Origin of the sequence: Hyphomicrobium sp. GJ21, assembly GCF_001006785.1 — a bacterium.
Classification (GTDB): domain Bacteria; phylum Pseudomonadota; class Alphaproteobacteria; order Rhizobiales; family Hyphomicrobiaceae; genus Hyphomicrobium_B.
In genome coordinates, this window is sequence record NZ_CDHO01000003.1 from 1,468,737 (window position 1) to 1,522,764 (window position 54,028).

General features: G+C 61.3%; 59 protein-coding genes and 2 tRNA genes (2 of these 61 only partly in view). 27 read left to right on the plus strand and 34 right to left on the minus strand.

The window, feature by feature from the left end:
- The 3 genes from HYPGJ_RS15350 to HYPGJ_RS15360 all read left to right on the plus strand — a co-directional run.
- On the plus strand, positions 1 to 33 hold the 3' end of the coding sequence (locus HYPGJ_RS15350; RefSeq protein WP_046847900.1) for a helix-turn-helix transcriptional regulator. 939 nt of this gene lie to the left of the window's left edge; 33 of the gene's 972 nt are visible here — the last part of the coding sequence; its start codon lies off the left edge, out of view; its stop codon occupies positions 31 to 33.
- Between the two features lie 279 nt (positions 34 to 312).
- Positions 313 to 702, plus strand: a complete 390-nt coding sequence (locus HYPGJ_RS15355) for a hypothetical protein (protein WP_046847901.1) — start codon at positions 313 to 315, stop codon at positions 700 to 702.
- A gap of 2 nt (positions 703 to 704) precedes the next feature.
- Positions 705 to 1,385: a hypothetical protein gene (locus HYPGJ_RS15360; RefSeq protein ID WP_046847902.1), complete on the plus strand. Its 681-nt coding sequence runs from the start codon at positions 705 to 707 to the stop codon at positions 1,383 to 1,385.
- 51 nt (positions 1,386 to 1,436) lie between these two features.
- Here the strand turns inward: HYPGJ_RS15360 and HYPGJ_RS15365 are convergent, their stop codons facing one another.
- The 11 genes from HYPGJ_RS15365 to HYPGJ_RS15415 all read right to left on the minus strand — a co-directional run bounded on the left by HYPGJ_RS15365 (position 1,437) and on the right by HYPGJ_RS15415 (position 13,858).
- Positions 1,437 to 3,410, minus strand: coding sequence for a ParB/RepB/Spo0J family partition protein (locus tag HYPGJ_RS15365; protein ID WP_046847903.1), 1,974 nt, complete (start codon positions 3,408 to 3,410; stop codon positions 1,437 to 1,439).
- Positions 3,411 to 3,459: 49 nt separating this feature from the next.
- A complete protein-coding gene (locus HYPGJ_RS19150; RefSeq protein WP_210166505.1) occupies positions 3,460 to 3,909 on the minus strand; it encodes a hypothetical protein in 450 nt (149 codons plus the stop codon).
- Between the two features lie 135 nt (positions 3,910 to 4,044).
- Positions 4,045 to 4,992, minus strand: a complete 948-nt coding sequence (locus HYPGJ_RS15375; RefSeq protein ID WP_046847905.1) for an SLOG family protein — start codon at positions 4,990 to 4,992, stop codon at positions 4,045 to 4,047.
- A gap of 321 nt (positions 4,993 to 5,313) precedes the next feature.
- Complete coding sequence (locus HYPGJ_RS15380) at positions 5,314 to 6,330, minus strand: toprim domain-containing protein (protein ID WP_028866883.1); 1,017 nt, start codon at positions 6,328 to 6,330, stop codon at positions 5,314 to 5,316.
- A 17-nt stretch (positions 6,331 to 6,347) separates the two neighbouring features.
- On the minus strand, positions 6,348 to 10,670 hold the full coding sequence (locus tag HYPGJ_RS15385; protein ID WP_052750930.1) for a strawberry notch-like NTP hydrolase domain-containing protein: 4,323 nt from the start codon (positions 10,668 to 10,670) through the stop codon (positions 6,348 to 6,350).
- Positions 10,671 to 10,777: 107 nt separating this feature from the next.
- On the minus strand, positions 10,778 to 11,356 hold the full coding sequence (locus HYPGJ_RS15390) for a hypothetical protein (protein ID WP_028866874.1): 579 nt from the start codon (positions 11,354 to 11,356) through the stop codon (positions 10,778 to 10,780).
- A gap of 237 nt (positions 11,357 to 11,593) precedes the next feature.
- Entirely contained in the window at positions 11,594 to 12,094 is a 501-nt protein-coding gene (locus tag HYPGJ_RS15395; protein WP_028866873.1) for a hypothetical protein, read from the minus strand.
- Positions 12,094 to 12,528: a hypothetical protein gene (locus tag HYPGJ_RS15400; RefSeq protein WP_028866872.1), complete on the minus strand. Its 435-nt coding sequence runs from the start codon at positions 12,526 to 12,528 to the stop codon at positions 12,094 to 12,096. The genes HYPGJ_RS15395 and HYPGJ_RS15400 overlap by 1 nt, the downstream gene beginning before the upstream one ends.
- A 1-nt stretch (position 12,529) precedes the next feature.
- Entirely contained in the window at positions 12,530 to 12,913 is a 384-nt protein-coding gene (locus HYPGJ_RS19250; protein WP_037042764.1) for a helix-turn-helix domain-containing protein, read from the minus strand.
- A 19-nt stretch (positions 12,914 to 12,932) separates the two neighbouring features.
- Positions 12,933 to 13,337 (minus strand): DUF6876 family protein, encoded by a 405-nt coding sequence (locus HYPGJ_RS19255; protein WP_028866871.1) that lies wholly within the window; start codon positions 13,335 to 13,337, stop codon positions 12,933 to 12,935.
- A gap of 101 nt (positions 13,338 to 13,438) precedes the next feature.
- A complete protein-coding gene (locus HYPGJ_RS15415) occupies positions 13,439 to 13,858 on the minus strand; it encodes a hypothetical protein (RefSeq protein WP_046847906.1) in 420 nt (139 codons plus the stop codon).
- A 301-nt stretch (positions 13,859 to 14,159) separates the two neighbouring features.
- On the opposite strand from HYPGJ_RS15415, the gene HYPGJ_RS15420 reads away from it, so the two are divergent.
- Positions 14,160 to 14,507: a hypothetical protein gene (locus tag HYPGJ_RS15420; RefSeq protein WP_027693576.1), complete on the plus strand. Its 348-nt coding sequence runs from the start codon at positions 14,160 to 14,162 to the stop codon at positions 14,505 to 14,507.
- Between the two features lie 5 nt (positions 14,508 to 14,512).
- On the opposite strand, the gene HYPGJ_RS15425 is transcribed toward HYPGJ_RS15420, so the two are convergent.
- The 5 genes from HYPGJ_RS15425 to HYPGJ_RS15440 form a co-directional block, all read right to left on the minus strand.
- Complete coding sequence (locus HYPGJ_RS15425; protein ID WP_143440545.1) at positions 14,513 to 15,016, minus strand: hypothetical protein; 504 nt, start codon at positions 15,014 to 15,016, stop codon at positions 14,513 to 14,515.
- Between the two features lie 70 nt (positions 15,017 to 15,086).
- Positions 15,087 to 15,266 carry a hypothetical protein gene (locus HYPGJ_RS15430; protein ID WP_046847907.1) on the minus strand — a complete coding sequence of 60 codons (180 nt, stop codon included), beginning with the start codon at positions 15,264 to 15,266 and terminating at the stop codon, positions 15,087 to 15,089.
- A gap of 48 nt (positions 15,267 to 15,314) precedes the next feature.
- Positions 15,315 to 15,437 (minus strand): hypothetical protein, encoded by a 123-nt coding sequence (locus HYPGJ_RS19560; RefSeq protein ID WP_280136168.1) that lies wholly within the window; start codon positions 15,435 to 15,437, stop codon positions 15,315 to 15,317.
- Between the two features lie 84 nt (positions 15,438 to 15,521).
- Positions 15,522 to 16,121, minus strand: coding sequence for a hypothetical protein (locus HYPGJ_RS15435; protein ID WP_046847908.1), 600 nt, complete (start codon positions 16,119 to 16,121; stop codon positions 15,522 to 15,524).
- 265 nt (positions 16,122 to 16,386) lie between these two features.
- Positions 16,387 to 16,638, minus strand: coding sequence for a hypothetical protein (locus HYPGJ_RS15440; RefSeq protein WP_046847909.1), 252 nt, complete (start codon positions 16,636 to 16,638; stop codon positions 16,387 to 16,389).
- A gap of 1,354 nt (positions 16,639 to 17,992) precedes the next feature.
- On the opposite strand from HYPGJ_RS15440, the gene HYPGJ_RS15450 reads away from it, so the two are divergent.
- The 6 genes from HYPGJ_RS15450 to HYPGJ_RS15475 all read left to right on the plus strand — a co-directional run bounded on the left by HYPGJ_RS15450 (position 17,993) and on the right by HYPGJ_RS15475 (position 24,203).
- On the plus strand, positions 17,993 to 19,372 hold the full coding sequence (locus HYPGJ_RS15450; RefSeq protein WP_052750931.1) for a TolC family protein: 1,380 nt from the start codon (positions 17,993 to 17,995) through the stop codon (positions 19,370 to 19,372).
- A gap of 15 nt (positions 19,373 to 19,387) precedes the next feature.
- Entirely contained in the window at positions 19,388 to 20,773 is a 1,386-nt protein-coding gene (locus HYPGJ_RS15455) for a copper oxidase (protein WP_046847912.1), read from the plus strand.
- A 27-nt stretch (positions 20,774 to 20,800) separates the two neighbouring features.
- Positions 20,801 to 21,283 (plus strand): cupredoxin family protein, encoded by a 483-nt coding sequence (locus tag HYPGJ_RS15460; protein WP_052750932.1) that lies wholly within the window; start codon positions 20,801 to 20,803, stop codon positions 21,281 to 21,283.
- 44 nt (positions 21,284 to 21,327) lie between these two features.
- A complete protein-coding gene (locus tag HYPGJ_RS15465; RefSeq protein WP_046847913.1) occupies positions 21,328 to 21,612 on the plus strand; it encodes a copper-binding protein in 285 nt (94 codons plus the stop codon).
- A gap of 422 nt (positions 21,613 to 22,034) precedes the next feature.
- On the plus strand, positions 22,035 to 22,352 hold the full coding sequence (locus tag HYPGJ_RS15470) for a DUF305 domain-containing protein (protein WP_046847914.1): 318 nt from the start codon (positions 22,035 to 22,037) through the stop codon (positions 22,350 to 22,352).
- A gap of 27 nt (positions 22,353 to 22,379) precedes the next feature.
- On the plus strand, positions 22,380 to 24,203 hold the full coding sequence (locus HYPGJ_RS15475; RefSeq protein WP_046847915.1) for a DUF4396 domain-containing protein: 1,824 nt from the start codon (positions 22,380 to 22,382) through the stop codon (positions 24,201 to 24,203).
- A 122-nt stretch (positions 24,204 to 24,325) separates the two neighbouring features.
- Here the strand turns inward: HYPGJ_RS15475 and HYPGJ_RS15480 are convergent, their stop codons facing one another.
- Positions 24,326 to 24,934, minus strand: a complete 609-nt coding sequence (locus tag HYPGJ_RS15480) for a hypothetical protein (RefSeq protein ID WP_046847916.1) — start codon at positions 24,932 to 24,934, stop codon at positions 24,326 to 24,328.
- 200 nt (positions 24,935 to 25,134) lie between these two features.
- Here HYPGJ_RS15480 and HYPGJ_RS15485 point away from each other — a divergent pair, with 200 nt between their 5' ends.
- The gene (locus HYPGJ_RS15485) at positions 25,135 to 25,794 is read left to right on the plus strand and encodes a hypothetical protein (protein ID WP_046847917.1); all 660 of its coding nucleotides are present in this window, start codon (positions 25,135 to 25,137) and stop codon (positions 25,792 to 25,794) included.
- On the opposite strand, the gene HYPGJ_RS15490 is transcribed toward HYPGJ_RS15485, so the two are convergent.
- The 8 genes from HYPGJ_RS15490 to HYPGJ_RS15525 form a co-directional block, all read right to left on the minus strand.
- Positions 25,791 to 27,875, minus strand: coding sequence for a type IV secretory system conjugative DNA transfer family protein (locus tag HYPGJ_RS15490; protein WP_083984150.1), 2,085 nt, complete (start codon positions 27,873 to 27,875; stop codon positions 25,791 to 25,793). The genes HYPGJ_RS15485 and HYPGJ_RS15490 overlap by 4 nt on opposite strands.
- The gene (locus tag HYPGJ_RS15495) at positions 27,805 to 28,656 is read right to left on the minus strand and encodes a PP2C family serine/threonine-protein phosphatase (protein ID WP_046847919.1); all 852 of its coding nucleotides are present in this window, start codon (positions 28,654 to 28,656) and stop codon (positions 27,805 to 27,807) included. The genes HYPGJ_RS15490 and HYPGJ_RS15495 overlap by 71 nt, the downstream gene beginning before the upstream one ends.
- The gene (locus tag HYPGJ_RS19260) at positions 28,653 to 29,480 is read right to left on the minus strand and encodes a VWA domain-containing protein (protein ID WP_159108310.1); all 828 of its coding nucleotides are present in this window, start codon (positions 29,478 to 29,480) and stop codon (positions 28,653 to 28,655) included. The genes HYPGJ_RS15495 and HYPGJ_RS19260 overlap by 4 nt, the downstream gene beginning before the upstream one ends.
- An 11-nt stretch (positions 29,481 to 29,491) precedes the next feature.
- Entirely contained in the window at positions 29,492 to 30,697 is a 1,206-nt protein-coding gene (locus HYPGJ_RS19265; protein WP_052750933.1) for a hypothetical protein, read from the minus strand.
- A complete protein-coding gene (locus HYPGJ_RS15510; RefSeq protein ID WP_046847921.1) occupies positions 30,687 to 31,724 on the minus strand; it encodes a hypothetical protein in 1,038 nt (345 codons plus the stop codon). The genes HYPGJ_RS19265 and HYPGJ_RS15510 overlap by 11 nt, the downstream gene beginning before the upstream one ends.
- A gap of 15 nt (positions 31,725 to 31,739) precedes the next feature.
- Positions 31,740 to 33,191, minus strand: coding sequence for a relaxase/mobilization nuclease domain-containing protein (locus tag HYPGJ_RS15515; protein WP_046847922.1), 1,452 nt, complete (start codon positions 33,189 to 33,191; stop codon positions 31,740 to 31,742).
- Positions 33,188 to 33,778: a plasmid mobilization relaxosome protein MobC gene (gene mobC / locus HYPGJ_RS15520; RefSeq protein WP_046847923.1), complete on the minus strand. Its 591-nt coding sequence runs from the start codon at positions 33,776 to 33,778 to the stop codon at positions 33,188 to 33,190. The genes HYPGJ_RS15515 and mobC overlap by 4 nt, the downstream gene beginning before the upstream one ends.
- Before the next feature lie 352 nt (positions 33,779 to 34,130).
- Entirely contained in the window at positions 34,131 to 34,475 is a 345-nt protein-coding gene (locus tag HYPGJ_RS15525) for a hypothetical protein (RefSeq protein WP_046847924.1), read from the minus strand.
- Between the two features lie 116 nt (positions 34,476 to 34,591).
- Here HYPGJ_RS15525 and HYPGJ_RS15530 point away from each other — a divergent pair, with 116 nt between their 5' ends.
- Positions 34,592 to 35,164, plus strand: a complete 573-nt coding sequence (locus tag HYPGJ_RS15530; protein WP_046847925.1) for a hypothetical protein — start codon at positions 34,592 to 34,594, stop codon at positions 35,162 to 35,164.
- Positions 35,165 to 35,179: 15 nt separating this feature from the next.
- Here HYPGJ_RS15530 and HYPGJ_RS15535 read toward each other — a convergent pair whose 3' ends face one another.
- The 3 genes from HYPGJ_RS15535 to HYPGJ_RS15545 all read right to left on the minus strand — a co-directional run bounded on the left by HYPGJ_RS15535 (position 35,180) and on the right by HYPGJ_RS15545 (position 36,600).
- A complete protein-coding gene (locus HYPGJ_RS15535; protein ID WP_046847926.1) occupies positions 35,180 to 35,746 on the minus strand; it encodes a hypothetical protein in 567 nt (188 codons plus the stop codon).
- Positions 35,747 to 35,827: 81 nt separating this feature from the next.
- Positions 35,828 to 36,226: a hypothetical protein gene (locus HYPGJ_RS15540; RefSeq protein ID WP_046847927.1), complete on the minus strand. Its 399-nt coding sequence runs from the start codon at positions 36,224 to 36,226 to the stop codon at positions 35,828 to 35,830.
- A gap of 146 nt (positions 36,227 to 36,372) precedes the next feature.
- Positions 36,373 to 36,600, minus strand: coding sequence for a hypothetical protein (locus HYPGJ_RS15545; protein ID WP_046847928.1), 228 nt, complete (start codon positions 36,598 to 36,600; stop codon positions 36,373 to 36,375).
- A gap of 431 nt (positions 36,601 to 37,031) precedes the next feature.
- Here HYPGJ_RS15545 and HYPGJ_RS15555 point away from each other — a divergent pair, with 431 nt between their 5' ends.
- Entirely contained in the window at positions 37,032 to 37,274 is a 243-nt protein-coding gene (locus HYPGJ_RS15555; protein WP_046847930.1) for a hypothetical protein, read from the plus strand.
- 40 nt (positions 37,275 to 37,314) lie between these two features.
- On the opposite strand, the gene HYPGJ_RS15560 is transcribed toward HYPGJ_RS15555, so the two are convergent.
- Positions 37,315 to 37,806 carry a hypothetical protein gene (locus HYPGJ_RS15560; RefSeq protein WP_046847931.1) on the minus strand — a complete coding sequence of 164 codons (492 nt, stop codon included), beginning with the start codon at positions 37,804 to 37,806 and terminating at the stop codon, positions 37,315 to 37,317.
- A gap of 58 nt (positions 37,807 to 37,864) precedes the next feature.
- Between HYPGJ_RS15560 and HYPGJ_RS15565 the strand changes: the two genes are divergently transcribed.
- A complete protein-coding gene (locus HYPGJ_RS15565; protein WP_046847932.1) occupies positions 37,865 to 38,149 on the plus strand; it encodes a helix-turn-helix domain-containing protein in 285 nt (94 codons plus the stop codon).
- 120 nt (positions 38,150 to 38,269) lie between these two features.
- Positions 38,270 to 38,464, plus strand: a complete 195-nt coding sequence (locus tag HYPGJ_RS15570) for a hypothetical protein (RefSeq protein ID WP_143440546.1) — start codon at positions 38,270 to 38,272, stop codon at positions 38,462 to 38,464.
- A 51-nt stretch (positions 38,465 to 38,515) separates the two neighbouring features.
- On the opposite strand, the gene HYPGJ_RS15575 is transcribed toward HYPGJ_RS15570, so the two are convergent.
- Positions 38,516 to 39,859 carry a tyrosine-type recombinase/integrase gene (locus HYPGJ_RS15575; RefSeq protein ID WP_046847934.1) on the minus strand — a complete coding sequence of 448 codons (1,344 nt, stop codon included), beginning with the start codon at positions 39,857 to 39,859 and terminating at the stop codon, positions 38,516 to 38,518.
- A 119-nt stretch (positions 39,860 to 39,978) separates the two neighbouring features.
- A tRNA-Thr gene (locus HYPGJ_RS15580) sits at positions 39,979 to 40,053 on the minus strand.
- Between the two features lie 240 nt (positions 40,054 to 40,293).
- Here HYPGJ_RS15580 and HYPGJ_RS19370 point away from each other — a divergent pair.
- The 5 genes from HYPGJ_RS19370 to HYPGJ_RS15600 all read left to right on the plus strand — a co-directional run bounded on the left by HYPGJ_RS19370 (position 40,294) and on the right by HYPGJ_RS15600 (position 44,309).
- Positions 40,294 to 40,449: a hypothetical protein gene (locus HYPGJ_RS19370; protein WP_200185739.1), complete on the plus strand. Its 156-nt coding sequence runs from the start codon at positions 40,294 to 40,296 to the stop codon at positions 40,447 to 40,449.
- 150 nt (positions 40,450 to 40,599) lie between these two features.
- The gene (murA, locus tag HYPGJ_RS15585) at positions 40,600 to 41,892 is read left to right on the plus strand and encodes a UDP-N-acetylglucosamine 1-carboxyvinyltransferase (RefSeq protein WP_046847935.1); all 1,293 of its coding nucleotides are present in this window, start codon (positions 40,600 to 40,602) and stop codon (positions 41,890 to 41,892) included.
- A gap of 114 nt (positions 41,893 to 42,006) precedes the next feature.
- Positions 42,007 to 42,474, plus strand: a complete 468-nt coding sequence (locus HYPGJ_RS15590) for a DUF2948 family protein (RefSeq protein WP_046847936.1) — start codon at positions 42,007 to 42,009, stop codon at positions 42,472 to 42,474.
- A gap of 35 nt (positions 42,475 to 42,509) precedes the next feature.
- Positions 42,510 to 43,808, plus strand: a complete 1,299-nt coding sequence (gene hisD / locus HYPGJ_RS15595; RefSeq protein WP_046847937.1) for a histidinol dehydrogenase — start codon at positions 42,510 to 42,512, stop codon at positions 43,806 to 43,808.
- A gap of 6 nt (positions 43,809 to 43,814) precedes the next feature.
- Positions 43,815 to 44,309 carry a UPF0262 family protein gene (locus tag HYPGJ_RS15600; RefSeq protein WP_046847938.1) on the plus strand — a complete coding sequence of 165 codons (495 nt, stop codon included), beginning with the start codon at positions 43,815 to 43,817 and terminating at the stop codon, positions 44,307 to 44,309.
- On the opposite strand, the gene HYPGJ_RS15605 is transcribed toward HYPGJ_RS15600, so the two are convergent.
- Complete coding sequence (locus HYPGJ_RS15605) at positions 44,292 to 45,608, minus strand: adenylate/guanylate cyclase domain-containing protein (protein ID WP_046847939.1); 1,317 nt, start codon at positions 45,606 to 45,608, stop codon at positions 44,292 to 44,294. The genes HYPGJ_RS15600 and HYPGJ_RS15605 overlap by 18 nt on opposite strands.
- Before the next feature lie 36 nt (positions 45,609 to 45,644).
- Positions 45,645 to 46,352, minus strand: coding sequence for a Crp/Fnr family transcriptional regulator (locus HYPGJ_RS15610; RefSeq protein WP_052750934.1), 708 nt, complete (start codon positions 46,350 to 46,352; stop codon positions 45,645 to 45,647).
- A gap of 237 nt (positions 46,353 to 46,589) precedes the next feature.
- On the opposite strand from HYPGJ_RS15610, the gene HYPGJ_RS15615 reads away from it, so the two are divergent.
- From HYPGJ_RS15615 to HYPGJ_RS15635, 5 genes are all read left to right on the plus strand, one after another.
- A complete protein-coding gene (locus HYPGJ_RS15615) occupies positions 46,590 to 47,258 on the plus strand; it encodes a Maf family nucleotide pyrophosphatase (protein ID WP_046848471.1) in 669 nt (222 codons plus the stop codon).
- 13 nt (positions 47,259 to 47,271) lie between these two features.
- Complete coding sequence (gene yacG, locus HYPGJ_RS15620; protein ID WP_046847940.1) at positions 47,272 to 47,493, plus strand: DNA gyrase inhibitor YacG; 222 nt, start codon at positions 47,272 to 47,274, stop codon at positions 47,491 to 47,493.
- A gap of 92 nt (positions 47,494 to 47,585) precedes the next feature.
- A tRNA-Phe gene (locus HYPGJ_RS15625) sits at positions 47,586 to 47,661 on the plus strand.
- A gap of 672 nt (positions 47,662 to 48,333) precedes the next feature.
- The gene (locus HYPGJ_RS15630; RefSeq protein WP_083984152.1) at positions 48,334 to 49,590 is read left to right on the plus strand and encodes a cyclopropane-fatty-acyl-phospholipid synthase family protein; all 1,257 of its coding nucleotides are present in this window, start codon (positions 48,334 to 48,336) and stop codon (positions 49,588 to 49,590) included.
- Between the two features lie 151 nt (positions 49,591 to 49,741).
- Complete coding sequence (locus HYPGJ_RS15635; protein ID WP_200185741.1) at positions 49,742 to 50,989, plus strand: MFS transporter; 1,248 nt, start codon at positions 49,742 to 49,744, stop codon at positions 50,987 to 50,989.
- An 88-nt stretch (positions 50,990 to 51,077) separates the two neighbouring features.
- Here HYPGJ_RS15635 and HYPGJ_RS15640 read toward each other — a convergent pair whose 3' ends face one another.
- On the minus strand, positions 51,078 to 51,782 hold the full coding sequence (locus HYPGJ_RS15640; protein ID WP_046847941.1) for a response regulator transcription factor: 705 nt from the start codon (positions 51,780 to 51,782) through the stop codon (positions 51,078 to 51,080).
- A 565-nt stretch (positions 51,783 to 52,347) separates the two neighbouring features.
- On the opposite strand from HYPGJ_RS15640, the gene HYPGJ_RS15645 reads away from it, so the two are divergent.
- Together HYPGJ_RS15645 and urtB are read left to right on the plus strand one after the other, a co-directional pair.
- The gene (locus HYPGJ_RS15645; protein ID WP_046847942.1) at positions 52,348 to 53,655 is read left to right on the plus strand and encodes a transporter substrate-binding domain-containing protein; all 1,308 of its coding nucleotides are present in this window, start codon (positions 52,348 to 52,350) and stop codon (positions 53,653 to 53,655) included.
- A 143-nt stretch (positions 53,656 to 53,798) separates the two neighbouring features.
- On the plus strand, positions 53,799 to 54,028 hold the 5' portion of the coding sequence (gene urtB, locus HYPGJ_RS15650; protein WP_046847943.1) for an urea ABC transporter permease subunit UrtB. It continues 673 nt past the right edge of the window; the window shows 230 of its 903 coding nt (coding positions 1-230); its start codon is at positions 53,799 to 53,801; the stop codon falls past the right edge of the window.

The window sequence follows — 54,028 nt, forward strand, 5'->3', positions numbered from 1 at the left end:
TTGGTCCGCAGGCTGTACTTATTGTTCGGCTAGAAAAAATCCCTGCGCGCACTATCCGAACCGTGAGAGACGGCTGCGTCCCCGGCGTGCTGCCCTCGATTGCGGGGCGCGGAGAACGGCTCGTTGTCCGCTGTCTTCGATGGTCGCAACGATGGAGGGACAAGATGTTGCGTAGGGTAGCGGGCAAATATACCTCCACATTGTCGGTCTTGCTGGAACCGACCAATTAGCTTGCCGCGAATTCATCGAAAACTATCTGATCGGCGAGGATGGGCTTGCGGAAAAGCCGCTAAGCTTTCCGTGACAACAACCATGGAGACCGCCTTGCCCCGCCAGATTCTGTTTCACGCGCATTGTTCTAAGACGAAGAGGCCGTTTCTCGTCGAAGGAATGCTCGACGGGAATGTGCTCAGGTGGACGGATGCCTTCGAGATGATCGAGGGGACCTACGATGAGAAGCCGGTCAGCGAACTTCCCGACCTGGTGCACCGGGCCGAAGGGTTCAAATGTCCTTGCTGCGGATACTTGCCGCGCATGGGGAACTTCTCGTTCTGGTCGTGCAGCAGCTGCGGTGAAATTCACTGCGGCGGAAAGAGCGGAAACGTTCACCACGGCGCCTGCGGCACTTGTTTGATCAGTCCTGAACAGCTGTCCCCCATCGAAAAGGCAAAGGTGTCGCTTGCTGACAAGGGCAAGTTCTGAACATGGACCTGCTTCAGAGTTTGAGGGAGCTTGACGAGAAGCGCGCGCGGCTGACCCTCTATGGCAATCGCATCGGCATGGCGCATTGGATTGCCCCGCGCACCGCGGAGAAGTTGCGCAAGCTTCTGCAGGATCGGTTCTGGGCGGTAACAAAGAGCCGGGAACAGGTCATGAGCTTGATCAATGGCGATCCCGTCATGTCTGAGCGGCTGAAACGCCACCATGCCGAGGCGCTCAAGGAACTCGAAGCGCCAAAGGCTGCCTCTGCCTTGCCGACGATCATGCCCATCTCGGCGTATTTGAGGATGATGGCCGGCGATGTCATCAAGGCCGAACGCAAGGAGCGTCAGGCTTTCGAGGACCTTAAGGAGGCCAACGGCTATTACGTGAATGAGGAGTGGCGGCATGACGGCGTTGATGTAGGCCTCGTCAATGATCTCATCGACCGGCTGCGGGTGCAGCGCGACGCGGACCGCATGCAACGGGGGCGCATCGTCGATGGCTTTTTGTATTTCTTCCATCAGGAATGGAAGGACCGTTACGGGCCATGGAGCCTGCAGGTTGAGGCGGTGCTGGCGCAAGTGCGGCAGGAGATGTCGGGCCAGCAGGAAAAAGCCGCCTCGCCGCTCAAGGACTTCCGCCGCCGGCATGGTCGGCAATTGGCAAAGCAAAGGGCACGATGACATGAAAAATGGCCGCTTCCCGGCAAGGAAGCGGCCGTTCGTGCGGGGACCCTAGAGGGCGGCCTCGCTTGTTTGAGCGAGGAAGGCAGGAAGCTCGGTGTCGGGCTCCCGGGCTTCGTTCGGTGCCGTTGCCTCGCCGTTGCGCAGGACCTCAGGGAGCCATCCGCTGCCCGCGAGAAGTCGTTCGGCCTCGCGGACAAGCCCCTCCTTCTTCATGCCGTTGAGGTACTGCGTGGTGTCGTCGCCCTTCGCTTCGCCTACAGCGGCCACGATGTGGGCCTTCGACACGCGGTCAAGGTAAGTCTTGCCCGTCGCCTGCCAGCCCGTCGCGACCATGTTGAAGCCAAGCGCGTTGGCGATGTCGTTGGAGTTGGCGATCTCGGCCGTGCGCATGTTGTGTTTCTCTCGGACGGCGTTGAGGCTGCCGGCGACGCATTGGGCAAACAGGGCTTCGCGGTCGTTGTCGGTGAGCTTCCAAAGCGCGGCCCAGACGTCCTCGGCGTCCTCGGGCAGAAGGGCGCGCAGTTCGCTGTCGCGGGCCTCATAATCCTTGGTGGGCTTCCAGGCTTCGAGGCCTTCGACATTCGCATGGAAACCGCCGCGCGCCGAGATCTGCAAGCAGGACTTCGAACCGAAGTGGAAGAAGTGCTCGATGCACAGCGCATGCAGCGCGGCCATGAATGCGACGGTAAAATCGCGGCCAAGCGCGGTGCGCAGAGCCTGCGTGCGGTAAGCCGTCAGGTCTTGGAGGAGCGAATCCGGCAACGGCTTGAGCTTTGTCTCTTCGTCGTCGGAGGGCTCGGCGCCTGTGAGGGGCTCAGCGCCGGGTTCACGCGGTTGCAGGGCGACATCTTCGGGCTTGAGATAGCCGTAGGCGATATCGACGGAGCCGTCATGGCCGATCGATAGGAAGGCGCCGCCCTTGGCCATGTCCTCCGGTGAATAGACAGGTTCGCGGTTTTCCAAAGCATCGATTTCGGCTTCGAGGGTGTTGGCCCGCGCCTGTTGCTCCTCCGTCGGCTCCTCGATGTCCTCGAGGTCGAAGAGCTCGTTGCGGAGGGCGTCCAGGCGGTCCTCCTCCTCATCTGAGAGCACCGCCGTGGCTTCTACCAGGCGCCGGTGTTTGGAGAGCTCGCTGTAAGGAACGTCCACCGCTGCCTCAACCCACTTCCAACCCTTGGCCAGCAAACGGTCACGTTCGGCGTTGAGCTTGTCCATCACCAGGCGGTTCAGAAGCTCGGCATCCTGAAGGTAGCCTTCATTGTCCTCGTCGAAGAAGTCGCGCTGGACGAAGCCGCCGGCCTGTTCGTAGGTCTCGAGCCCGATGAAGCGGACGCGGCGGTCGCGGGCGTGGACCATTTTCTCCGTCAACAGGCGACGGATGTCATGGGCATCCTTTTGCCAGTCGGGCTTGTCGGCAAGGGCGGCGAAGACCTGGTCCTGGCGGGCGTGGTCCTCGGTGACGCAGTAGGCCATCAATTGCTCAAGCGTCAGCTCCTCATCGGCATAAGCTTCCAACAGCGCGGGGCTTGCATTGGCGAGGCGCAGCCGTTGCTTGACGACGGTCGGCGTCACGCGGTGGGCGGCGGCGATGTCGGTTTCGGACATGCCTTTGTCCAGCATCGCCTTGAAGGCGCGGAACTCGTCCAGGGGGTGCAGGGCCTCGCGCATGACGTTTTCGCTGAGGCTGTCGTCCTCGGCGATGCCATCCGCCTTAATGGTGCACGGGATGGGGGCATCGGCCGCGATGCGCTTTTGCTTGAGGAGAAGTTGCAACGCGCGCAGGCGGCGGCCGCCCGCGTGCACCTCGTAGACGTCAGCATCCACTTCGGTCGGCCGCGAGACCAGGCTTTGGAGGAGGCCGCGGCGGGCGATGTCCTCGGCAAGGTCGGCGATGGCCTTCTCCTCGTAGAGCTTGCGGACATTGGCGGCAGAGAGCACCAGCTGGTTGAGGGGAATGCTGGTGACGTGGTGCAGGGTGACTTGTGGCATTTTGGACTTGGCGGCGGATTTGGATCGGCCCATGGTTTCTCCAGTTCTTGGGTTCCGGGAAGCTGGAGCGAGAGCCTCTCTCTCACACCTTTCCCTTCGCCCGGCGGGCCCCTCTCCTCGGTCTCTCTTGCGCGCGCTTCGCGCCAAAGTAGGCCTGCTGGATGTCCCGCAGCGCCTTCTCGCCATCATCAAAGGCATCGGCCGGTCCGACCAGCTCGGCTTTGAGGGCTTCACGCCGTTTGGAAATGCCGACCCGGGCCGCCCGGGAAAGGTTGTGGCCTTTGAGTTGTTCGTCGCAGGCGCCGATCTCGGTCAACAGCAGGAGGGTATCTGACGATGCGAGCGACTTGGCGTCGGGGCATACCCCTGCATCGAACTGCCAGGTGCTTTCAAGGGTTGTCTGGGCGAATTCAGCGACCCAATCGGCGAGGTCTTGCCCCAAGGGTATAACCGCCTCGGGGTCTTCATTTGTTTTTTCCCAGAGCCTGCGGGCGTCGGCCTCCGTCATGGTAATCGCCATCATCGTGAGCATGGGCGTCGCTTTCATTGTTGGGAAACCAAGGCCCCTTCTCCGGAAGGCTTTGGTTCGCCTCACAATGCCTTCCTCTCCCTTCCCGTCTGGGAGCAAAAAAAAGCGGCGCCGAAGCGCCGCTGATGGGAGCGCCCCTCAGGCGCGGGCGGCCTCCGGCTGGACCGGTCGGCGGTCGAGAAGCGGAATGCCGAGCTTCTTCGCCTTGTCCGCGAGGTTGTCGTTGATGCCATTGCCCGGGTAGACCACGAGGCCGATGGGCATCGCCTCCAGCATCTCGTCGTTGCGGCGGAAGACGGCGGCCTTGTCGTTCGGGTGCTTCTTGCGGGGCTTGAAGGCGATGGCCGTGACACCCCGGTGTGCCGCCCACGATGCCGCGATCGCGTCCGCTCCCAGCGGATTGCCGCTGTGGATGAGGATGGCGCCCGGATGGTTCTTGAAGGCTTTGTCGAGGTCGGCCCAGATCTGGGCATGGTCGTTGCAGTTTTGGCCGCCGGTGAAGGCGATGCGAGGGCCCTTGGGCAGCATCACCTCGGTGTCCGCACGGTGCTTGGCGGAGATGAAGTCGCGGGCTTCGATGACCGATGCCGTGACCTTGCGGCGGTTGACCATCGAGGTCGAGCGGGGCCGCCACGGCGAACCGGTGAGGGTGTGGAACTCATCGGCGAGGGCATCGCGCAGGTGTTCGATGGCATCGCGCCGGCCGATAAGGCTTTCGCCAAAGGCAACCTGGCGCTCGAGCTCGACGGAAGCGATTTCCGAGCCGTCGCTCTTCTCCTGCGCCTCCTTGATCCGAAGCTCGGCGTCGTCCAGGCGCTTTTGGAGGCGGTCAACCTTGCGGTGGAAGATGTCGACCATCGACCAGGCGAGGTCTTCGGTCTCTTGCTCGAGGCCGGTTCCCAGGAGTGGTCCGGAAAGGGCCGAGAGGAGGGTTGAAGCAAGACCTTTGAGCTCGGTGTCGTCCGGCAGGGGACGCGGGTCGGGTTCGTTGCTGTCCGGCGTGTAGCCGTAGAGGGCGAGATTGTCGGCGACGCGGCCGGTGGCGGTCGTACTGGGGTAGCCGGATCGAGAGTGAGCGTAGGTCATCGGAATTTCCTCCGTTGGTGAAGGGAAGTCCGGCGCCCATCGCCGGCCTTTCCGGCGAGCCTTCAGCCGACGGACGGACCGGGTGCACCGCGAGCGCGAGCGAGCGGCCGAAGCGGAGCGGAGGACGGCCCTTGGGCCGGGACTATTTTGTTTCGCGATGCAAAGGGCGCGAACGCGCCCGGCGGAAAATAGTCCCGGCCGCCGTTGCGCCCCTGAGGTCCGGCTGGTGGCTTTCTCGCCGCTCTGAAAGGCCGGGGGGCCCGCCGCCCCTCCCCCGGAGGTGCCCGTGCCTCCGCTTTCCGGTCGCGACCTCACGCCCGCTTACGCCGTGGGCGGAAGATCCTCCGGGTCCAAGAGCTGGGACAGGAGGGCCGCGCGTGTTTCGGTGGCGCCGAAGGCTTGAAGGTCGCTGTTCCAATCGTCGAGGCGCGAGAGGAGGAACCCGACACGGATGCCGGCGTGCAAAGCGCCAAAGGTGAGCCGTTCGGCGGCGGCGCGACCGGCGAGATTGTCCTCCATGGCGATGTAGAGGCGCTTGAGGCGGGGAGGCAGGGAGAAGGCTCCCAGATGTGCGGCCGCTGTCGCGGCGATCATGCCGAGGTGGGGCAGAAGGCCCTTGATCGAGAGAACGGTCTCGACCCCTTCGCCGATCACGAGGCTATCGCCCACGGCCCCGAACCGGACACCGTTGCCGAGGATGTGACCCATCGCGAGCTTGGGCTCACTGACAGGGGCTTTGCCACGCCCATCGCTCGACAGGTAGATGCGGGTGAGGCCCGTATGCTCGCCATCGTTGCTGGTGATCGCTGCAAGCAGCGCAGGCAGGCGTTGCAGCTCGCCATGCTCGGGTCCGCGGTAAAAGCAGGCCGGGTGAAAGCGGAGCGAAGGGAAATCGACCGCGGTGATGCCGCGCGCGCGCAAGTAGGCCTCAGCGAGCGTGCCGCGTATAGGCGTTGCCGAAGCAAACAGGCGCTTTGCCGCTTCAGGGCTGTTGCGGGGCGCTGGCACCAGGCTGCGGACGGCGAGATGGCGGGGCTCGGAGAGAAACGTCAGAACTTCATCGCGGATGTCGCGGAAGTCGGAAAGATTACGGTTCAGGGCGATGAGGTCGATGAGGTCGCCATGCTGGCCGGTCGCCGCGTCGGTCCATTTGCCCGCCGCGCCCGCCCCTGAGGCGGGTCCGGTGAGCCGCACCCACATCGACCGGCCGGGGGTGTTGAGCACGTCGCCCACAATCCAGTAGCGGCCGTTTTTCGAGCCGTTGGAAAGGTAATGGGCGCAGACGGCCTCGACGTGCTGCGAGAGGCGCTGGCTGAGGGCGTGGATGTCATTTGCCATGTTGCCAATCTCCTCTGTTAGGCCGCGACCGGTGATGCTGCGTACCTGCCGAGAAGGCGTGATATGACGGCGCGCCCTTCATCATCGGTTGGCACAAAAGCCCGCGTCTTCCATTTGATGACCTCTGTGAAAAGACCCATCGCTTTGAGGTGGGCAATCGCCGCGCCATCAAAGCCTTCGAGTTCAAACCGACGCTCACCCATCAGCGTGACCGGGCGAAGGCGGAGTGTCGGCGTGATGGTGACCGTGGCGCCGCGCCGGAGTTCGGCCCAGCAAGCTTCTGGCTTCATCGTACCCGTGTCGGCAGCAAACACGTCGACGAGGGCATCAGGCACGACGCGGCCGATCAGGCTGATGCCGTCATCCGTGGTGAGGCGGTAGACTTTGGCGACACCCTTGGGCAGCCGTTTCCACAGCGGCAGCAGGAGGCCCGTGAGGATATAAAAGGTGTCGCTCGTGAACTCGGGAACCTGAGAGACCTCGTGCGACCAGAGGCGTCCGAAGGTCTCGGGGTCTGTCTCCTCCCACAGTGTGTCCTCAAGCATTGAGATGGCGAGCGCCTGGGTTTCCGTCGGCCGGACGAGCTTGACGCGCGGGGTCACGGTGCCGTCGTCCTCGGTGATGCTGGCGGTCGGGAGCTGGAGGGCGGCGCGGCCGGACCGGGGATTGTGGAGGAGCCTCGCTTCGGCGGTGTCTGACCATGAAAGCGCCTGCTCGAGGAGAACGGGGGAAGTGCGACGCCTGAATCCGACCTTGATCAACTCGGTCTTTGAACCTGTTCCGGTGTTGACGGCGACCACCGTCCTTGAGGCGATGTGAAGGCTATCGGCCGTCACGGTTTCGAGTCCGACCTCGTAGGTGCCCTTGGCGATGGCATCCTCGACCCGCTCGGTGATGAGGCCCTCAAAGACCACGAAGAGGTCGTTCTGCAGGTTGATCTGCAGGGCGAGGATGCGGTTGAGGAAGGTATGGATGGGTGGCAGCTCGTCTTTGAGCGTGTGGTCGCGGTCATGGAGCACGAGGCCGGTCGCATCGACAAAGCGTTGATAGGAACAGCAGGCGATCTTTCCCGCATGGATGAGGTGGTAGAATTTGCTCAGTGCTGAGCGGGCGTAAGGCGTTTCGAGGTTGTCGGAGGCCCGGAACAGGCCCTGGCCACCGGTTTTGCGTTCGCCGCGTGTGATGGCCCCCAGGGAATCGAGCCGTCGTGCGATCGTGGACGTGAACCGACGTTGCCCCTTGACGTTGGTTGTCACCGGCCGGAAGAGCGGCTTCTGCCTCTGGTTGGTGCGGTTGGTGCGGCCAAGGCCCTGGATGGCGGTGTCGGCTTTCCAACCGGGCTCCAAGAGATAATGGATGCGCTGGCGCTGGTTCTTGGAGGCAAGGTCGGCGTGATAGCTGCGGCCGGTGCCGCCTGCGTCCGAGAAGATGAGGATGCGCTTGACGTCATCCATGAAGGCCTGGGTCTCGGACAGGTTTGCCGAGGCGGTGCGGGATTCGACCTTCAGGATATCGCCCCTTGATGTGTGGTGCTTGACGATGCGGCGCGATCGCCCCGTGACTTCGGCCACGAGGTCGGTCCCGAAGTGGTGGATGATCTGGTCGAGCGCCGCCTGCACGGGTGGCAACGCCGCAAGCTCCTCGATCATGCTGTCGCGGAGTGCCACGGCCTCACGTGACTGCACATAATTGCCGTCCGTGTCCTTGACCGGCCGGGCGCATTCATTGCCGTCGGCGTCGGTGTAGGGTTCAAAGAGCTGTGTGGGGAAAGAGTTCTTGAGATAGTCGAGGCAATACTCACGCGGTGTGACGTCGAAGTCGAGCGCCTCCCATTCACTCGGGTTCACATCGGCTAGGCGCCGTTCCATCAAGGCTTCGGAGGTGGAGACAAGCTGGATCACCGGCGCTTCTCCGCGCGCGAGGTTCAATTCCATCTCACGGATGAGCGAGGGAACGGACATCGCTGTGAGGAGGTGCTGGAAGAAGCGCTGCTTATTGCCTTCGAATGCGGATTTGGCCGCGCTCTTGGCGTTGCGGTCACGGGTCTCACCCTTGTCGTTGAGGATATTGGTGATGCGCAACGCCTCCGCGAGGTGGGCGTGGATGACCTGGTAGGCGTCGGCGTAGCGGTCGTAGATCGCGATTTGCTCGCGCGTGAGCGGATGTTCAAGGATGTCGACGACGATGCCTTCGTAGGAGAGCGAGCGGGCGGTGTAGAGCCCCAACGATTTGAGGTCTCGGGCGAGCACTTCCGCCGAGGCTATTCCGCCTTCCAGCATGGCGGTGACAAAGCCTTCCCGCGTTTCGAAGGGAAGGTCATCGGAGCCCCAGAGACCGAGCCGTTGCGCATAGGCGAGGTTTTCAACGGTGGTGGCGCCCGTTGCCGAGACGTAGACGACCCGGGCGTCAGGCAGGGCGTGCTGCAACTTCAAACCGGCAATGCCCTGGAGCGAGCCGCGTTGATTGCCGAATTCGGTCTTGGTGCCTCCGGCGTTGCCCATCGCATGGGCCTCATCGAAAATGATGACGCCGTCGAAGTCAGGGCCAAGCCATTCGATGAGCTGTGCGAGCCGGGTCCCCTTGCCTTGGCTTTCAGACCGTAGCGTCGCATAGGTTGTGAACAGGATGCCGGAGGAGAGGGCGATGGGTTTGCTTTGCTTGAAACGGCTTTGCGGCACGATCTGCAAACGCTCCTGGCGAAGCGCCGACCAGTCGCGCTGCGCATCCTCCAAAAGCTTGTCGGATTTTGAGATCCACAGCGCTTTGCGGCGGCCCTTGAGCCAGTTGTCGAGGATGATGCCCGCGACCTGTCGGCCCTTGCCGACACCGGTGCCGTCTCCCAAGAAGAATCCGCGGCGGAACTGGACGGCATTGGCGTCACCGGCCGGCGCCGCGTTCATCACGTCGTAGGTGTCGGCGACCACATAGTGGCCGGCGAGATGTTTGGCATGGGCTTCGCCTGCATAGATGATGGCCTCAAGCTGCGGTGCCGTGAGGGTGCCGTCCGCGACAAGGCCTGCTGGCAGATGGGGGAGGTACGACGGCTTCGGTGGCGCGACGCTTGCCATCGCTGCCGACTGCACGAGCTTGTCGGGGTGGGGTTGGGCCCCATGGATCTTGATCCGCTCGGGAGCGTAGGGCGCATAGAGCTCTTGGCCACCTGATGTCGTGGCGCGCGGATCGTCGACGACAGCGTAGGTGACCTCTTCGGCCGGGATTTGAGAGGGAAGTGGTGTGACCGCTGCGACGGCTCCGCTTCGGCTTGCAAGGGTGGAATGACGCCAAAGCACACGTTGACCTTTCGGCTGCAGGGCGAGCGGCTGACGCTTTGGCAACAGGGAGGTGATGCTGGAGAGGAGATCCTCCGCATCAATCGGCATCGGGCAGAAATGGGACACGTGCCCTTGAGGGGCCGGAACCTTGTCGAACACGGTCAGCCGGGTCTCGATGGTGGTGCCGTGCTTGCGGAAGAATTCCCCCGGCATCGCCACGGTGAGCTGAAGGGTCGCGGTGCGGGCGAGAGACGCGAAGGCGTCTGCATAGGCGTTGTTCTCCGGTGTGAGCCCCGTTGACGTGATGGCGACGAGGCGTCCGCCGTCCGCAAGGCGCGCGAGTGCGGAACGCAGGTGGCGCAAGTCGGCCCCCTCCGACCGCTTCGCCATCCCGGGCGAGGCCGAGAACGGCGGGTTCATCAGAACGACCGTTGGCTGCGCATCTCCGGGAAGCAGGTCATCGAGGTGCTCGCCGTTGAGCCGGGTGACGGGTGTTTCATGAAACACGGTCGCCAAAAGGTCGGCGCGTGTGTCGGCCAACTCGTTGAGCATCAAGGCACTGCCCATGGCCTCGGCGTGGACGGCCAGCAGGCCGGTTCCGGCGGAGGGTTCAAGCACCACGTCGTCCGGGGTGATGGCGGCGGCGATGGCGGCGATGTGGGCAAGCTCCGGGGGGGTGGAGAATTGCTGCATGCCGACGCTTTCCTCGGAGCGCTTGGTATGGGTCGGCAGGAGGTTGGCAACCTTGCGCAGCATGGCGAGGGTGTCGCCGCGGTGCTTGGCGTTTTTGATCATGGTCGGCAGGAAGCGTTTGAGAAACATGACCTCGGCAACTTCAGCCGCTTCGTAGGCGTCCTTCCATGCCCACGCCCCGGCCGCATCGGTTGCCCCGGCGGCTGCCGTCATCGCGGCGCTCAAATGCGCGGAGGTGATGGGTTGCCCGCGTGAGAGCGCATTGAGGACGGTTTTGGCCGCCTCGATGATGATCTGTGATGCTGAGGGTTGTTGACGCGCCTGAATGGCGTCCTGCGCCGCTTCGGCGGTGTTGGTGAGTGTGTCGAGAGCCATGGGTCGGTCCTTCGTTGGGTTGCCCGGGGGCGCGCGCGCGCAAACCCCTTCCGGTCACCCTTGCCGGCCTCCCCTCTGCCTCTCTGGCGATTGACGCTTGCTGGATCTCAGCCGGCCTGGACCGCTTCGACGGCCAGGATAGCTTCCTCGATATCATCGCGCGCGGACTGCAGGCGTTGCAGGGCCGTCGCCTCGTCCTCGCAATCCTCCGCGTCGGAGAGTTCCCTCATCAGGAAGGCGAAGAGCGGGTCGCCGCAGTCTTTGAGCGCTGCGGCCCAGTTCCTGTCATGGGCCAAATGGGCGCAGTCGCCGCTCGAAAAGCTGGCGCAGACCGCGCGTTGCCAGGCATTCATCATCACCACCGGCGCTGCGGGGGAAGGTGGCGCCGGCGGGAAGGCCTGATACAGCAAATCGATGATGTATCCGGGGAGAAAGTCATGGGGGTCGTCGTCGCCGGGGAAGTCATGCGGGCCCACGAGCTCGATCCCGTATTTGTTGCGGATGCTGGCGATGTAGCTGTTGTCCGCGTCATCGACGGTGATGACCTCCAGTTCGGCAGCTTTCAACACCGCGACCACTTGTTCGGTCTGGCTGTTGAGGCCGCCGTCAAAGCCGGTGTTGTAAAAGGCTTCCTCCCAGGTCCAGGGTTTCTCTTTGCCGCAGAGGGCGCAGTTGCGAATAGGCACAGGGTTGGCTTTCGTTGGGTTAGTCGATGGTGATGTCGTAGGTGTCGACGAGCAGGTCGGCGTCGAGGAATCCTTCGCCGAACAGCCGGGCCTGAACGGCTTCCCTTAGGAATTCCCCGGCATGGGCCATCTGTCCTTGTGAGGGACGTCGGCCGTCATCGCGCAGGAGGGCGATGATGAGGGTGCAGGTGAGGAATCGGCGTGCGTGGGTTTGGCCATGGCCTTGGCTTTCGTTGATTATCGGAAGGTATAGAGCGGGTTGTCGAACTTGCTCGGCCAGGGCCTCAGGCATTCCACGTATCCGAGGCGGTTGACCTTTGAGAAGCCCGCCACGAGGTAGAGGCGTGGCCCGTTGGGGTCGAAATCAACGACGGTCCACCAGTACCGCTCGTTTGCGCCGGGTGGGACCTCATCGGGTTCAACCAGGTAGTCCTCACCCTTGGCGGTGCGCACCGGCAGGAACGCCTTGACGAAGTGTTTCCACGGTCGGGCGCGGTCGCTGTCGGGGTGCCCGTGCCCCCAGTCTCTGTAAAAGCGCTCGTCGGCAAGGTCGACGGTGGCGCTGCCGGCGCGCGGCTGGTCGATAGGGCAGACGTCGTAGCAGCGCGCTTGATCGCGGGAGTTGTCGACGGGGGTGCGCATGATGGCTTCCGCCAAGCGTGCGGCATCGGCGCGGTTGTCGGCCTCGATGTCGATTTCCCATCGGACGCGGTAGTGAACGGAGGGTGGGTTGTTCATCAGTAGGTCGCCTCCGTGACGTTGATGTCCGGCCCAAAGGCCTCCGCCGCTTCCTCGCAGATGGTGGAGAGGGAGATGCTGTGTTCCCGGCCATCCGCCGTCACCGCGGTGGCATAGCCGCAGAGGTAGCGAAGCTTCTCGTTTCCAATCTCGATGAGGACGGCGGCATCGCGCGGGTCGAGGTGCTTGGCCAATTCGGTGGTGAGATCGACCTCCTCGTCGTCCTCCACGTCGGGATCGTTGGGGTCTTGAACAAAGCGTGAGGAAGGCCAGCCGCTGCTGGTGTCGGCGCTGACGGCGAAGAAAGTGCCTTCCTGTCCGTCGAACTGTTTGGTCCACCAGTCGAGGCTGAGGTCGCCGCACCAGGCCTTGAATGCCGCTTCGTCCTTCACTCTGAAGTAGTTCGAACGCGTCGTTGCGTAGTAATTGGCCATGTTAAGCGGCTTTCTTGAAGTTGATCGGTTGGCCGGTGCCACCGAATTCGCTGGGGTCCATTTGGAACCTCATGCACCACTTCTTGAAGGTGATGCGGTTCATGCCGAGCATCGCCGCGGCGCGTCTCTGGTTGCCGTGGGCGCGGCGTAGCGCAAACAGGACGCTGGCGCGGTGGACGGCCTCGAGGATGCGCGTCACCTGTTGGGGAGGCAGGTTGCGCTCAAGGGTGTCGGCGATCAGCAGGTCAACGGCGAGGTGCGCGGTGGGTGGGATTGCCTGCGGTGGGCGGGGATCCTCCGTTCGCTGAGGATGGAGTTGACGGAAGGCGCCGAGGGCGTAATCGAGCACAACGGTGCCGCGCGTGTGTGTTTGGCCAAGTGTCATGGCTCTGTCTTTCGTTGGGTTAGTATTCGCTGGGGAGGAGGATGACGGTGGTGTCTTGCGGCCCGCCTGCGGCCATGTAAAAGCGCCAGCCACCTTCCGGACAGTCGGTGTAATCGATGGGACGTTGCCAGCTCGGCGGCTGTCCTTCGGTTTCGTAGGCAGAGAGCATCGCCTTGCCGCCTTTGACCGAGACATGGATGAAGACGATTCCATGCGTCTTCACGAACCGCGGCAGCTCGGTCGCCAGGATGTCGAGCAGCCAATAGCCGCCGACGGCATCGGCGAAGGCCTTTACGCCGTCCGTCCAGACGACGCGGCGCGCCAGCGGATGGCGGTAGTAGTGTTCGGTGCCGGTGAAGTTCAGCAACAGGTCGTGCAAGGCCTCGGGCGCGATGCGCCCCTCGGCGGGTGATGTGGTGGTCATGCGGGTTCTCCTTCTGGCCCCGGCACGCGGGACGTGAAGGCTCTCCCTTCACCCCGGCCGGTCACCTACCGGCCGCACCCCTCTCCCTCTTTGTGCTCCCCTTACCGGGCGAGCTCCGCCAGAGCGGCGATTTCGCGCTGAATGGCGGCGTCTTCCAGCGGCGCATCGCGGTAGGCGAGCCCTCGGATGAGTTCATGGGTGTTGGTCCAGGAGGTTTCAAAACCCATCGCCTGGCCGTAACGCCGGACGTGGCGTTCGAACTGGGATTGGCCAATGAGCTGGTGTTTGGGCGATGGGTCGTCGCGGAAGTCGAGGTAGGCGGCGGAGAGGAAGGTGGCGCAGCGCGGGTCTTTCCTCAGTGTGCGCACGATATAGTGCAGCGTGACGCCCATCGGGGTCGTCGAGTCGGGGCGGATGACGCCTTCCTGCGCGAGGTCAGCGATGATGCGGCGCCAGCCCTCTTGCGTGGTTTTGTCATTGAGGCACGGGGCGACGGTCCCGGCGATGATGTCGGTGGGCATCCATGGTTCTTTCCTTGGGTCCATAGGATGACCGTGCGGGAGCGTGAGGCAAGGGCGAGGAGATTTTCTTTATACCGATTTTATGTTGGCGACCATGCGCTCAATGGATTGAGATGAATGACATAGACCGGCGGAACGATCGTCACCCGAAGGGCGGAGACGCGGCAGCGGCTCCGGGAGGCCTTGCGCCGAGTAGAGCGTGACCCGAGGGCACCGAGGGGCCGCCCCACCATAATCTTCACACCTTCCCCCGCCACGATAACCCTAACTTCACCCCCTTCCCTTCAGGAGCCCCTTCCCCATGTGGAGCAAGGACGACCTCAGGACCCTGCTTGCCGACAGAATCCACGGCCGAACCCGTCTTGGCCCGAAGTATGAACGCGCCGCTCTCCTCTATGCCCGTTGGAAGGGTCTCACCGACGAAGCCGAGAATGTCCGCTCAGGGGCGCAAACCGCGCTGGACCTTCTCATCGACGAGATGGAGCCTGTGGACTGGGACCCTCTCGAAAAGATCGTCCCCAAACTCGGCGATGACGTCTTCCGTGGCCTTCTCGCCTATGCAACCCGCAGAGCGCTTGACCAATCCAAGGACCGCCGCGCCGCCGTCGCCAAACTGAAGAACCTCACGCGGGATGACCGCGACCGATAAGGGGGTTACCGTTCCCGGGCCTTGACCTTCGGATCGAGGATCAGCAACGGCCCCGGCAGCACAGCCCAGTTCTTCTCGATCACCGCCCAAAAGGCGCCTGACTCGCGCCGGGCAGCAAATTCGTTCGGATCCCCAAGCATCGCCATCGTGGCCCGCCGGCACAGGATCAGGTCGCGGGCAGCCAACATCATCGCGGTGCCGCAACACTCACCCGCCTGCAGCAGCCAGGCTTCGTCGGGGGTGAGGTCATCCATCGTCATTCCTTGGGCGGCTCCACGGTATGGCGCCGGAAAGGCGTATATCCGTTCAGAGTGCGGTTTTTCCTTCAGCACATGGTGACGCCCGACCTGCACCGTATGCGGGAGCATGCGCTTGATCCGCGCAGGGATGAACCGGTCGCAGAGGAGGCAGCGGAAGCCGTTCGTCGGCGATGGGCCGCAATTCGGGCAGGACAGAATGTCGATGCCCTCCTCCTTGCAATAGCGCAGCACATCATCCGTGCCGCCCATTTCCGATAGGAATTCGATTTGGGAGCTATGCTCATGGTAGACGTCGGGCGCGGGGAGCAGTGGCACGGCCTCAGCGCTCCCGGTCATGGCTCTGGGGTCGCAAGCCGAGGCGCACCTTCTTCTGGTTCTTAAGGATGAGCTGTGCCATCCGTTGCTCGAACTCGCGGCGGGAAATCTCGCCGCGCTTCACCTGGTCGGCCAGCAGGACGAACAGGCGGTTGAGGTCAACTTTGTTGCTGTCTTTGGCCATGAGCGTCCTCCCTAAAAAAAGAAAGCCGCCACGAGGGCGGCTTCCAGGTCAACGTTCACGGTCTTTTTCCTTTCCTCGCTTTCGTTCGTTCTTCTGGTGGGCTTTGGCGATGCGCTCCTGCATCTTCTTCATCGCCTGCAGCGTCTCGAGCGTCTTGTCCTTCTTTGCCATGATCAATCTCCACTGTTTGGCCGAAACGCCACCAGCGGCGTTCCGGAACGGGCGTGTCCCTCTTGAGCAGGGCCGGCGTGAGCCTTACCTAGCGTGCTCCTCGTCGTGGGCGCGGGAGGCGCGGCGGCGGGGCACCTCGGGCGAGGGCGCAGCCCCAGGCTCGGCGGGTGCGGGTTCACCATCCTCACGCGCCAGGCCGTCGGGCTCGCGCTGGGCTTCGTGTTTCTGCACGGTGCCCGTGAGCTTGACGTTGCCGCCCCGGTCGTGGCCGGTCCACGCGGCGACCCGCATCAACGGTTTGCCGTTGCCGGGGTTGTGGTAGCCCCAGTAGTCCGGTCGGCTTTCGTTTTCGGCGTTCTTCTGCGTGTTGGTGAAAAGGACGATGTCGTTGGGCTTGACCTGCAGGCCCTTGGACCCGTTCTTCAAGGCGATTTCCATCACCTCGTCGGCGGACGTGTCCATGTCGGGCCTGATCAGTTCCTCGATCTGGCCGTTGCCGTCCTCCAGCGCGCGGCCGGAGAGAACGATGTTCCCGCTCTGGCTTTCGTAGCCCCAGAGGATGACGGGTCGAACCGCGTCCTCGCCGGGCAGCGAGATCGTTCCCTGGAACAGGGGCCGGTCGTCGCCTTTCTGCTTCTTGAAGTTTTTGTAGACCTTGAACTTGCCGCGGTCCTCTGCGGCCATTCCCTCATTTGCCATGATCGTGATCCTCGTTGTTGACGGGTGTCACGCGCGGGTCCGGCCGACCGGCATTGTGGGGTTGGGTTGGGGTTTCCGGCGACCAGCCCGCACGTGACGCCACCACCCTGGCAGTTCAAATGAGGCTGAGAAGTCCAAGAATTTTCGTGTCGGGAGCTGTCGGGAGGTGGCCGGAGCAGTCGGGATTCACAAGATCGTGAGGAAACCAACACCCTCCCGACAGCTCCGGTATGAAGCCCCGCTTGCGCCGTTATTTCTCTCGGCCACGCGTGCGCGCCCGGCGGCGGTGCAAATAGACCAGGGCCTGCTCGAGGCGCACGAGTTCGGCTTTGAAGACATCGACCGAGCCCGTCATCGTATTTGTGAGGTCAGGAAATTCGCCCTGGTCCAGCATGAAGGCGATATCGCTCAAGACACCGCGGATCTTGATGGACCGGGCGGTCAGCGTGAAAATGTAATCGTCGGTGGGGGTCTTGAAAGGAAAGCTGTCGTCCTCGGTCATCGCCTGGGCGTGGGGTCCACAAGGATTTCATAGCGCAGCAGCGCGCATCTGAGCATCAGATCGAGTCCGAAGCGGTAGCGGGTATCTTGTTCGAGTTCGCCGCTCAGGACCTTCTCATCATAGGCATAGAGCGCCGTGGTCGCGTCGTGAATGCGCTTGCGGGTGGTGTTCTAATTTGTCCCTGACAGGCTGCTGACCGTTCCAATCTGCGTAAAAAGCCGAGCTTTCCCGGCTTCTTTGGACAACGCTCGATTACTCGCCGAAAAGCTCGATCAACTGGAGTAAATCCCCACCCGCAGCCGCCATGAGCGAAGCGCATCGCCCTATTCGGGGGCGTGCCGAGGAACGGCTGCCATGACCTTGCGTATTCGGAAATTGGATGCTCCGACTGCGGCGTAAGGCGTTGCGCCGCAACAACATTGAGGCGCGGGGGCGAGTCTTGCAAAGATTGCCCCTTGAGATTTGCGCAATAAGCGGCCAACTGTAGGAAAAGCATAGGAAACCGAATCGACGTGCGTGGCTGGCTATCAATTCTGGCGCTGATGCTGGTGGTCCTTCTGGGACTTCCGACCATTGCCAGCGCGCACGGCCTGGCGGACGATGGACATGCCGGGATATCCGCCGGCGTCGGCTCCATCGCAAGCGATTCCCAGCAGCACGGCGCGGCCTTTTTCGAAAACACGTCGTCCATGCCAAGCGGCCATTGCAACGGCGACTGCTGCTGTTCGGGCCCTTCCCACTGCGCGCCCTGCGGCCCGTCGGCGTTCGCGCTCAGCCAAGGCGGGCACCTCCGCATTCATCCGACGAGCGCCGGGCGCCTTGGTCCGCCCCGCGAGCTGCTGCCACACGTGATCGCGCGGATCTTCGGCCTTGAAAGGCCCCCCCGAGCCTAATTGCGTCCGCCGAGACGCGCTGACCATGTCAGCCCCGCGTGCGAAGGCGCCGAAGGCGCACCCGCGCGCCCGTTTTACAACATAACCGCGCCCGTTCGTATCCTGGCGGAGCGTCTTTGCTCAGACCCATGAGGCACACATGCCTGTGCGTTGGCTTGCAATCGCCGTCCTCGTCCCCGTGATCGCGGGTTGGGGAAGCGAACCTCCCCCGTGGCCGGTGAGCGGACCGATGCCGGACCAACCTGTGGCGACGGGCCATCAAGTTTATGTGCCGGTCGGCGCCGGCGCGAAGAATTTTGAGCCGGTTGAACCGATGCCCTGGGGAGACGTGAATCAACGCGTGGCACCTCGGCAACCGGGCGGCGCGGCACCGATGCCGGGCAACGACAAGCATTGATCGCGGGAAAGGGACCGAGATGCACGGGGGAAAGAAACGGCCAGTTCGGCGCGGGGGCGCCGGAATGGCCATCACGACGGCGGCGGCTGGACTGATGCTCGGTGGCTGCGCCCACTTGTCGAAGGATGGCGGGATGACCCTCGTCGCGGACCAGACCGGCGCGCTCATCGGGCAGCCGGCACTCAAGATCAGGGATGAAGCGGACGCCGCGCAAGCGCGGGCGCGGGTCAAAGCGCTGCTCGCCGTGCCGCTTACGCCGAACGCCGCTGTCGAGATCGCGCTGCTGAACAACCGAGCCCTGCAGGCCGCCTACAACGACCTTGGCGTATCCGAAACGGAAATGGTCGAAACAATCCTGCCACCGGCGCCGTCGTTTTCCTTTGTGCACTTAACCGGCGCCGAGCTGGAGATCGAACGCCAGGTCACGCAGAACATCCTTGCGCTCCTGACGCTGCCCCGCCGCCGTGAAATTGCCGAGGACCGGTTCAAGGTGGCGCAGGCGCGCGCGGTGCAAGCGACCTTATCGACGGCCAGCGAGGCGCGCCGCGCTTACTTCCGCGCGGTGGCGGCGGCGCAATCGGTCAAGGTGCTGGAGCAATCCCGCGCCTCGGCGGAAGCGGTTTCAGAGCTTGCGAAGAAGCTTGGCGAGACAGGCGCACTCCCCAAGCTCGAGCAAGCGCGTGAACACGCGTTCTACGCCGACGTGGTGGGCGACCTTGCCACCGCGCGCCTTCGCCAGCGTGGCGAGCGCGAGTCCCTCAATCGGGCTCTTGGGCTTTGGGGGCCGGATTTGGCTTACCGTCTGCCGGATAAGCTGCCCGCATTGCCGTCCGCGCCGCGCAAGCCAACTGACATCGAGGCGGAAGCGGTCACATCGCGGATCGATATCCAGATCGCGCGTATGGAGCTTGCGGCAATGGCAAAAGAGTACGGCCTCACGCGCGCCACGCGCTTCATCAACACGCTTGAGGCAAGCGGCGTGGACCGAGACGAAATCAAGCCGGGCGAGCGCACGCCGCGCAGCGGCTACGAACTAAGCTTCGAGATTCCAATCTACGACTTCGGAGAAACCAAGGTCAGGCGGGCAGAAGAGACCTACATGCGCGCCGTGAACATGCTCATCGACAAGGCGGTCAACGCGCGCGCCGATGCGCGGCAGGCTTATCAGGCGTACCGGGGATCCTATGACATCGCGCGCTATTATGAAAAAACAGTACTGCCGCTGCGCCAAACCATCTCCGAACAGACCTTGCTCAACTACAACGGCATGCTGTCCGACCTGTTCGGGCTGCTGACCGACGCGCGCGACCGCATTTCCGCCAACCAGAAAGCCATCGACGCCAAACGCGACTTCTGGATCGCGGAGGTCGACCTGCACGCCGCAACCGTGGGCGGCGGAGGGCTGGCCGCCGGTGGCCAAACAGCCAACGCCCAGAGTGATTAGAAAGGATATCCGCGCATGAGTCTCTCGCGCCGAAACTTCATCGCCGCATCCGGCCTCGCCCTGGCGGGCGCATCCGCCGTCACCGGTCGCGTGGCGGCCGCCGGCATTCCTGAGGCGCCGACACAGCCGTCGCCGCTCATGCAGCCGCCCCTCTATCCGACGGACGGCCCGGATTATCAACCGGTCGTCACTCTCAACGGTTGGACGCTGCCCTGGCGGCGCAACGGTGACTGGAAAGAGTTCCACCTCGTCGCCGAACCTGTGGTCCGCGAAATCGCGCCCGGAATGAAGGCGCACCTCTGGGGCTACAACGGGCAATCACCGGGCCCGACCATCGAAGCGGTTGAAGGCGACAAGGTCCGCATCTTCGTCACCAACAAGCTTCCCGAGCACACGACCATCCATTGGCACGGCATGCCGGTGCCGAACGGCATGGACGGCGTCGGCGGGCTCACGCAGCCGCAAATCAAGCCCGGCAAAACCTTCGTCTACGAATTCGTGCTCAGGCGCTCCGGCACCTTCATGTACCATCCGCACGCGGATGAAATGCTGCAAATGGCCATGGGCATGATGGGCTTTTTCGTGGTGCATCCGAAGGATCCGTCCCTGCACCGCGTCGACCGGGACTTCGTCTTCCTCCTCAACGCCTATGACATCGAGCCGGGTTCTTACGTGCCCAAGGTCAATACCATGCTCGACTTCAACATGTGGACCTTCAACAGCCGGGCGTTCCCCGGCATCGACCACATGGTGGTGCGGAAAGATGACCGGGTCCGCATTCGTTTCGGCAACCTCACCATGACCAACCATCCGATTCACCTCCACGGCCATGAGATGGAAGTGACCTGCACGGACGGCGGATGGACGCGGCCGGAGGCGCGGTGGCCGGAGGTCACGGTCGATTGCGCGGTGGGCCAGATGCGTGCCGTGGAATTCGTTGCGAGCAATCCGGGCGATTGGGCGTTCCACTGCCACAAGTCACACCACACGATGAACGCCATGGGGCATGACGTCAAAACCTACATCGGCGTTGATCTCAAGAGCATCCAGCAAAAGATCTCGAAGGTCGTGCCCGACGGCTACATGCCGATGGGCCAGGCCGGCGGCGCCGATATGGCCGAGATGGAGATGCCGCTTCCCGACAACACGCTCCCGATGATGACCGGCTTCGGTCAATACGGTCCGATTGAGATGGGCGGCATGTTCACGGTGGTGAAAGTCCGCGAAGGCCTCGACCGCAATGACTACAAGGATCCCGGCTGGTTCAAGCATCCCGATGGAAGCGTCGCGCGGGAATGGACCGGCGAGGTCGCCGACGCCACACGCGCACCTGACCAATCAGCATCGCCTTCAGACGTGGAGCTTCAGGTCGTGAAGCCCCACGGCCCGATGAATCACTAACCACAGCCCTTCACAAGGAGATTACGCATGACGTTCCGCTTCCGTGCCGCAGCCGTGTTTGCCGTGCTTTTCACGCTCATTGGGGGAGGGGGGGCACTCTTCGCCCACGAGGGACACGACGATGATGATTTTGCGGCGGGCGAACCAGGCGATGCGGCAAAACCCTCTCGGCTGATTGCGGTCACGATGTCGGAGAAGGACGGCAAAATGCTCTACGAGCCGTCCGAGGTCGACGTGAAGAAAGGCGAGCAGGTGAAGTTCGTCATCACCAACGCCGGCACCCTCAGCCATGAATTCCATCTCGATACGGTCGAGGACAACGCCCACCACAAGCGTGAGATGGAGAAGAATCCGGAGATGGTCCACGACGACCCCAATGCGCAGACCATCGAGCCCGGCAAGCAAGCCGTCATCCTCTGGAAGTTCTCAAAGGCAGGCGTTTTCGAATTCGCGTGCCTTATCCCCGGTCACTACGACGCCGGCATGCACGGCCGGGTCGTTGTGAAATGACCAACAGAGCGTCAGCAAAGGAGTATCCGAGAATGAGACCCGCAATGCTCGCCTTCATCACCATTGCCGCCTCGGCCTTCGCAACGGTGGTGGCATGGGCCGCCGACCTGCCGATGATCAACGGAGAGGTCAAGAAGGTCGACGAAAGCGCAGGCAAGGTCACCATCAAACACGATGCCATCACCAACCTGGACATGGGCGCGATGACGATGGTGTTTAAGGCCAACGATCCCTCTCTCCTCAAGAGCGTCAAGCCCGGCGACAAGATCAAGTTCAGCGCCGACAAGGTCAATGGCCAGATCACCGTGATGGCCATCGAGAAGAAATAACTGGCGTGCGGCGGCCATGCGCCGCCGCATCATTCGTACAAATTTCACACGACGCTTTCGATGGAGGATACCATGACCTGTCTCCACCCTGGGCGGCGAAGAGGCGTTGTTGCCCTGCTCGTTGGCGCAACTTGCATCTGGATCATGCCGTTCTCCGCATCACAGGCCGACACCCGCACCTACCGCCACTGCCACAACAATCGCGGCAAATATGCGTTGTGCTTTTCCAAAGACCCACGCGACCCGGCGGACCTCACGCCGCGTGAGAAAAAATCTCATCATCACCGCGCGTGGCCGCGCGCGAAACATGGCTGAAGCCGCCCACGACATTTTTATGAGGTGGCCAGACTCTGCAATGGCGCGGAAACCCGGGGAGAGGGAGTTTGTTTGAACATCAGACACCAACTCCGAAGGAGAACATCATGAAAAAAATAGCTCTCGCGGCCGCTTTGTTCCTGGCGCCATCGCTCGTGCATGCCGAAGGCGCACCCTGGAAGATGGAATACATGTCGGCCATGGACCGCATGGATCAATCAATGAAGCAGGCTGACTCTCCTGACCCTGATGTGGCGTTTGCTGAAAAGATGATCCCACACCACCAGGGCGCGATCGACATGGCGAAGATTCAGCTCAAGTATGGCAAGAGCGAGCAGGCGCGCCAGGAAGCTAGGGACATCATCGTCGAAAACGAGAAGAGCATCAAGAAATTGCAGGCCTTCATCGACGGGCACAAACAGTAACGCCGCGCAGCTTCACCAGGATCGGTCATGTTCATTCAGCCCATCGATTATTTCGTGACCGCCTGGTTGGGGCTCGCTCTTGCCTCCGCCGCCTATGTCGCATTCGATCAGTTCCGGAATAATCCGGAGCCCGGTGTGATGAAGTGGGGCTTCATCCTTGTGACACTTTACATGGGGCCGATCGGCCTCTTGCTGTACGTGATCGCGGACAAGGAGCCCCGTCCGGGCACGCATGAGGAGTTCATTCGGCCGTTGTGGAAGCAGGGCGTGGGCTCCACCATCCACTGTGTAGCCGGTGACGCCACCGGCATCATCCTGGCGGCCGTTATAACCGCTTCGCTCGGACTGCCGATGTGGCTCGACCTCATCGTTGAGTACCTAGCCGGATTTGCGTGCGGGCTTTTCATCTTTCAGTCGCTGTTCATGAAAAACATGATGGGCGGCACTTATCTTGAGAATTTGAAGCGCAGCTTCATCCCCGAATTCATCAGCATGAACTTCATGATGGCCGGAATGGCCCCGGTAATGAGCTTCCTCATGATGGGCCGCGACATGCGGGCGATGAACCCGGCCGAACCGCTCTTTTGGGGCGTGATGTCGTTAGGCGTCATCGTGGGATTCATCGTGGCTTATCCGGCTAACGTCTGGATGGTTGATTTTCGCCTCAAGCATGGGCTCATGACCGTACGGCCGCACGGGCAGGGCCAGCACGAACACGGTGGTGATCACAAGCACGCGATGGAGAGCGAGGCGACTTGGCCGCAGCGCGCCGCGTGGGCAGGGGTGTCTCTTGTTGCCCTGCTCATCGGAATGGTCGCACCTGCCAACTGGCTTAATCTTGGTCTGAGCGCGCGCGAAGTCGGCGACCTTATCATGCCGCCCGGCATGATCATGGATCGAGACACGTCTGCCGACACCATGCGCGACATGGCGGCGGTGGATCCGCGCGAAGTGACGAAAACATACGGCTTGGATACGCAGGGCGGACAGCTGCTCGAACCCCGGCTGGAAAACGGGGTGAAGGTTTTCGCGCTTTCGACCTCGGTTATTCGTTGGGCGATCCTGCCCGATGTTTCAGTGGACGCCTACGCCTTCAACGGCCAGGTACCGGGGCCAACGATCCGGGTGAAGCAGGGTGACCGCGTTCGTATCGATGTCACCAACCATCTCCCCGACACGACAACCGTCCACTGGCACGGTCTCATCTTACCGAATGCCATGGATGGCCCGGCAAAGATAACCCAGGAGCCAATCGCGGATGGCGCTGTCTTCCACTACGAATTCACCGCCGGACAAGCCGGGACTTTCTTCTACCATTCCCACGATCACGTTGACCGCCAACAGGCACTTGGCCTTTATGGCGCTTTCATTATCGATCCCGCGCAGCCCGACCCTTCGCTTCAGGCCACGCATGAATTCACGTTGCAGCTTCAGGAATGGCTGATGCGCGCGGGTCTGACCTATCCCGCCATGCCCATGGACGGCGCGCAGCCCAATTACTTCACCATCAATGGCAGGGCCTATCCCGCGACCGAAACGATCAGGATGAAGGTCGGCGAAACCTTAAAGGTCCGGTTCATCGGCTCCAGCAACGGTTTCATTCACCCCATGCACATCCACGGCGGTCCGTTCCTGGTTGTCGCGCGCGACGGGGAAACACTGCCGGTCTCAGCGCGCTATCAAGCGGACACAGTAAACGTGGGACCGGGGCAGCGATACGACGTGATCTGGACGGCGCGTAATCCCGGCAAGTGGTTGATCCACTGCCACATCGGCCACCACACAACCAACAACAACGCCGAATCCCATGGCGGCGGCGGGCTTATGGTCGTGATCGACGTCGCATCTTAACTGACAATGTTATTTCACCACGAATCCCCGAAAATAACTTAACATCTCTACGCCGGTGTCGTCTGGCGTCAACGGGACTGCACAAAAAGGCCCCAAAACGGGGCCTTTCCTGCATGCGTGGCTTACGCCGCGCGGCCGCCGCGCCGGCGCGGGGCAGCAGGCTTGCTGTCGCCGAAGGTTTCCAGCGCGTCGTGCTGCTGGTCCGACATGCGCATCTGTTCCACTTCCTCCTTGGTCAGCGGGTACTGCGTCTGGCCGGAGAGGATGAGTTGGCCGGTCTCCTTGTTCTTGCGGGCCCACACGCCGATGGCGACGAGCTTATCGCCATGACCGGGGTTCCAGCGGCCCCAGAAGTCAGGCTTGCCTTCGCCGTGCTTCTCGACGCTGTAGTCCTTGGTGTTGTTCTTGAAGATGACGAAGCGGTTGGCCTTCACCGACAGGTTCGCTTCCTCGAGGGTCTTGCCGTTCGCGGAGGAGCCGATTTTCTCGAGCTGGTCCTCGATGCTGTCGTTGTAGGAATATTCCGCGGTCTGGCCGGAGTAGTAGGTGATCAACTCGCCGGTCTTGTCGTCGCGGTATTCGTTCTTCCACACGGAGGCGCGCATTTTGGTGTCCGAACCCGGCATGGTGATGCTGCCGGTGAAGTTCGGGCGCCCCTTGCCGGGGTAGCGGGAGGGCGAAACGATGAAGTCGCCGCGCGGTTGGGTGATCGGGGTAACAGGTTGGTCCATGGTCGTCGCTTTCTTTGTTGGACGCCCCGATGGTCCCGCGCGATGTGCATACCGTCAATATACGCTGTGTACGGACTGATTACGCCGGAGGCAGCGTGTCGACAATTTGTGACTCTTCGGTGAGCAGTGGCCGACTATCTGTTCGATGAGGCGCGCAGACGCAATTCGCCGCTATCTTCATCCCGAGAGTGGAGGCGAGGATGGCGGAAGCGGCGCTGGGCAAGGAAACCGTGGGCTGGCAAGTTGGCGCGTTCATCAATGAGCGCGTCGAGCGGAGCGTGGAGGGGGAAACGTCCGCAACCGACCTGTGGCTAAGCTATCTGGACTGGTGCGAGAAGGCCGACCTCATCCCGATCACCATGGCGCGGTTCCAGGGTCGTATCGAGGAGATCATGGGCGATGCCAAGATTGCGCGCCTGCAGAAGGGCGGGCATGTGAGCTACGCCGGTGTGAGCTTTGTTGGCAATCATCGCTTCAACACCGCGGCGCGGTTTGTTGCAGACTTGGAACGCGACGGCCATGAGATTCCCCGCATCCCCCATTTGGCGGAAGTGCTGCTCGCCAGCGAGCGCTACCACGGCCGCACCGAGGAGGACTACAGCAAGCCCAAGGCCGAGCGCGAGCTCAACCATCATCTGACCGCCATGGGCGAGAAGGCCTTTCCCGAGCCCAAGGGCGGCGAGTACGACGGCCTGACGCTCGCCCGCAGCTATGCCGAGCCTTTCTTCAAGGAACAGGCCGAAGCGAGGAAGGCCTTGGCGGATCATGAGGCGGGCTTGCCCAAGCTTGTCGACAAGCCGGATGGTTCATTTGAGATCATAACGCCGAGGAAGAAACGCGAGCGCGACCATGAGCGCTAGGCGCGGCTCATGGGTTTGATGGTGGGCGGCGGCAGCATCCGCTTCGTGTAGTTTTTGTAGGCCAACACCTTGCCCAGCGACATCGGGTTTTCGCCCGATGTCAGGACTAGGATCTTGTCGCGGAAGGCGCGGCCCATCAGGTCGGACGATGAGGCGAGCGGCGCCCGTTCCCCGGAGAAGAGGTTGCGGGTTTCGCCAAGTGCGGGACGGATGTGTTCATAGGCCTGGCCGTCCGGGCGCATGAAGGAGCGCACGCGGCAGGCGTCGATGACGCCCTTGTAGCGTTCAAAGAAGCATTGCTCCAATTGGCCGATGTATTGGCAGAACATCCAGAGGCGTAACCCCGCGCTCCGCCCCAGGTCCTGCATGTTGAGGATGGATTGGAAGTTGCCGAGCTTGGGCATCTCATCGAGGAAGAAGGTGATCGGTGGCTCGTCGGGCTTGGCGCTGTAATTTTGCAGCTGGGCGAGGTGCTGGGCCAGCATGATGCGGATCATCGCGCCGTAGGATTTGAGGTCGTCTGCGGAAAGGCAGATGTAAAGCGTCGCCCCCTGGTGTTTGCGCAAATCGGATGGCCGCCAGTCGGTGCGGCTCATCGCCCGCCGCGCGGTCATGGACTTGGCGAAGGACGAGAGGTTGGAGCGCGCGGTGTCGAGCACCGATTCCAGCGCCTTGCTTTGGAGGGCGATGCCCGACTGCAGCGCGTTGCCCGCGCCCTCGAGGTCGGGAATGTCGTGGATCTTGCCCAGCATGACGAGGCGTTGGGCGATGGCAAGAATTTCGGAGTCCGGTTCATCGTCGATGGGGTGCATGAAATACCGGTAGAGCGTCTCGATCGACCTGTCGGGCCCCTTCTCTTCCAGGGCGACCAGCATCGCATAGGCCCAGACAAAATCGCGGCCCTTGTTCTCCCAGTACGGGTCGTGCGCCTTGGGGTTCGGCAGGATGGTTTGGTAGGAGAAAACGAAGCAATCATGCGCGGCCCTGTCGGGATCGGTGGAAATGAAGTCAAAGGGGTTGTAGCCGTGCGAGGACCCGGTGAAGTCGGTGGGCGCGAAGCGAAACACCGGGCCGAAACGGCGTCGCCTGTATTCGGCCGTCTGCTTCCATAGCTCGTCATCCTTGACGTCGAGGACGACCGCGCTACCGGGGTAGCGCAATAAATTTGTCACCGCGTGGGCCTGGCTTTTTCCTGTGCCCGGGCCCCCGATGGTCATGAGGCTCTCATGGCCGTTGTAGTAGACGGCTTTGCCGCCTTCGGTGACGCCGATGAGGAGGGATGTATCTGTTTTCCTGGTGGCGTAGCCGGGAGCGGTGGCCAGTTCCTCGTCGGTCATCCAGTGCGCTCCGGGGTTCAGCACTGCCGGAGCTTCCTTGAGCACGCGGCGGGTGGCGTCGCGCTTTCGGCTCTCCATGTCGCGCGTGCGTGCGATTTCGTCCTGGGCATCGGCAACCCTTTGTCCGGCGGAGGCAAGGACGATGTCATGGACGGGGTAATGGGAGTTAAGGTACTGCGTCAGCAATTGGCGGATTTCCCCGTGGCGGGCGTGGCCGTGCATGCCGTCGTGTGGTTCGATGTGGCACTTGCCGCCATTCCAGGCGAGTTGGGCGAGGAACATTGACCACTCCTCGTAAGAGCAATGTCCGGATGCGGCGATGCTTGCCATGCCGGTGAGGATCTTTTTCTCCTGTTCGGAAAGCGAAAGCACCGGGCGGGCAAGGTCGAACTGCGCCAGCAGCTTCATCGTGGCCATGACCTTCGCGTGGTAAGCGATGTCCTTGCTGGTGTGGGCGATGGCATCGCCGATGGAATTGGGGGAACGTGTGAGAACGCCGATTGCCATCTTGCCGAGCGTGCCCGCAAGGCTTGGCTTGATGCCCTTGAAATGCGCCCTGACGTACTGGTGAAGTCTATGGGTGCCGTCGGCATGAAGAAGGGCCGTTGCCGGAACCCGCAGCACGGCATGGGGTGTCTCGGCGAGCCGGGACACCTGATCGACGAAAGAGGCCTCACGCGGTGACGCCAACGGGTAGCGCGAGTTCGCTTGGTAATCGGTAGGCGATGAGTAGGGTGCGGTCATCGGAACCCTGCGACGGTTGAAGGTAAAGGTAGTCAGAGAGCCAACAGGCGAGTTTGTGGGGACCTGCTTGCCGGAAGATGGTTTCGTAACGGGCGATGTGGTCGTCCATGAAGACGTCCTGGCCGTCCTCGAAGCGCGTGAAGAAGTTCTCCGCGCCATCGGTGCACATCAGCACGGCCTTGATATGGGGCGAGCGCGATTTCGAGAATGTGCTGAGTTTCTCCCAGTCTCGCCGGTGAATGCTGAAGGTGCCGTTGCGCGACTGTGGGGCATCGCAGAAGGGAACAAGCTTTGCGCGTGTGCCCTCGCGCCGGTCGGGGGCGGCGTAGGCGGCAATCGAGCTGTCTCCAATGGCGCCCGAATAGATGGCGTCGCCGTCCAAGAGCGAGACAACGAGCGTGCAAGCGAAGTCCTTGGGCGAGATCCCACGACCCTCGCAGACCTTGAAGATCTGCTGATGGGCGTGCCCGAAGGCCTCTTTGACCAAGTCGAGGCTGGGCTGGCGCTGTGTTTTCGACAACGCGTCGGCGAAGAAGCGCTCAACAACCGAAGTGGCGAGCCTCGCCCCTTGGTGGGAATATTCGGCTTGGCTGACCCCATCGGCAATGATCATCCAGGCTGCGCCCTGGATGGAACCCATGCGGTAGGCGTCCTGGTTCGGCATTTTTCGGATGAGATGCTTCTCTCCGATCTGGGAGGCGGCCGACAGGAACCAGGGCTTCTGCCAGGCCGTCTCGATGCGTGTGAGCGGCTGGAGGTCAAAGCGCCCAAACTTATTCATCCAACCTCCAGCTCATCGTCTGGGTCGCTCTCGGTCTCATCGAAGGGGAGCTGACGCTTGGCGTCCTCAACGCTTTCGGGGACGTCGTCATTGCCGCCGGCGATTAGGGAATCCATGAAAACGGTGACGAACTGCGCCAACTGCTCAAAAGGGGGCATGTCCTTGCCGATCGCGAGCACGGTGTTCTTGCCGGTGAGCAACGCCAAAAGCTCGGCGCCGCTTTTGCCGTTTTCGGCTTTGACGGAATAGGCTTTGGGCGCACAGAAATGCAGGATGTTGGCGCGCTTCAAGTCCTTTGTGCGGCCGTCGAAGCGGCTGAGCTTTGCCCGGATGGCGTTCCAGGCGGGACCGTCGATCGGCAAAAGGTCGGTCGGGATACCGTCTGTGAGATGGATGATGTGGGGCATGCCGTTGGTGATGCTGCGCGAGGCATAGCCTTCGTTGATGCGGATGCACTTGTCGACGGCGTACTCGAGTGCGTCGCCCATGTGGGTGCCACCCTTGCCGCGCATTTCCTCCACATGGTCGGGCAAGTCCTTCACCTCGGTCCAATCGAGGATGTCCATCACCTGTTCGTTGTAGGCGATGATGGAAAGGTCGATGGCATCCCGGTTGGCATAGACGGTGGAGTCCTTGGGGGGGTCCTTGAGGAGCTTGATCAACTCGTTGACCGCGTTGTTGATGCGGTGGATGTCGGGGTCTGGAAGGCGCGAGGTCGAGCCAGAGACGTCGATGAGGACGACGAAGGCGAACCGCCGCTTGTGGTCGGCGACCCCCTGCACGAAATTGGTTGCTCCGACCTTGACGCGTTCTTGAACGTCCATGCGTTGCTCCATCAGTTGGGTTGATACGGGTGGGGCGCGTTCGCCATCTCTGCCGGCGGCGCGTTGGACCAGACCCAATCCTCCGGCCGACCTCCTGAGCGGCAGGCGCGGTTGGTGAACTGGTGCTTGAGCCGGCCCCAGGCGAAGTAGAGCCGGTAGGTTGCGCAGGGATTTGAAAAGGACAGGATCTGCATCACGTCGATGTCGGGGTTGCTGCCGAGGTAGACGTTGACTGGCATCCCCGCCGAGAGGTTGGCGACGCCGCCGAAGTGCATCGTCGAGCCGAGATGGTCCGCGACGGCGCGCCGCAAAGCGACTTGGTGGTGGCTCATCGCGAGCGTGACCCACGCGGGAGGCCTGTCCTCGGGTGAGAAGGGAAAGGTGTCGACCGCCTGCCGGAGCACCACGCGGGCGGCCGCCATGACGTCCGCCGCGGAGTCGTCGTTTGCTGTCGGGGCGAAAAGGAAGCGGCCCAATTCTTCGAGCTGGGCGCTCGGGCGTCCACCGTGGTCGGCCGCGGCGGCGAAACCCCACGCCGACAGTTGTCTTCTCCACGTCCGCCAGAGTGCGGCTTGAGAGGGCGCGCGTGGCGGCCGCGCGGGCGGAGCGGTGTCGGGTGGCTTGGTTGGGATTGGCATCTCTTGCGTTGCCGTAGGCGGCCATTGAAAGCTCTGCCATGCTTCGGGGACGAAGGCTGGCGTCGCCACGGCTTGCCTGACAGGGTGCTGGGAAGCCGGATTGGGAACAGCGGCGCGTTCTGGTTTTGCCGTCGCGGGCAGCGGCTTAGGTGGAGCGGGACTCTCGACAACAGGGGATTGGATCTGTGCAGGCAAAGGCCGCGATTGCAGGTTGATGACAAAAATGGCGCCGAGCATTACCAGCGCAGCCACCACGTAGAGGGCCGGTGGAATGTCGAAGGAGATCAGCGGCCGGGGTGCGGGCCTCGGCGCCGGAGGCAGAGCGCCAGGGTCCTTCTCTGACCTCGGATGAGGTGCCGGCTTCGTCGCTTCATCATCGACGACGAAGTCGTCCGAAAGCGTGTCCTCGAAAAGGTTTGGCGACGGCTGCCAGGCGTCGGCGATCGACAGCGGCCGTTCAGGGACCTTGTCTTTGGGCTTGGAAGGAGGCGCCGGTGCGGGCGCAGGTTTTGGATGAGGGCGCGGGGGCTTGTCCTCCGAAAACGCCAGGTCAAAGAGGTCTTCGGCCTCATGAGGCATAGGCAAGCTCGCGGATGACAGCGGTGTTCTTGAGGATGGCGGCCCATTCGCTGGCGGTGACGACGCTCGGCGTCGAGAAGGTGCGGGTGAAGGCCTTGCGCACGGGCTCGGGTAGGCAGCGGTAGGCATCGACCACGCTCTGGGGCTGCGCATAGGTCTTGGGGTTGTCGACCGGGAATATGCGTTTGCGGATCAGTTCGCCGTGGGTGGAATCGCGCGCCTCAAACGGGTGCCGTGGCACCTTGAAGCCGGCGAGCAGCAGGTAATAGAGGTTGATGGCGAGAAGGAAATCGTCGTGCGAGGTCTTGAATTCGCCGGCCTTGCGCATGGCGTCCATGTCAGGGGATTCATAGTGTGGAGTGACGTTGCCGTTGAAAAAGAGGTGGGTTTCGCCCTTGGCCGTTCCCGTGAACTGGTAACTGTCGGCGTCGATGAAGGTGACCTTTTTGAGATCGGCGTGGATGTGGATGTTGTTGGCGCTGAAGTCCCCCAAGACAAAGCGCCAGGGGTGGGCATGCATCAGGGCAAGCTGCTGGGCGATGGTGACGCCAATCTTCGCCGCCAACGTCGGGGTCATAACATCGCGGTAGTCGGGGTTGCCGAGGTAGGCGGAGAGCGGCCTCGTGTCGGCAAGCTCGGCCATGGTGATGCCAATGAGCGCGCTGCGCATTTCCTGCGGTGTCTGTGGTTTGTGGAGGAAGAGGCAGCGTCGCGGCCACGCGACAAAGGGGAGGTCGTGCAACAGGATGTGGCGGTTGAATACGAGGTAGATCAACCGCTGCGCATACTCCCTGTCTCGCTGCAGCCTTGTGCGCGTCGAGGATTTGTAGAACTTGCCGACGAGGCGCGGCTTCGAGCGCGGGAGCAGCCGGTGCAGGTAGCCCGCGCCGCCTTCGCCCCGGTTATCGGCCGATTTCAAGGGTTCGCCGACGGTGTACTGCGCCCAATTGTTCCCCTTTGTTTTGTCCCTGCGCACGCCATGGAGTGTCATTCCGGGGGTGATGTCGCGCTTGACGGGGTCGGTCATCGTCTCACTCTGGGGTTAGCGATCTCGGTCCTTGTCGCGCTTCCTTCGCTTGGTCGGCTTTGGTTTCGGGGTCGGCGGCGGTTGTGCCTCTTTGGTCTCCTTGAGCGCGTCGTAGAGGTCGTTCTCGAGCTGCTCGGCGAGTGTCAGGTGTTGGCGCAAATCATCTTCAAGTCGCTTCACCTCGGCGGCAGAGCGGGCAAGCTGGGCATCGGTGATGAGGCCTGCGGCGTGCATTTTCTTCGCGATGTCGTGGCCGGCGCGGGATCCGGCGAGGTCTTCAAAGGCCGCCCTGCGCGGAGACGTCCCCGCTGATCCGCCACTGCTTGTCGAGTTGGCGTTCTCAGCACCGCTCTTGCGCCGTGCCGCCGTGTCGTCGGTGGTCTCCGCCGCGCGGCGGGCTTCGCGTGCGGCCTCGGCCCGGGCAATACGCTTCAGGCGTTCCAAAGCCCGCAGGCGCTCAACTTCGGCAAGGTCAGCGTCGGCGGTGGTGGCGCTGTCCTCGTCATCGGACGTGGTCGGGCCTTTGGCGTCCTTGTCCTTGCGGTCGTCCTTGTTGAAATTCTCCGGCCGCAGTCTTTCGGCGCGGTGTGAGGGTGTGTGCCGGCCTTTGACCTCTTCAGGCTCAAGCACGAGGGCGACCGGGTCACGGCGCTTGTCGTAGTTGGCAAAGGTTTCGCCGAACCGGTCCTCAAGCCCACGTAGACGGACCTGCTTGCCAAGGTCGGAAAGTTTCATGAAACCATCAGCACCGGCGAGGATCAGGCCCTGCCCCTTGCGCTGTAACGTGACGGCTTCGCTCGCCAACATGTTAGCCAAGTGGTCCCAGTCCGTGGCTTCAACGAAAGCCGACGATAGCAGCTCGCGGAGTGCGTGAATCTGGCTGATCGAATAGTGGGGCAGCGGGTCAGGCCGCCCGTGGCGATAATCCCTCTGAAATTCCCCGTCTTTCACCCGACGTGACGTTTTTGCAATCTGCTCGGGGCTGTTGAAGCGCCCCGGCACCATCGTCATGCCGTGCTCCAACGCCTGGCGCGCGATCGACAGCTCGATGCGCTTGTAGTCGTTGGACGTCGACCAGCTTTTCAGCGTTTCGGGATGGACCTTGTTGACGATGATGTGCAGGTGGCGGTGGTTGGTGTTCTTGTGCGCCACCAACGCGGCCTGGTGGTCGGAAAGCCCAAGGTCCGCCAGCGTCGTGTCGGCAACGAGCCGCATCAGGTCATCCGTTGGCGCCTCATCGCGGTGCCAGGACAGGACGACGTGATAAAGGGGCTTGCGCGATTTGCGCGCCATGGCCGCCAACGCCCGCATTTGCATCGGCGCGAGGTCTGGGTCGGCGGTCAAAAGATTGCGGGTGTCAGACCAGGCGACACGTTCGGGGTCCTCATCGCCCTTGCGTCCCCGCAAGAGGTAGTTGATGGCGCCGCGGAATCCGCGGCCGCCCTTCGCCGCCACTTTGCCGATCATGGGGCAAAGGATTCCAGGATGGCGACGGCCTTCGACAGCACGACCTGGTGTTGGTTCATGAGGTATTCGACTTCGCGGCGCGTCACCGCCACCATGCCGGCGTTGGCCTGGTGCGCGAGCTGGTTGACGTTGGTGCCCAGCTTCTTGATCTGGAAGCAGACCTGGGCCAGGGCCGCGATCACTTTCACCGCGTGCTTGATTTTCGGCGCGGGCTTTGGCTTTCCGGTGATGTCGGCGAGCACGACCTTGCGCATGTAATCGGCGCGGGTCTCGCCGCAGTCGAAAGCCTTGCGCTCGATCTCGGCGTTTTCGGCGGCCGAGAACTTCGGCTTCGCCCACACCTTGAGTGTGGCCCCGGTATCCTCGGGCAGCGCCACATGCATCTTCGGCTCAGAAATGACCTGCGGCATCGACCGCGCCCGCCGGTCGAGCCCCTCCATGACCAATGTTCTCAGCAACTCGGGGTTGACGCGCTTGAGGCCGCGTTTCCTCGCCTCGCCGGCAAGGCGCGCGGCATCCGCCTCGGAGAAGTTGACCTTCATCCGATGAACAAGCGGATTTGCCTTCGCATGCCCCTTGGCAGGCATAGATGTCGAGCCCTCCCCGGCGTTGAGGGGACAAGCAAAGGGCTTGAGGCCGCAGGCCGAATGCCCGTCTGTTTTTGGGCCCGGTCAGGGCCCTAAAACATTGCTTGCTCCCAGTCATCACGGTATACGGTGCGACTTCTTTGTGGTAAATACACGGCGCATACACCGTGGGCACAATTGAAGCCAAGATGAACAAGGAATGGGCTCTAGAATAACGGGGGCTGTCTGCCCCCGAGCCCCCGAAGATTTAATGGCCAATGAGCGACTTTTATTGCCGCTGGGACGCAACAGGAAGGCGTTGTATTCGGTTTTACACCGGAGATGTCGGTATCAGTCAGGAGCGCTCGGTAGATTAACGGGTGGGCCGTTTGATGGGGAGCCGTGTCCTCGACCGCCCACTCCAGTGGTCGCGGTAGCGGGGCGTCGGGTCGGCGACCGCGAGAATGCGATCGAAGGGCTGGCCTTCCACCTCATGAGGCTCCAGATGGAGGCGGGCACCGGCTTCCCGAAGCGATAGCTCCCGCACCGACATGTACGCGGAGGTTGTGATGAGGTTGGGGAAGGCCAGCTCGCCGGCATCCATCCGGAAGACGGCGCCGCCCTCGCCGTCATCGGCGAAGTAGCCGACGACCGACGCGTGGCGCGAGGTGTAGACCCGCACCTCCCCGTCGTCGCTTGATTCCACTCTGAGAAGCATGCTGGCATTTTAAACCCGGCATGCTGGCCGTACGGCAAGACAGCCTGCTGGCAATTTCATCAGCACGCATACATCCTGTACGCCTCCCTCAACCCCCTGTTGCGGAATTGCCCACGATGACCACCTTGACCTTTCGAGAAATCCTCGCCCATCACGAGGCGGCCCACGCCGTTATCGGAGTGCGCTTGGGTGCAGGAGTGGATGAGGAGGGCATCGACCTTGATCAGGCCGGGCCGAGTGGCGCCGGAGGCATTATCAGGGGAAAGCTTTTCAAGTTTCATCCCGTGGACACCAAAACCAAGAAGTGGAGAATGCTCCTCGACAATCTCGCCATCATTCTCGCGGGGCCTGCAGCCAATTCAAAACTGCAGGGGTGGGACATGGCGGAAGCTCTTAAGCGACAGTACGGAGATGCGGGAATGGCAAGAAATCAGATCCAAGTCTCGAAGCTGGTCGAGGCCAAGTCCGATGATGAGGCCAAAATAAGAGAAGAGGACGTCGTGATGGAGCAGGGTTGGCTGAAGGCAGTGCGGATGCTGGATGACGAGGCCACCTGGTCTGCGGTGGAGGCTGTCGCCAAATCGGTTATCGCGAGTGGAGGGAAATTGCCCGGGCCTACCATTGATGCGATGGTTCGCAAGGTCATGTTGGGGAAGGCCGAAAAGGCGCAAACCCCAACCAGCAACTGACGACGTCGGAGCCGTCTAAAATGGCATCTCGTCGGCGAGCCGGAGACGGCCGATGTTCATCCAGGCGCTGTGGCGTATTTTGTCTTCGTGCTCTACCCACGCGTGGTGTTCCTCGCGTTCTTCTTCGGAGAGGTCCTCGTATCGGGATTCTTCCCGGCGACGCTCTTCATGCTCCTCCTCTTCTTCGTGACGGCTCGGAGTAAAAATGCCCATGCGGTGCTTCATGCAGATGACTTCCATAGCGACCTTTGTCTCCCTGGACCGGGGAATCTCGAGGTCATCGGCGAGGCGAATGGCGTCGTACATCACGAATTCGGGGATGAGCGGATCGATTTCCAAGATGCGGCTGTAGGGATCGCGGTCCGCGTGTTTGAGGAAGTTGGCTGTCTCACGGTCAAGGCCGAAGTCGCCAAAGCGGTCGCGGTAGATGCCGATCTTGGCCTTCAATAAATCGCGCAGGACCGTTCGCGCTGACCAGGCCAAGGTCTGCACCGAACAAAGGTCGTCCTCGTTGAGCCAAAGGCGGATGGCGCAATTGAGCTGCGCCATAGCAGCCGTCCCTTTATCGATGGTCTTGCGCATGGGAGTTCAAAAGCGGATTGAGCTGTGAAGGTAATGGGCTCTAACACGCCGATGAAAGACCTTACAACGTGGCTAGCCTCGTTAGACTTGCGGCGCCGCTGCTTGCCGGAACACGGTAGCGGCCTTGGCATAGATGTCGGTGAGCGCCAGCGTCACCGTGCGGCCATCGGGGTGCACCGCCTTTGCGAAACCACCGGCATAGGTGCCGGGGTAACCGGAGCTTTCAAACAGCACCGCGATGTCGTGGGGGTGGATGAGCGGCGCGAGTTCGGCGGCGATGTCGAGGTCGCCACCCGCCGCCTTGAGGAAGGTCGGCCAGCCGGTCATGTGGGGGCGGTCGGCGGTCAGCGAATAACGTGCCTCCGACCCTTCGCCGTGGATGGTGAAGGCAAGGCCCCGAGTCCCGCACCAGAATTCAAAGAGGCGCTGGTCGACAACGCGGAATTTGTTGGATTGGGTGGCGGCGATGTAGGTCTGCATGGTCGTGGCTTTCATTGGTTGGGTGGGTTTGCCTGATGAGCGGGGCTCTCCTCGCGCCCCACGGGCGGTCACAAGGAAGGGCCCCTTCCCTCCCGCCGTCCGCTTGATCCCCCGACCCCCTGCCCGCCCCTTCCCGGCCTGCCGCCCTAGTTGAGCAGGTTGGGCTTGGAGGGCACGGCGGTGGCCGGAGTCGCGAAGCAGGCAAGCACGTCTTCGAGGAACGCGATGGAGCGCTCCACGTCGGAGAGGATCATGACGGCGACGTCGGCCTCGGCGCCCTCCATGCCTTTGACCGCAGCGGACATCGCTGCGGCCTTGAGGCGGAGTTGGCCATAGGTTTCTTCGACGGTGGTGATGAAGGTTTCGGTGCTCATGGCGTGAACGTCCACCGAAATCGTCACCCTGTCACGAGGACCGGAATTTTCTTTATGCCAATTTTATAAGAGGCGCGACAGGGCCGTCCCTGTTCCCTGACATTCGCCAAGCAGAAATAAATTGCTCTGCGCTTATTGACCCCGCGCGGCGAGGAGGCAACACTATGCACATGTCTCATGACGCCGAACGCTTAGCCCCATGGCCCACCAGTGCCCGCGCTATGCTCCCGCGTGCTCCAGCGATCGACAAAGCGGCTGTTTCGTATTGGGCGCAACAGGTGGCAAAAGCCCAACAGGCTTTGGTTCAGTTTGACACCGATGTCGTGGAAGGGCGGCGCCCTGAAAATTCCACAGTGCGGTTTGGCATGTCTCTGCTCCTCCGCTGCCGCCAACTGCGCTATGATTGCGAAATGAACCCGATTTGATCCGGAATGGCCGAGGAGGATGCGTTCCCCTTCAAAAGGCTGTCGGATAAACTCAAGTTCTGGCTGGAACGGGATGTGATCACATGCAAGGCCGCTCTCAAGGACCTTGACGTTGCCCTCCGCGAGGAGGCTTACAAAGACTATCACGCCGAATTCAGAGCCCACAAAGCGTACTTCGAACGCCGCCTTCCCCGTCTGAAGCGCGCAATCCGCTACGTTCTTCGACGCAGGGAGCGCGAACGGGGCTGAGGCATTGTGAGCATGATGTCGGATCGAAGAGGCGGACCGTTCACCTGTCGCGGTCGCGGTCGCGGAGCAGCTTTTCGCGGCTCGACAGGCCGACCGGTTTCATTTTGACCTTCTCTCCGTTGTCGAGGTAGGTGACTTCGCCGCGCGCGCTGCTGAAGTTGAAAAGCCGCCCCAGGTAATGAAACGTCAGCGGATGCTTGGGGTTGTCCGCAGCGAGGAGATGGTCGCGTTGGCGGATGATCTTGTCGAGTTCGAGTGTGCCGCTTTCAATGGCCTTGAGCGCCGTCGTCAGTTTGGCCGTGTCGGCGGGACCTGGTGCGGCATCGAGCCCAAAAGCGGCTGGCTGATCAGCTAGGACTCCAAGCGCGCGTTCCAGTCCATACTCCTCCGCGTCGGAGATGAGGTACAGGGCGGTGTCCTTGTCGCCGCCGATGGCGAGGAGGTGTTTGACCAAGCCGTCGTGCAGCGCCTTGAGGTTCTTTGCCCTGGCGTCGATGTCGAGCGTAAGTCGCGTCACTTCGGGATTGGCCATCAGCCTACTCCATGAATGAATTCGAAATCATTTATCAAAATGCGCGGGCGTTGTGGAGATGAATCTTTCGGTGCTCAAACAATTGAAGCTGGAAGCGACGCTGCAGCAATTGGGCGAAATGCCCCTTTTTATGACCACCGAGGAATTGGCGGTGGTATTGCGGACCAAGCGCAAGACGCTTGAGGATTGGCGGAGCAAGAAAAAGGGGCCGGCCTACCATCGGCCCGATGCCAAGGGTGGTGCCCGCGTTCTCTACAGCCGCCATGACGTATCGAAATGGCTGAAAGCCATACGGATATCTACGGAAGAAAGTGCCTGGGCGGATAGCATTATCGAGGATTGAAAGTGCTGGCCCTGCATATCACAAGGAATTGAATCCTGAGAGCTCCGGCGCTCTCCCGACAATTCCCGGATGCTGAATTCGTCATTTGCCTCCGCGATATCTCTGCGGCGTTATTGGCGCATGAGAAAGGATTTCCGTAGTTCTTATCCGCTTGAAGCCTTGGAAAAGGCGCAACTCGCCCTTGCCCGCCATATCGTGAAATTTGGCCCGGAATATTCCCGGCTTTATGAAGTGATCGAAGCCGCCGTTGCGGAGGCCAGGAAAACCGACGTGGGCGGACGGGCGCGCGCCTTCCTGGCGTCGAAAACCCTTTAGGCAAAGTGGGCGGTTAGGGCGATCTGGCCTTTGTAGCTGAAGCTCCAAGCGTCAAATCCCATCCGGAACCCTGAAGGCGATCTTGGCGAGCCAGTGGTGCATGGTCTCGAGGTCCGCGCCCAGTCCGTATTCGATGCCCTCGATTTCATGGCCCATGATGTTTTCGCGGGTTTCGTAATCGCAGTTGACCTTCTGCAGCCTGTCTTTGAGGCTGTGGCGGAGGGAATAGAGGCTGTGCAGCTTTCCGGCCGGGCGCAGATTATGGTTGGTCAGGAACTTATTGATGTTGGCCGATACGGCATTTTCCTTCTGCTTGTAGCGGGCAAATCCGTCAGGGTGACGGCGCATCGCGACAAGGGCCACCCCGACAAGCGGCAAGCATCTGCGTGATTTCAGCGATTTGAGTTCTCGGTCCCGGTCCACGATGTTGATGTAGGGAATGGGCGCGTCGAGGTGGATGTCCTGCCGGTCGAGGTTGACCACTTCTGACAGCCGGGCTCCCGTCTCTGTGATGACGTAGATGAGGTCGCGGCAGTCTTGGTTGAGCTCGCGCAGGGTGGCCGGGTTGAGGAGCGTGTTCTGGATGTACTCGGCTGCATAGGGGATGCGCTTCTTGTCGCTTGATCCGCGGTCGATGAGGTTCGCCTTGTCGAATACACGGGGGAGGCGGAGATCTTCGATGTCGTTGACGAGGTTATACATTGCCGAGATCTGCATGATGTTCTTGTTGGCGGTGTGAACCGTTATCCCTTCCGAGGTGACGCGGTTTTGCCAATAGTTTCTGAGCTGAAGGATGTCGGCGCGTTGCAGGTCTGCAATCGGCTTGTCGCCGCCAAGGACCTTGATGAAGGTGGTGATGGTCGTGTCCCTGTCCTGGCGCCATTTCTTACGTTGCGCTGGTGACTTCCTGTGGTGCGCTGAGGAGAGGTGATGTTCGGCGCGATCAACGAGGTTCGACAGCAGGACCTGTTGCGGGCCCGCAGTGAATCCAGCGACGACCTTAGCGACAAGTTCATCGGCGGCCGTTTGTGGGTTCTCGTTGAGGTGGGCGAGACGGGCCATGAGGTCGTCAACGGGCAGCTCGATGACTTCATCTTCGCGAAGGGCGGGGATGCCGAGGCGGAGGGCGGTCATCTTGGCAAGCTGTTCGTTGACGTGTTGAGGACCGGGCTTCCCACTGAGCTTGTCTCGCCACGAGCGGTGGAGGTTTTCATCCATTGTGCGGATGGCGATGCGGGCGCGAGTGCCGCGCGGATCATCTACGACGGCAATGCCCGTTGAGTGCCGGATGAGCCTCCGACTGTCGACGTTGGCAAACTGTTTGGGCGTGTAGCGTATCAGGTACCAGTAGCCGTAGAGATTTATGGGCTCGAGCGGCTTTTGCGGGCGGGCCATGTCACGTCCTTGAGGGTTTTACTACTAATTCCACGCCTAAATTTGCCGAGGTGCGAAGCCTCGGACGTGTTGAAAACGTGGATTTTTCAAGGATAACAGTACGGTCTGCTACGGAGTGATGGTGCTGCCGGAGGGGATTGAACTCTCGACCTCTCCCTTACCAAGGGAGTGCTCTACCACTGAGCTACGGCAGCCTGTTTGGCTTTTGGGTGCCGCAACCGGCGCCCAAGAAAAAAGCAGCGCGCCGTTGAACCGACGCGCGTGGTGCCCGCTGGGCAGGCGGGGCGGACACTGCCACAAGGCTTGACGGGGGGCAAGACCGAAAGCCAAGCTGCCCGAGACGATGTCGCAGCAGATGTGGCGCTGCATCAGCGATCCCCAGAAACCGCTGAGAAGGCCGCCAAGAAGCCGCAGAGGACAAGCCAAGAACGCGCATGACCGAACGGAATTCAAAGGAAAAAGCCCCGCAGCCGTCACGCAAAGACGCCCGGGCGGAGCGTCTTGCCGAGGTGCTCCGGACAAACCTGAAACGCCGCAAGGAAGCCGCGCGCGGCCGGTCAGACGACAAGACCGGCGTCGCTGACGAGTGATTCTCGAGGCCGACCTGTGCGTCTCGCGCAACCGTCGGCAAAACTCCTTGCGGGATCAGCCGCGAAGCCAGTATCAGCGACTGGGGCATCGACGCGAATCTCAGTCGCCGCGCATGGCGACGCGTCACACATGGAGCCAGAAGGCATTTAATGGATCGGATCAGGATTACCGGCGGTCAGGCTCTTCGCGGCACGATCCCGATTTCCGGCGCCAAGAATGCGGCCCTGCCGCTGCTTATCGCCAGCATGCTGACCGAAGATCGGCTGACGCTTAAAAATGTCCCGAACCTCGCCGACGTCAATCTGCTGGTGCGCATCCTTCGCAACCATGGCGTTGACCTCGCCGTCGATGGCAAGCGCCCGGGGACGGCGATGCATCTCGGCGAGACGTTCCATCTGACGGCGCGCGATATCGTCGATACGACCGCCCCTTATGAAATGGTGTCGCGGATGCGCGCCAGCTTCTGGGTGCTGGGTCCGCTGATCGCACGCATGCGGGTCGCGAAGGTGTCGCTACCGGGCGGCTGCGCGATCGGAACCCGCCCCGTCGATTTGCATCTGGCGGGGCTGAAGGCGCTGGGCGCCGAGATCGACATCGACGCCGGCTACGTCATCGCGCGGGCTCCGAAGGGACTGCACGGCGCGCATATCGTGTTTCCGAAAGTTTCGGTCGGCGCGACACTCAACGTCCTGCTCGCCGCCGCTTTGGCGAAAGGCGAAACGCTCATCGAGAACGCTGCGCGCGAGCCTGAAATCGGCGACGTCGCGAGCTGCCTTGTAAAGATGGGCGTCAAGATTGAAGGCATCGGCACGTCGACGCTCAGGATCCAAGGGCGAGATCGTCTTGAAGGCGCCGTCCACACCGTCCTTCCCGATCGCATCGAAACCGGCACCTTCGCAATGGCTGTTGCTGCAACCGGCGGCGACGTGGTGCTCGAAGGGGCCCGCGCCGAAGATCTGCAGGCAGCCCTCGACGTTCTTGTCGAGACCGGAGCGACCGTCGAGTCGACCACTACCGGCATCCGCGTCAAGCGCAACGGCGGCGACATCAAGCCAGTCTCCGTCGAGACGCAGCCGTTTCCGGGCTTCCCGACCGATCTTCAGGCTCAGTTGATGGCGCTGCTGGCGTTGGCCTCCGGAACGAGCGTCATTCGCGAGAACATCTTCGAAAACCGCTTCATGCACGTGCAGGAGCTGGCGCGTCTGGGAGCCGACATCCAGCTCCACGGCGATACGGCGACGATCAACGGCGTCACGACGCTGAAGGGCGCGCCGGTCATGGCGACCGATCTCCGGGCGTCGGCGTCGCTGGTTATTGCCGGGCTCGCGGGCGAAGGCGAGACGATGATCAATCGCGTTTACCACCTGGATCGCGGCTTCGAGCAACTGGAACAGAAATTGAGCCGCTGCGGCGCCAACATCGAGCGCCTGGCGAGTGGCTGACTGAGAGACGCATCCCCGCAATCCGGGACGATGTTGCACGAGCCGCGCCCGCCCGATAACACTCGGCCGGATAGCATGGTTTTTCAGGCGCTCGCCGGGAGATTGTCAGCCTCGATGTCCGACCTCAAGCTCATTGCTCTCGACGCGGAAGATCTGAACGTCGTCTCGGCACACCTGCAGGATGCCGTGCTGCGCATTGGCGAAATGACGTATTTACCGGCCGAGAAGCGTTTCGTGGCCATCGCCAATCGCTTCGATTGGGGCGAGCTGGCCAAGGCGCCATCGAAGGGCAAAGCGTCCGAGAGCTTCGAGCGCCGCCGCTCCGGCATTCGCTTCGAACGGGTCTTGAGCGCCAAGCTGCAGGGAATTGACCTTAAGGATAGGCGCGCGGCGTTAGCTTTGCTGGCAATAACATTCGAGCCAACCGGTGGCACGGAGACCCCGGAAGGCGATGTCACGTTGACTTTTTCCGGCGCGGCGGCCATTCGGCTGCACGTCGAATGCGTCGAGGTCGAGTTGAAGGATCTCGGGGCGGCTTGGGCCACGAAACACTCGCCGGAGCACCCAGACGACGCAGGCTGACGGGTTAGGCCGTAATGCTCTGAGGGATAGTGCTCATGCCGATGCGGCTGAAGAGCGCCGATAAGAATTTCGAGCGGCAGTTCACGGAACTGCTCTCGCAAAAGCGCGAAGTCTCCGTCGACGTCGATAACGCCGTGAGAGACATCATCGCCGAAGTTCGCTCGCGCGGCGATGATGGACTGGCGGACCTCACCCTGAAGTTCGATCGGCTCGATCTCAAAAAGACGGGCGTCGCCGTGACGGCCGCCGAGGTCGACGCAGCCGTTCGCGAGTGCTCGAAGGAAACCCTCGACGCCCTGCACTTCGCACACGACCGCATCTCCGATCATCACGAGCGACAGATTCCCTCCGATGATCGCTATCGTGACAATGTCGGCGTCGAGCTCGGCCACCGTTGGACGGCTGTGGAATCGGCCGGCCTCTATGTGCCGGGCGGTCTCGCGTCCTATCCCAGCTCGGTGCTGATGAACGCCGTGCCGGCGAAGGTTGCAGGCGTGCCCCGCGTTGTGATGGTCGTTCCCTCGCCCGCAGGCGAACTCAATCCGCTCGTGTTGGCAGCGGCAAAAATTTCCGGCGTGTCCGAGATCTATCGTATCGGCGGCGCACAGGCCGTCGCCGCGCTCGCCTACGGCACCGAGACGATCCGTCCGGTCGTCAAGATCGTCGGACCCGGCAACGCCTACGTCGCGGCCGCCAAGCGCCAGGTGTTCGGCATCGTCGGCATCGACTCGATCGCAGGCCCGTCCGAAGTTCTCGTCATCGCCGACCGCAACAACGATCCCGAATGGATTGCCGCCGATTTGCTCGCGCAGGCGGAGCACGACACGGCCGCGCAGTCGATCCTCATGACGGACGACGAAGATTTCGCGACCGCCGTCGAGCAGGCCGTCGCGCGCCAGCTGCAAACGCTTTCGCGCGGAAATATCGCGGGCGAGAGCTGGAACGCTTTCGGTGCGACCATCGTTTTGAATTCACTCGATGAAGCTCCGGCGCTGGCAGATCGTGTCGCCGCCGAGCACTTGGAAATCGCAACGGAGAATGCGGAAGATCTTTCGCAAAGCATTCGGAACGCCGGCGCGATTTTCATCGGACGCGTCACGCCCGAAGTCATCGGCGATTACGTTTCCGGCTCAAATCACGTCCTTCCGACCGCCCGGAGCGCGCGGTTCTCGTCGGGCCTTGGCGTGCTCGATTTCATGAAGCGCACGTCGATACTGAAGTTGGATGACGCGGCATTGTCCGCGCTGGCTCCTGCAGCCATGACGCTGGCTCGCGCCGAAGGACTGGAAGGCCATCGCAGATCTGTTGAAATTCGGCTCGCCAAATCGACTTGAGGCAGAATGGATCAAACCGTGAGCAGCGCTGGGGGTCGTGATCGTTTAGCGGAAATTACGCTCGACACGAAGTCGCTCGGCCGTGCGAACGCAAATGCCGAGCATGAGCGCGAAGTCGCTATTTTCGATATCCTGGACGGCAATACGTTCCGCGTCGAAGACGTGGACGACGGCCCGTACAAGCTGCATCTGTCGATCGTCGACGACCGCCTGCAAATGAACGTCGCCGCGGCGAGCAGCGAGCAGAATTTCGAGCACGCGATCGCGTTGACGCCGCTGAAGCGCATCATGAAGGATTACTTCATGGTCTGCGAATCCTACTACGAAGCCGTCAAAACTGCGCCGCCCGCGCGCATCCAGGCCATTGACGTCAGCCGCCGCGGTCTGCACGACGAAGGCAGCGTCCTGCTGCGCGATAAACTTCTGCCCAAAATCATCGTCGACGACGACACCGCCCGCAGGCTGTTTACGCTCGTCTGCTCGCTACACTGGAAGGGTTAGGCTCGGCTCGCGCCGGCCGTCGAGAAACCACGCTTCCTGTTTCCCCACGCCTTTGATGTCGATCAGCCCACGCGGCCGAAGAATAAAGCTCTCTTTGAGAGCGGCGTAGCACGTAGGACAAATCGTGATGCGCCCGACCTCGCTCGATTGCTCGAGACGGCTCGCCATGTTCACCGGATCGCCCCAAACGTCGTAGCTGAACTTGTTCTTGCCGATGATGCCAGCCGTCATCGGACCCGCGGCGATGCCGATCCGGACGTTGAGATCGATGTTTTCATCCGCCGCGATCGTGCGCACGGTTGCGACGAGATCCAGCGCCATCGCGGCCAACGCCTGCGCATGATCTGGGCGCGGGACCGGCACGCCCGAGGCAACCATGTACGCGTCGCCGATCGTCTTGATCTTTTCGACGCCGTGCTGCTGCGCCAGTTCGTCGAAGGCGGTGACGAGGCGGTTCAAGAGCGCAACGGTTTTTTCCGGGCCGAGCCCCCGCGCCAATCGCACAAACCCGCTGATATCCGCGAACAGAACGGAAGCTTCGGAAAATCCGTCTGCGATCGTCTGCCCCGGAGCCATCTTGAGGCGTTCTACAATGGCGTCGGGAAGGATGTTTCGCAGAACCGTTTCGGTTTCCGCCTTAGCCGTCTCGACGAGGCCGAACGCATAATAGACGCACGCAGCGATCAGCCCGAACGTCGTGATCGCACCCTGCACGTAAAGGGAATCGATGACCTTCTGATCGGCGTGCAGCCGCGCGGCTTCCATCGGAAACTGGAACCAGGCGATGAGATGCAGCACCAGGGCCGTCACCACGATCACGAAGACGAGCCAGAACCGCCGTGCTTCGAAAATCACGAAAGGCGCCGCTGCCGCCACGACGTATTGCAGCGGCGCGCCGCCCAACCGTCCAAAGTAGGACGTAAACCCGATGAGCGCGGAGAATTCTGCGATGACCAGCAGCAGTCCGCCCGCCATCTCGTTGAACCTGTGCATCAGCGGCACGAACGACAGAATGACGGCGAGGGCGAGATTGATGAAGACGACGGGCATCATCGTTTCGTCGCCCGACATCCAAAGCTGGATCGCGTAGATGAAGGTCGTGACGACGACGAGAAACGAAAACACATTGACGATCTTCAGCCGCCGCTGAGTGTCGGGAGGATAGTCCTTGATCCCGATGCACGCGATCGCGCCGAACATCGCTTTGACCGGGCGTACGATTTGCTTGAGCAAGACAACGCAGCCTTGCAGCCAGCTGCGTTGCCCGCCTCGTTGATTATCTCGATCGGCGATCGTCATGCGATGGGATCCGGAAGCTGCGGAGATCGTCTGCCGCTAGTCTTTGTCATCAAGACGGCCGATGCCGCTCAACGCCGCAATATCGCAGATGACTTGCTGTCCCCGTCGCTCGATGGCCCCTTCCGACTCGAGAAGCTGCAGCGCGGCGTTGACTTTGGGACGGCTCGCGCCGACCAAAAGCGCCAGCTCGCTTTGCGAAATCGGCAGAGCCAGCGTCACTTTCTCGGACTTCCCGGAAGGGTCTTTCTGCCGGACGGACGCCAGGAAGAACCGCGCCAGCCGCGCCTCGATCGGGTGCAGCGCGATGGCTTCGAGCTGCTCGTCCGCGTCGCGCAGCCTGCCGGCGAGAAAACGTACAGCCGCCTCGCCGACCGATGGATGCGACTCGAGCAGGCGAAGAAACGCCGACTTTGAAAGCAGCAGCGTCTCGACTTTGTTCACAGCCGTTGCATCGGCCGAACGCGAACGTCCGTCAAAAATTGCAAGCTCGCCGAAAATCGACGGCGTCTCCACATGTGCGAAGGAAAGCTCGCGGCCGTCCGATGTCAGAACTGAAAGCCGGATGCGCCCTTTGCTCACAATGTGAAGATCGGAACCCGCATCGCCGCGCGAGAATATGACTTGCCCAGGCTCGTAGGACGCTTCACGCAATTCGCCAGCAACGGCCTTGCGGCTCGCTTCGTCCAGCCCAGCGAACAGTGGGGTTCGAGCAAGCAGGCCGGCTGGGTCGGGTTTCAGAGCCATTGTCGCTTACCATAGCCGCTCGATTGTGCGGCGCTATTCATGCCCTGTTTTCCGGTTGCTCGCAACGCACCGGGGCCTTGCTAAAAGTCTGCGGCTTGCCCATTGTCCGCCCTTATTTTCTGGTGTCGAGACGCTTCGCACCCTTGCAGGCCACTCATGATGTCTTCGCTGAAATCCGCCCTTCTTCCCGGCTTCGCCCGTTCCGACGCTCCTAGCCGGGAAACGTTGCGGCGATCGATGGCGCGCGAACGGGCGTCCTCGAAGGCTGAGATCGAGCGGCCAAGGCTCGTTCTCGCCAGTGCCAGTCCTCGCCGGGTCACGCTTCTCGCGCAGATCGGGGTAACGCCGGACGCGCTCCGTCCCGCCTCGATCGACGAAAGCGCACGTCGTGGAGAAATGCCTCGCGCGCTTGTCACCCGCCTGGCGAAAGCCAAAGCCGAAGTCGCGCGCAATCAGATCGCCAACGACCCCGACCTCGCCGATTCCTACGTGCTCGCCGCCGATACGGTCGTCGCCATGGGCCGCAAGATTCTGATGAAGCCGGCGCACGTCGAAGAGGCGATGGCGTCGCTACAACTCTTGTCGGGTCGCACGCATAAGGTGCAGACGTGCGTCTGCCTCATCACGCCGGACGACCGTGTTCGCACGAAGATCGTCGATACCCGCGTCCGCTTCCGTTACATCAGCCGCGCGGAACTGGAATCCTATATCGCCTCGCGCGAGTGGCGCGGCAAAGCCGGTGGGTACGCCATTCAGGGCCTCGCCGGCTGTTTCGTGCAGCGCCTGATCGGGTCTTATACCAACGTCGTCGGCCTGCCGCTGACCGAGGTCGTCGCCTTGCTCAATTCGGAGAAGTTTCCGATCCAGTATAATTGGCTGCGATACGCCGAAGTCGATCGCGCCTGAGCGGTCTGATCCTATGTGCCCGTCTTCCGAACCCGCCAGCAAGCCCGTGCGCTGCCCGATCTGCCGTAAACCGGCGGCCGAAGCCTATCGACCCTTCTGCTCGAAACGCTGCGCCGACATCGATCTCGCCAAATGGCTCGGCGGTGCCTACGCGGTGCCTGGCCGCGAAGAGGACGAGGGCGACGGCGATCGGCCACGGGGTGGAGACACGGGGCCGGGGAGCGACGAAGAATAAAGCCGGGCAACGCGTTTTCGTCGCGCTTGCATCAACGCAAACGCCTCTCTATAAGGGCCGGACTTCGCATGGGCCCCTGGCCGCGGAGGCAAGCCCAGGTAGCTCAGTTGGTAGAGCATGCGACTGAAAATCGCAGTGTCGCTGGTTCAATTCCGGCCCTGGGCACCATTTGCCCTTCCCTTTTAGTTTTCTCGAACAAACAAGGTTGAACGCGTCAGCGTTCGCCGTGTCGTACGCTGTTCGAAAGCGGCGCGTGGGTGTTTGCTCCCGTTGGAAATAGCCGTTCGACAGTGGGCTTTTCGTCAAGCCCGGCGGTCGTCAGTGGCGCCTCTGCGCCGACCACGACGATCACGACACAAGCCCGCAACGAACTACGTCCGACGCGCCGGGATAGACCTTCGTCGAGACAGCGCACGCAGGCTGGCACAAGCCGCAGGGCGCGGCGAGCGAGGGCAAAAGCCAAAAACATCGCTGCTCGACCCGCGATTGAATTCCGCATTGCAGCGAAAATAGATCGCCGCCCACGGAAATCTAAAACCAATCAATCGAATGAGATTGATGCATTGCAATAATTAAATTCCAGATCGCAGGTTATTGCCAAAAGTATTGACCTTCTTGAGATTTGTAGTCCCAAATGGTATCAATAGATATATAACTAAAGATATATGAGAGCCGAACGCTCTATCTGAGGCTTGGGTTCTCGCAATAAACGGCACTCCAAGGGGGGCGTATGAGCAAACCGGGTTCTTGCGAAGCAATTCTGTGTGCGGTTCAGCGCCGCCAGCCACAGACGTCGGCAAAAGCGGAGCGTGATCTCAAAGACAGGGAGATCGCGTCCCCATGATCGAACTCCTGTTCAGCTCAGTAATCGCCCGATTTATTCGCTCTGGAAATCTGGAAATCGCCCTGCCGAGCGGCCGCAGTCTCGCGCTGGGCGATGGGACCGGCGAAAAGATCGGCATCAGAATTGTTGATAAGAGGGCGCTCTGGCGGCTGATCCTTCACCCCACGCTCGCGCTCGGTGAGTTGTTCGTCGACGACCGCATACAGGTCAGCAAGGGATCGGTATACGGTTTTCTCGATATTATAAGCCGCAATATCGGCTGGGGCGCTCCCAGTTTTCTGCCGCTGTATTCTCAGCGACGCAGGCTCCTTTTATGGCTGCAAAAGTCCAACGATCCGAAGCGATCTACCCAGAACGTCGGGCATCACTATGATTTGGACGGCCGGCTATATCGGCTTTTCCTCGACAGTGATCAGCAATATTCCTGCGCCTATTTCGAGAGCGATGGCGCGGACATCGAAGAGGCGCAGCTCGCCAAGAAGCGCCACATCGCTGCAAAGCTGAGATTGACTCCGAATCAGCGCGTTCTCGACATCGGATGCGGCTGGGGCGGAATGGCGCTTTATCTCGCCAAGTGCTGCCAAGCTCATGTCACCGGCATCACGCTTTCCAAGGAACAGCTTGAGGCGTCACGGCATCGCTCCAAGGCGCAAGGTCTCGAGAAGCGAATTGAATTCCGGTTCCAGGATTATCGCGATGTGACGGAACGTTTCGACCGCATCGTGTCCGTGGGCATGTTCGAGCACGTCGGCCTGCCCGACTACGATAAATTCTTCTCGCACGCTCGTGAGCTTCTTGCTGACAATGGAGTGATGCTTCTCCATACGATCGGCCGCCTTGACGGTCCGAGCCCGACCAACGCCTGGATAAAACGCTACATCTTCCCGGGCAGTTACGTGCCAGCGCTATCGGAAATCATGCCCGCTGTCGAACGCGCTGGTCTGGTTATGACGGACATCGAGGTCTTGCGCATCCACTACGCAGAAACATTGAAGGCGTGGCGCGAGCGATTCAATGCACGCCGCACGGAGGCTGCAAAGCTTTATGACGAACGCTTCTGTCGCCTGTGGGAGTTCTATCTTGCGGCCTGCGAAACGGGATTTCGTCATGGGGGTTTGGTCATTTTCCAACTCCAACTCGCACGCCGGATAGATGCCGTTCCGTTGACGCGAAACTACATCGAGCTTGCGGAAGCGGCGCTTCGCGAAGCCGAGGGACGCGCGCAGATTTCCGTAGCCGAGGCTGCGGAATAGCCAGAGGGGGCGACGGGAGGCGCACTTGCTTCCCGTCGCATGCTCTCGCCGCGAAGGTGGCCACCGAGCCTGTGCGTTTTACCGAGCCTGTGCGTTTTTCTAGCTCGTGCAGGAGCAGATTCAGCCGCGACAGACGCTGGAAAGGATCGACGTGTCGAGCCTCGATGTTGAAACACCCAAATCCAGACCTCAATCCGGCTCGCGGAAACTGCCGGGTGGCGGTCCGGCTGTTGGCGGCATATTGGCAATTGCAGCGATCGTCATCGTTGCGATGAGTCTTCGCCCCGGCATTGTTTCTGTCGGGCCGATCCTTCCCTCGATCATTGACGAGTTTCAGCTTTCGCACGCCACCGCATCGCTTCTGGTTTCGATCCCTGACGTCCTCATGGGGCTTTTGGCATTGCCGACGCCTTGGCTGGCGCGGCGCTTCGGTCGAAATCCCGTTCTTCTAACGGCGCTTGTCTTACTCGCTCTTTCAATTTTCGCCCGAGCATTCTCGACGGCCGCATCCGAACTTTTGATGACCACAGTAGGTGTGGGGATCGGAATAGCCATTGCCGGAGCGCTCGTGGCGGGATTCATAAAGGAATATTTTCCGGCGCGTGCCGCATTCGTGACGGGCATATACGCGACGGCGCTGTCGTTCGGCAGCTCGCTTTCCGCCGCGATAACCGGTCCCATTGCAACCAACGCGGAGAGTGGTTGGCGCGTGGCGTCGGGAATATGGAGTATCTTCGGGCTATTCGCCATCATCGCTTGGCTAGCAGTCGTCATGAGCGAGCGGCGCAACGCCGTGGCGGAGCGAAAACAAACTGCGGTGATGCGGCTTCCGATCAAAAACGGCAAAGCCTGGGGAATTGCGCTCTATTTCGCCTGCATCAACTTTCTCTTCTACTCGCTACTCTCCTGGATAACGTCTGTGTACGTTGAAATTGGATTTTCAACGACGACAGCGGGTTTCATCCTCGCGACGTTTCTCGTGATCTTCATGGCGGCCAATCCAATCTTTGGATGGCTCAGCAAGTCGCTTGATCGGCGAGCGTGGCTTGCAGGCTGCGGGCTGTTTGCGATGGCCGGATTGGTTCCGCTCGCAGTCGTGCCCGACCTGGCACCGTTTCTCTTTATAGCAGTCTGCGCAATTGGTCTTGGTGGGGCGTTCACACTGGCAATGACGCTGCCGCTCGATAATACGAGGAGCGTTGAAGAGGCCAACTCCTGGAATGCCTTTGTGATGATGGTCGCTTATATCGTTGCAGCGACCGGGCCCCTTCTCGTCGGTCGCCTGAGAGACCTTAACGGCAACTTTCAGATTGCGATGTGGCTTCTAGTGGCCGTCGCAGCGCTGATGTGCGTGCTCAGTCCATTCTTGAAGCCGAATATATCTCATCATTCAGACTAGGACTTGCTCTTGTGCTGGAGAGGCTGGCAGCGGGCGCTTGCTGAGAGCTGCATTTGAGGGGCGTCCACCATTACGAGAGACCGGCGATTCAGGTGGCGTCTTTGGCGATTTGCGAGCCGCGCCGCGAATACTTGGCGATTGCGTCGGTTCGACTTTTGGCGCCGAGAATTTTGTAGATCCTCGAAAGATGCATTTTGACGGTTCCCGTCGTCAGGTTGAGTTGAGAGGCAATCTCCTTGTTGGAGCGCCCTTCCGAAATCAGGTTCATGACGTCTTCCTGCCGGTTCGTCAGGCCATGAAGTTCGCGAACCGAGCGCCGGCCCTGCTCGCCCCCTGCTGAAGCCTCCGTATCTGCAGAGGCGATGTCGCTTCCAGTCAATTGAAGAACGTCGGGCGGGACATAGATGCCGCCGGAAAGAACGAGGCGGATTGCGTTGATCGCGACTTCAGGAGCGGACGTTTTCGGAATGTAGCCCATCGCGCCGGCTCGCAAGGCCTCGCGAATTGTTTGTGCATCCTCTCGAACGGACACCACAATGACGGGAAGATCGGGCCACGTGGAGCAAATGTGCCGAACGCTGGCGATGGACTCCATGCCAGGCATAAGCAAATCGAGGAGGAGCAAATCGACATCTTCGTTGGACGTCAGCGCCGAAATCGTCTTTTCGTAGCTATTGCACTCGACGAGCTGGGTGTCGGGATACAAAATCTTGATCAGAATACCGACGCCGCCACGCACCAGAGCGTGATCGTCCGCAACAACGATCCGCATGGGCGACTCGTTAGTGTCCATCGGGTGTCTCCGTTTGGGATGCGCAAGTCCTTAAGGCCCGCAAACTTTTCCATTACATACGCGACGTAAGGCCGACGATACCAGACCAAACATGACTGAGAGATGCGTGTTTTCTGCGGGCCTCTCATCCAGCGTGCAGATATTCGCCGTGTGTCGCAAGTAGTGCCACCGGACAACGTGGCAAACGACAATAGCTGGGCCGTACCATTTGCCAGATCTTTTGCAACGGCAACATCAAACCTGCAGCTGATTAATCGGTTCGGTGTGCGCCTCCCCGAATGCCGAAGCACATCGAGCAGCGTCGGACTTCACACGCAATCATTAGTAACTAAAGTTATATATCGAAGGGCGTAATTTATGGTGTCAAAGGTAGATATTTAACTTGACCCATTCCAAATAGCATGCGTTATTTAGTCATCGGCATGGGTCTATAATCCTTATTGAGTGCCATTTGGCTATAAGGGTTAAGTCTTATTGCCGCGGGAGAAAACGCAAAAGCCCGCAAAAAGCGGGCGTGGCATAGACCGCCGGCCAGCGAGCCGTCCGGTCGTATTTGGAGGGGCGCATGGACGTCACGCGCAGAACTGTATTCAAAACGGTTGGCGGGGCAGCGCTTGCATCGCTTGCAGCGCCAGCAATCATTCCATCATCGGCGAAGTCGGAACCTTGGGTCGCCAAGGGAGCAAACATTAAAGTCGGTGTTCTCTTTTCCCAGTCGGGCGCACTTGCAGTCGTAGAAAACGATTCAACTCAAGTCGTTCGTTTTGCCATCGACGAAATCAACGCTAATGGCGGCATTGGCGGCCATAAGGTCGAACCGGTCATCATCGACGCAAAATCCGACATCAAAGTCTATTCGGAGAAGATCAGCCAGCTCATCCTTCGCGATCGCGTCATCAGCACGTTCGGCGGATATACGGAATCAAGCAAGCGCGCCGTCGCTCCGTTCGTCATGGCTCGCGACCATCTCTTCTACTATCCGACCTGCTACGCGGGTCGCGAATGCATGCAGAACATCATCTGCACCGGTCCTCTGTCGAACCAGCACTCGTTCGACATCATTCCCTACATGGTCGAAAACTTCGGCAAGAAAGTCTACTTCGTAGGCTCCAACTATGTCTGGCCCAAGGAATCGAACAAGAACGCCCGAGTTTGGCTGGAGAAGGTCGGCGGTCAAGTCGTCGGCGAGGACTACGTCCCGATCGGCGGCTCCGAGTTCGCTCCGATCTTCAACAAGATTCGCCAGGAGAAGCCGGACTTCATCTTCTCGACGGTTATCGGTGACTCCGACGTCGCGCTTCACAAGCAGTTCCTCGCCGAAGGCTTCAAGGCCGACAAGACTCCGATCGCTTCTCTGACTTGCGGCGAAATTGAATCGCGCGCCATGGGTGCGGAAGCAGCGGCCGGACACTTCCTCGCGGCGCCTTACTTCCAAACGCTCGAAAACCCGACCAACCAGAAGTTCGTTGAGAATTACCTGAAGAGCAAATACGGCGGCGGCGGCGTCACCCACTACAACATGGAAGAAACTTATCTTGCAGTCTATTTCTGGAAAGCCGCATTCGAAAAGGCTCTGGAAAATACCGGAAATATCGAAGATGTCACGCCGCGTATGATCCGCGATTTGTCGGGCGGCATCGTTCTCGATGACGATATTTCGCCGGAAGGCAAAGTCTGGATTGACCCGGACAACTTCAATATGTGGCTGAAACCGAAGATCGGTCAGTGCCAATCGAACGGTCAGTTCAAACTCGTCAAGTCGTCGCCTGAGCATGTCGGGCCGAATCCGATGGGGATTTATCCCGAGCGGGGCGTTTGCAAAGCTGACGGTTTGCATACGCCGGACGGCAAGATTCTGAAAAACGTTCTCTAACCTTCACGCGATCGCTTCCTCCGCCTCGCGAACCGACACTGGCCGGCAGGCCAGTGTCGGAAGGGTAGACTTTGCGCGTCGACCGACAGCTCGGCGCGCGGGACTTCGCGAGTTGCCGCGATCCAACCGAACGGACGACGCCAATGAGTATCAATGAATTTTCGACCGCGTTCGAATTGTATCCATTTTTGAATGCGCTCGCGATCGGGTTGAGCATCGCGAGTATCTGGTTTGTTGCTGCGCTGGGATTGACGATTATTTACGGAACGATGGGCGTCATCAACATGGCGCACGGCGAGTTCATCATGCTCGGCGCATACGCGGCGATGGTCCTGCAGTCGTTTATTGGCGTTCCGTTTCTCCTTTGCATTCC

Coding starts and splice junctions, on each gene's coding strand:
- HYPGJ_RS15355 (WP_046847901.1), top strand. CDS start 313: ATGGAGACCGCCTTGCCCCGCCAGATTCTGTTTCACGCGCATTGTTCT.
- HYPGJ_RS15360 (WP_046847902.1), top strand. CDS start 705: ATGGACCTGCTTCAGAGTTTGAGGGAGCTTGACGAGAAGCGCGCGCGG.
- HYPGJ_RS15365 (WP_046847903.1), bottom strand. CDS start 3,410: ATGGGCCGATCCAAATCCGCCGCCAAGTCCAAAATGCCACAAGTCACC.
- HYPGJ_RS19150 (WP_210166505.1), bottom strand. CDS start 3,909: ATGCTCACGATGATGGCGATTACCATGACGGAGGCCGACGCCCGCAGG.
- HYPGJ_RS15375 (WP_046847905.1), bottom strand. CDS start 4,992: ATGACCTACGCTCACTCTCGATCCGGCTACCCCAGTACGACCGCCACC.
- HYPGJ_RS15380 (WP_028866883.1), bottom strand. CDS start 6,330: ATGGCAAATGACATCCACGCCCTCAGCCAGCGCCTCTCGCAGCACGTC.
- HYPGJ_RS15385 (WP_052750930.1), bottom strand. CDS start 10,670: ATGGCTCTCGACACACTCACCAACACCGCCGAAGCGGCGCAGGACGCC.
- HYPGJ_RS15395 (WP_028866873.1), bottom strand. CDS start 12,094: ATGAACAACCCACCCTCCGTTCACTACCGCGTCCGATGGGAAATCGAC.
- HYPGJ_RS15400 (WP_028866872.1), bottom strand. CDS start 12,528: ATGGCCAATTACTACGCAACGACGCGTTCGAACTACTTCAGAGTGAAG.
- HYPGJ_RS19250 (WP_037042764.1), bottom strand. CDS start 12,913: ATGACACTTGGCCAAACACACACGCGCGGCACCGTTGTGCTCGATTAC.
- HYPGJ_RS19255 (WP_028866871.1), bottom strand. CDS start 13,337: ATGACCACCACATCACCCGCCGAGGGGCGCATCGCGCCCGAGGCCTTG.
- HYPGJ_RS15415 (WP_046847906.1), bottom strand. CDS start 13,858: ATGCCCACCGACATCATCGCCGGGACCGTCGCCCCGTGCCTCAATGAC.
- HYPGJ_RS15420 (WP_027693576.1), top strand. CDS start 14,160: ATGTGGAGCAAGGACGACCTCAGGACCCTGCTTGCCGACAGAATCCAC.
- HYPGJ_RS15425 (WP_143440545.1), bottom strand. CDS start 15,016: ATGGGCGGCACGGATGATGTGCTGCGCTATTGCAAGGAGGAGGGCATC.
- HYPGJ_RS15430 (WP_046847907.1), bottom strand. CDS start 15,266: ATGGCCAAAGACAGCAACAAAGTTGACCTCAACCGCCTGTTCGTCCTG.
- HYPGJ_RS19560 (WP_280136168.1), bottom strand. CDS start 15,437: ATGGCAAAGAAGGACAAGACGCTCGAGACGCTGCAGGCGATGAAGAAG.
- HYPGJ_RS15435 (WP_046847908.1), bottom strand. CDS start 16,121: ATGGCCGCAGAGGACCGCGGCAAGTTCAAGGTCTACAAAAACTTCAAG.
- HYPGJ_RS15440 (WP_046847909.1), bottom strand. CDS start 16,638: ATGACCGAGGACGACAGCTTTCCTTTCAAGACCCCCACCGACGATTAC.
- HYPGJ_RS15450 (WP_052750931.1), top strand. CDS start 17,993: ATGGCCATCACGACGGCGGCGGCTGGACTGATGCTCGGTGGCTGCGCC.
- HYPGJ_RS15455 (WP_046847912.1), top strand. CDS start 19,388: ATGAGTCTCTCGCGCCGAAACTTCATCGCCGCATCCGGCCTCGCCCTG.
- HYPGJ_RS15460 (WP_052750932.1), top strand. CDS start 20,801: ATGACGTTCCGCTTCCGTGCCGCAGCCGTGTTTGCCGTGCTTTTCACG.
- HYPGJ_RS15465 (WP_046847913.1), top strand. CDS start 21,328: ATGCTCGCCTTCATCACCATTGCCGCCTCGGCCTTCGCAACGGTGGTG.
- HYPGJ_RS15470 (WP_046847914.1), top strand. CDS start 22,035: ATGAAAAAAATAGCTCTCGCGGCCGCTTTGTTCCTGGCGCCATCGCTC.
- HYPGJ_RS15475 (WP_046847915.1), top strand. CDS start 22,380: ATGTTCATTCAGCCCATCGATTATTTCGTGACCGCCTGGTTGGGGCTC.
- HYPGJ_RS15480 (WP_046847916.1), bottom strand. CDS start 24,934: ATGGACCAACCTGTTACCCCGATCACCCAACCGCGCGGCGACTTCATC.
- HYPGJ_RS15485 (WP_046847917.1), top strand. CDS start 25,135: ATGGCGGAAGCGGCGCTGGGCAAGGAAACCGTGGGCTGGCAAGTTGGC.
- HYPGJ_RS15490 (WP_083984150.1), bottom strand. CDS start 27,875: ATGACCGCACCCTACTCATCGCCTACCGATTACCAAGCGAACTCGCGC.
- HYPGJ_RS15495 (WP_046847919.1), bottom strand. CDS start 28,656: ATGAATAAGTTTGGGCGCTTTGACCTCCAGCCGCTCACACGCATCGAG.
- HYPGJ_RS19260 (WP_159108310.1), bottom strand. CDS start 29,480: ATGGACGTTCAAGAACGCGTCAAGGTCGGAGCAACCAATTTCGTGCAG.
- HYPGJ_RS19265 (WP_052750933.1), bottom strand. CDS start 30,697: ATGCCTCATGAGGCCGAAGACCTCTTTGACCTGGCGTTTTCGGAGGAC.
- HYPGJ_RS15510 (WP_046847921.1), bottom strand. CDS start 31,724: ATGACCGACCCCGTCAAGCGCGACATCACCCCCGGAATGACACTCCAT.
- HYPGJ_RS15515 (WP_046847922.1), bottom strand. CDS start 33,191: ATGATCGGCAAAGTGGCGGCGAAGGGCGGCCGCGGATTCCGCGGCGCC.
- mobC (WP_046847923.1), bottom strand. CDS start 33,778: ATGCCTGCCAAGGGGCATGCGAAGGCAAATCCGCTTGTTCATCGGATG.
- HYPGJ_RS15525 (WP_046847924.1), bottom strand. CDS start 34,475: ATGCTTCTCAGAGTGGAATCAAGCGACGACGGGGAGGTGCGGGTCTAC.
- HYPGJ_RS15530 (WP_046847925.1), top strand. CDS start 34,592: ATGACCACCTTGACCTTTCGAGAAATCCTCGCCCATCACGAGGCGGCC.
- HYPGJ_RS15535 (WP_046847926.1), bottom strand. CDS start 35,746: ATGCGCAAGACCATCGATAAAGGGACGGCTGCTATGGCGCAGCTCAAT.
- HYPGJ_RS15540 (WP_046847927.1), bottom strand. CDS start 36,226: ATGCAGACCTACATCGCCGCCACCCAATCCAACAAATTCCGCGTTGTC.
- HYPGJ_RS15545 (WP_046847928.1), bottom strand. CDS start 36,600: ATGAGCACCGAAACCTTCATCACCACCGTCGAAGAAACCTATGGCCAA.
- HYPGJ_RS15555 (WP_046847930.1), top strand. CDS start 37,032: ATGGCCGAGGAGGATGCGTTCCCCTTCAAAAGGCTGTCGGATAAACTC.
- HYPGJ_RS15560 (WP_046847931.1), bottom strand. CDS start 37,806: ATGGCCAATCCCGAAGTGACGCGACTTACGCTCGACATCGACGCCAGG.
- HYPGJ_RS15565 (WP_046847932.1), top strand. CDS start 37,865: ATGAATCTTTCGGTGCTCAAACAATTGAAGCTGGAAGCGACGCTGCAG.
- HYPGJ_RS15570 (WP_143440546.1), top strand. CDS start 38,270: ATGAGAAAGGATTTCCGTAGTTCTTATCCGCTTGAAGCCTTGGAAAAG.
- HYPGJ_RS15575 (WP_046847934.1), bottom strand. CDS start 39,859: ATGGCCCGCCCGCAAAAGCCGCTCGAGCCCATAAATCTCTACGGCTAC.
- HYPGJ_RS19370 (WP_200185739.1), top strand. CDS start 40,294: ATGACCGAACGGAATTCAAAGGAAAAAGCCCCGCAGCCGTCACGCAAA.
- murA (WP_046847935.1), top strand. CDS start 40,600: ATGGATCGGATCAGGATTACCGGCGGTCAGGCTCTTCGCGGCACGATC.
- HYPGJ_RS15590 (WP_046847936.1), top strand. CDS start 42,007: ATGTCCGACCTCAAGCTCATTGCTCTCGACGCGGAAGATCTGAACGTC.
- hisD (WP_046847937.1), top strand. CDS start 42,510: ATGCCGATGCGGCTGAAGAGCGCCGATAAGAATTTCGAGCGGCAGTTC.
- HYPGJ_RS15600 (WP_046847938.1), top strand. CDS start 43,815: ATGGATCAAACCGTGAGCAGCGCTGGGGGTCGTGATCGTTTAGCGGAA.
- HYPGJ_RS15605 (WP_046847939.1), bottom strand. CDS start 45,608: ATGACGATCGCCGATCGAGATAATCAACGAGGCGGGCAACGCAGCTGG.
- HYPGJ_RS15610 (WP_052750934.1), bottom strand. CDS start 46,352: ATGGCTCTGAAACCCGACCCAGCCGGCCTGCTTGCTCGAACCCCACTG.
- HYPGJ_RS15615 (WP_046848471.1), top strand. CDS start 46,590: ATGGCGCGCGAACGGGCGTCCTCGAAGGCTGAGATCGAGCGGCCAAGG.
- yacG (WP_046847940.1), top strand. CDS start 47,272: ATGTGCCCGTCTTCCGAACCCGCCAGCAAGCCCGTGCGCTGCCCGATC.
- HYPGJ_RS15630 (WP_083984152.1), top strand. CDS start 48,334: ATGATCGAACTCCTGTTCAGCTCAGTAATCGCCCGATTTATTCGCTCT.
- HYPGJ_RS15640 (WP_046847941.1), bottom strand. CDS start 51,782: ATGGACACTAACGAGTCGCCCATGCGGATCGTTGTTGCGGACGATCAC.
- HYPGJ_RS15645 (WP_046847942.1), top strand. CDS start 52,348: ATGGACGTCACGCGCAGAACTGTATTCAAAACGGTTGGCGGGGCAGCG.